This window comes from Streptomyces sp. NPDC058375 (genome assembly GCF_042723425.1).
GTDB classification, from domain to species: domain Bacteria; phylum Actinomycetota; class Actinomycetes; order Streptomycetales; family Streptomycetaceae; genus Streptomyces; species Streptomyces durocortorensis.
In genome coordinates, this window is the sequence record NZ_JBHXJG010000006.1 from 1 (window position 1) to 57,489 (window position 57,489).

The following is a 57,489-nucleotide window of genomic DNA, read 5'->3' on the forward strand; positions in this document are numbered from 1 at the left end:
CCCCGGGCCAGCTCCACGCTCCGGGCGAGCAGGGCCTCGGTCCCGGCCTGGTCGAGCCCGTACCGCCCGAACCCTTCGAACGTGGCCTGATAGCTGGCCGTGATAAGCACCCGAGCCCCGGCCCGGAGGTAGGCGAGGTGGGCTGCCTCGATTTGTTCCGGCGCGTCGGCCAGCAGCCGGGCCGACCACAACGCGTCGGACAGGTCGCAGCCCTGCGCCTCCAGTTGGTTGGAGAGCCCGCCGTCCAGCAGGATGGGCCCGGCGTCCAGCGCGTCGGCGAGCGTGCCGCCGGTGCTCACGGCCACCTCCGCCTCCACCTCCTCAGGTCAGGTCAGGTCAGGTCAGGTCAGGTCAGGTCAGGTCAGGTCAGGTCAGGTCAGGTCAGGTCAGGTCAGGTCAGTTGGGACTGGATCTGCGAGGAGATCAGTTCCAGATGGTCCAGGTCGTCCAGGTCGAGAATCTGGAGGTAGACCCTCGACGAGCCGATCGCCCCGTAGCGGCCGATCTTGTCGACCACCTCGGCGGGCGAACCCGCAAGCCCGTTCGCCTTGAGCTCCTCCACATCCCGGCCGATGGCCGCCGCGCGCCGGGCGACCTCGGCGTCGTCCCTGCCCGTGCAGACGATCAGCGCGTTGGAGTACACGAGGTCGTCGGGCGAGCGCCCGTGCGCCTGCGCGGCGGCGCGGACCCGGCCGAACTGCTTCTCGCTGTCCTCCAGCGAGGCGAACGGGATGTTGAACTCGTCCGCGTACTGCGCGGCGAGCCTCGGGGTGCGCGTCGCCCCGTGGCCGCCGATCAGGACGGGCACCTTGGCCTGGGCGGGCTTGGGCAGCGCGGGCGAGTCGGTGAGCTGGTAGTAGGTGCCGTCATAGCTGAAGGTCTTGCCGACCTCCGTCGCCCACAGGCCGGTGACGATCGCGAGCTGCTCCTCCAGGCGGCCGAACTTCTCCTTCGGGAACGGGATGCCGTAGGCCTTGTGCTCCTCCTCGAACCAGCCTGCCCCCAGGCCCAGTTCGATCCGGCCGCCGGACATCTGGTCGACCTGGGCCACCTGGATGGCCAGCACGCCCGGAAGCCGGAACGTGCCCGCGGTCATCAGCGTGCCGAGCCGGATCCGCCGGGTCTCGCGGGCCAGCCCGGCCAGGGTGATCCAGGCGTCCGTCGGTCCGGGCAGACCATCACCGGAGCCCATGCGGAGATAGTGGTCGGAGCGGTAGAAGGCGTCGAAGCCCAGGTCCTCGGTGGCCTTGGCGACGGTGAGCAAGGTGTCGTAGTCGGCCCCCTGCTGGGGCTCGGTGAAAATGCGAAGATCCATGCCTCCATCCTGCCCCTCCGGCCCCTGGGGTCGTCGCCTCCCTCCCCCCTCGGACCTGTCGTCTCCGCTCAAGGCCCCGCCGCCGAGGGTGCGGGGCCGCGTATGCCTCCGTACGGGCCGTCGCGCTCCCTCTCCCGCTCCGCCAGCCGTCTCAGCATCCCGTGCACGCGGTCCAGCGACTCGTCCGCCGCGTCCATGGCCTCGATGCACTGCCAGTACATCCCGTCCTCCCCCGTGTCGCAGGCCACCCCGACCAGCGCGATCCCGGCCTCGCCCAGCAGCAGCGCGAGCCCGGCCAGGGTCGGGCGCACATCGGCGATCCCGGACAACTGGGCCGCCCTGGCCCCGCCGGAGAGCACCGTCGGGTGGTCCAGCGCCGCGCATCCGGCGCCGATCTCCCCCAGCGCCCGCGCCTCGCTCCGTAATTCCACCGGCCCGCACAGCGCCAGCCGGCTGCCGACCGCCCGGGCGAGCGCCTGGGCCTGCCAGGCCTCCGCCATGACATCCGGCGCGCCCCGGCTGCCCGCCAGAGCCCGCCGCCCCGCCTCGATGAGTCGCTCCGCTTCCATCTGTCTCCCCCGTCCGTACGAAAACCCGCTCACCTCATTCATTACCCACAGTGAGGTAGACAGCACCGTAAGGCCAGAGGAAATCGGAAATCTGTGGACACGAAGTCGAATGTAGATATCTCGATCACTCCGAAGAGTGACGATCGCGGGGTTCGGGAGTGCTCGGCAGGGGGAAGCGCTTCTCGTTCCGCTCCAACTTGGCCGCCAGTGCCGCCGTCGGGTCGATGCCCAACACCTCGCAGAACTGCAGGAGATAGGCGAGCACGTCCGCCACCTCGTCGGCGACCCGGTGGGCGGATTCGGCGTTTTCCATGATCTCGGCCGACTGTTCGGGCGTCAGCCACTGGAAGATCTCCAGGAGTTCGGAGGCCTCGACGCTGAGCGCGGCCGCCAGGTTCTTCGGGGTGTGGTACTGCCCCCAGTCCCGTGCCGCCGCGAACGCGGCCAGCCGACGCTGGAGTTCTGCCACATCGATGTCTGTCACGGCCCCAGGTCTATCACCGGCCACCGACAGCGGAAGGCCCGCAGAACGGGGCCCGGGAAGACGGCGCCCGCAGGAGGCAGCCCGGGACGGAGGCGGCCGGGGGCGGCGGTCCGATACGGCTGCCGCCCCGGCTGCCGCTTCCTACGACTGGGCGAGGCCGGCGGGCGTGACTCCCTCGACCTCCATGCCGACCGGCGCGAGCAGGAAGACATTGCGGTCGACGCGGTGCATGCCGCTGCCGAGGCCGAAGACGACACCGCTGCTGAAGTCGAGGATCCGCTTCGCCACGTCCGTTTCCGCCGCCGTCAGGTCGAGCAGCACCGGAACCTGGGCGACGAGATACTCGGCGACCTCGCGGGCGTCCGCGAAGACCTGCACCCGCAGCACGACGAGGCGGCGCTGTTCGGCGGCGCGCTCGTCCGGGACGGTGCGGTGGTCGATCCGGGACGGCCACTCGTCGCGGCCGCGCAGCGGTACGACCTGCGCGAGCCCCTCCCACTGTTCGTCGGTGGCGTCGTATCTGTCATACCGGTCGTACCTGCTCACAGGGCCACCCCGTCGTCGAGCCGGTCGGATGGGCACCGGCTGCACTCACTGTTCATCGGGCAATCCTCCACTCCCTCACCCGTTCGGCGTACCAGCGACACGGTGAAGTCCGCCTCCGTGTCGCATCCGATACCCGGCAGGCGTTGGTTCATGACGGCCGGACCCGTCAGACCGTGATGACCTGGACCCCCGCCTCGCCGAACCGGTCCCTGGCCTCCGCCCCGATGTGGGAGTCGGTGACCAGGACGTCGACGAGGCCCAGGTCGCAGACCCGCGCGAAGGCCCGCTTGCCGATCTTCGAGGAGTCGGCCGCCACCACCACCCGCTGGGCCCGTTCCGCGAGCAGCCGGTTGACGCTGGCCTCGCCCTCGTGGTGGACGTACGCGCCGCGTTCGATGTCGATGGCGTTCACCCCGAGGACGGCGACGTCCAGCGTGATCTCGTTCATCACGCCCACGGCGAGCGGGCCCGTCAGTTCGTACGACTGGGGCCGCGCGACACCACCCGTCACGACCATCTTGATCTGCGGGCGGATCGCCAGCTCGCTCGCAATGTTGAGGGCGTTGGTCACCACGGTCAGCGTCGGCTGGCCGCCCGCCACCGTCGTCTCGCCGACGATGTCCGGGCGTACCGCGAGCGCCCTGGCCACTTCGGTCACGGTCGTCCCGCCGGTCAGGCCGACCACCTCGCCGACGGCGACGAGGCCGGACACCGCGCGGCCGATGGCCTGCTTCTCCGGCGCGTGCCGGCCTGTCTTGTAGCGGAGCGCCAGTTCGTAGGAGACGCCGTGCGCGACCGCGCCGCCCCTGGTGCGGGTGAGCAGGTGCTGTTCGGCCAGTTGGTCCAGGTCGCGGCGGATCGTGGCGGCCGAGACGTCGAGCGTCGTCGCCGCCTCCTCGACGTCCACCCTGCCGTGCTTGCCGACCAGTTCCAGCAGCGCGTCCCACCGGGCGTCCCTGGACAAGAGCGTCTCCTCACCGTCCGGCGCGGGCACCGCGTTTCGCGGGAACGCGGTCGCCGGGGGCCGGACCGCCGCAAGCGTCGCACAGGGGCCGCCGGGAGCCCCCCACCCACCTGCACCTTGCTTGTTTTTGCTCGATAACTGCATGTAACGTGCAGAATTCTACATGCGGGCGGAGCGACCCCGATCACCCGGCTCAGCCCCGTTCCCGTGGTCCACCTCGTTCCCGTGGAGTGCAGACGTGTCGTATGCCGAGACCGAGACAGCCAGTCAGCCCGCATGCTGGCGGCGCGCCGCCGCCCTGGCCGGTGGCCCCGAGGCCGCCGTCCTGCCCGTCGCGGGCGAGCGGATCGCGGTCGTCGGCTGCGGCACCTCCTTCTACATGGCGCAGGCCTACGCCGGGCTCCGCGAGGGTTCCGGCCAGGGCGAGTCGGACGCCTTCGCCGCCTCGGAGTTCCCCTCCGGGCGCGGCTACGACCGGGTCGTCGCGCTGACCCGCTCGGGCACCACGACCGAAGTGCTGGAGCTGCTGACCCGGCTGCGCGGCACCACGCGCACGGTGGCCGTGACGGCGGATCCGGAGACCCCGGTCAGGGCGGCGGCCGACGATCTCGTCGTCCTGGACTTCGCCGACGAACGGTCCGTCGTCCAGACGCGCTTCGCCACGACCGCCCTCACCCTCCTGCGGGCCCACCTCGGCCTGCACACGGACCAGGTGGTCGCGGACGCGGAGACCGCGCTCGCCGAGCCGCCGGCCGACGAACTGCTGCGGAGCACCCAGTTCTCGTTCCTCGGTCGGGGGTGGACGGTCGGTCTGGCCCACGAGGCGGCGCTGAAGATGAAGGAGGCGTCGCTGTCCTGGACGGAGTCGTATCCGGCGATGGAGTACCGCCACGGGCCCATCAGCATCTCCACCACGGGCACCACGACCTGGATGTTCGGCGAGGCCCCCGAGGGTCTGCCGGAGCAGGTGCGCGCGACGGGCGCCCACTGGGTGAACGGCTCCCTCGACCCGCTGGCCGATCTCGTACGCGTACAGCGCCTCGCACTCGCCCGTGCGGCCGCGCGGGGGCTCGACCCGGATCTGCCGCGACACCTGAGCCGCTCCGTGGTTCTCGACGGAGCCCCGGACAAGGCCTGAGACCATGGAGGCATGCACCTGACCCTGTCGGCAGCCCAGACGACCCTGCAGCAGTCGGCCGCCTCCGAGCCGCAGGGGGGCATCGCCGGCTGGGCCGCCGGGCTGGTCGAGACGTTCGGCGGGCCGGGCGCGGGTGCGGCCATCGCCCTGGAGAACGTGTTCCCGCCGCTGCCGAGCGAGGTCATCCTGCCGCTGACCGGGTTCGCCGCCTCACAGGGCGTCCTCAGCATCGCCTCGGCGCTGTTCTGGACGACGCTCGGCTCGGTCGTGGGGGCGGTGGTCCTGTACGGGATCGGGGCCGTGTTCGGCCGGGAGCGGATGCACGCGTGGTGGGCGAAGCTGCCGCTGGTCAAGGCCTCCGACCTGGTACGGACGGAGGCATGGTTCGCCCGGCACGGCACCAAGGCGGTCCTGCTGGGCCGGATGGTGCCGGTGTTCCGGAGCCTGATCTCGGTGCCCGCGGGTGTGGAGCGCATGCCGCTGCCGGTGTTCGTCGCGCTGACGGCGGCGGGCAGCCTGATGTGGAACACCGTGCTGGTGATGGCCGGATACTGGCTCGGCGATCAGTGGGACGTCGTCGGGGCGTACGTCGGTGTCGTCTCCAAGGTCGTGGCCGCGCTGGCCGTCGTCGCCCTGGCCGTCTACGTCACGATGCGAATCCGGGGCCGCAGGCGCGAGGAGTCCTGACAGCGCTGGGAGACCTGACGGCGGAGAACCCTGACGGGCGCGGAGCAGCGCGGCACGGCCGGACGCGCCGCCCGAACCGCCCGGTCGGACGAGACACCCCTCCCGGGGTGTCTCGCGCACGACCGCTCAGGACTCTTCGAAGTAGGCGTCCAGGACCTTGTCCAGCTCGGCCGGCCAGCCCTTGAGCTCGCTGCGGCTCTCCGCCTCGACCTCGGCGTTGAACCAGCGGCGGGTCGACAGGTGGACCGTCACCGTGAACCTGCGGCCGAAGCGGGCCGGGGTGGTCTCCACCGCACCGATCTCGTCCCAGCCGAACTCGGCCTCCTGGTCGTCCAGCCGGAACCGGACGCCTTCCCGGGCCACCCGGATCGAACCTCGCCGGTCGCTGACCTCGAAGACGGGGCCTTCCTCGGCATCGGGCTCGGCATCGGCATCGGCATCGGAACCTGACTCGGCGCTGCCCTCGGCCGCCGCGGCTCCCTCCGCCGCTTCCGGTTCCAGGTCGGCGTCGCCCTCCTCAGCCCCCGGTTCGAGCACGTCGTCGCGGATCTCCTCCGCCTCCGGACCGGCCTGCGACCCCGGGCCGGCCTCCGACTCCGCTTCCGATTCGGGCTTCCGGGTACCGACGGGCGCCGCCAGTCCGGGCAGGGGGATGAACGCCGGGTCGGTGCCTGCGGCGAACTCGGGCTTCTTGTTCGAATCTATGCTCTGCTCCACGGCGGGCAGTATGGTCGACGAACCTGTACGTGACCAGTCGCCACCGCTCCGGCGCGGCCCCCGGCGTCGAGCCGGCCGTGGAGCGCACCGCCTGACCGCCCCTCAGAGCACGCCCTTGCGCCACTCCCGTACCAGCAGGTAGCCGAGGTACGCGCCGCCGATCGCCATGGTGTAGATCCCGACCGGCAGGTCGTCGAAGAGCGCCAGCTGCTGCGAGCAGAGGTCCGCGAGCACCAGCAGCAGGCCGCCGGTCAGGCCGGAGAGCAGCAGGTGCGGACCGGAGCCGCGGGTGAGGCGCTTGGCGATCTGGGGCGCGGTCAGGGCGATGAAGGCGATCGGCCCGGAGACGCTGACGGCGGCGGCGGACAGGGCGATGGCCAGGACCACGGCCAGCGTCTTGGCCTTCTTCGGCTCGGATCCGAGCCCCTCGGCGATGTCGTCGCCCATCTCGCCGATGTCGAGCCGCCGGGAGATCAGCGCGGTCAGCGGGGCGGCGGCGAGCAGGACCAGCCACACGGTGGTGGCGTCGGTCCAGGAGCGGGCCGTCAGGCTGCCGTTGACGTAAGCGGTGAGAACGGAGGCCTTGTCGCGTTCCAGGGCGTAGACGACGTACTGGGTGACGGCCGCGCCCATCGCGGCGACCCCGATGCCGGCGATGACGAGCCGGGCGGGGTTGCGGAAGCCGGTGCCGGTGGAGACGTACACGAGGGCCATCGCGAGGATCGCGCCGATGAGCGCGCCGACGGGTACGGGGACCGTGTCGGGAAACATCAGCGCACAGAACGCGGCGCCCGCGCCCGCTCCGGCGGAGAGCCCGATGACGTCCGGGCTGCCCAGCGGGTTGCGGGTGACGGACTGGAACAGCGCGCCGGACAGGCCGAGCGCCGCGCCGACGCCGATGGCAACGGTGAGGCGGGGGCCACGCAGCCGGTTGAAGACGAACCGGTCCTTGCCCTCGGCGTCCCCGACGAGCGCGGCGGGCAGGTCGGCGAGGTCGATGCCGAGACGCCCCCAGGCCAGCGTCGCTACGGCGGCCGCGAGGAGCAGGACGAAGAGCCCGACGCCCGCGAAGACGGAGGCCCGGCGCATGGGTATCGCCACGGTGCGGCCGACGACCAGGTAACCGCGGGGGGCCCGGGGGGCCTTGCGGGCGGAGGCGGTTCGCTCCGTGACGGATCGGTCGGTGACGGTCATGAGGTGCCCCTCATCCTGCGAACGGCGATGAGCAGCGCGGGTGCGCCGATGAAGGCGGTGACGACGCCGACCATGAGTTCGGTGGGCCGCATGACGACCCGGCCCACCACGTCCGCGAGGAGCAGCAGGGTGGGGCCCAGCAGGGCGGAGAAGAGGATCTGGACGCGGAAGTCGACGCCGACCAGGGCCCGTACGACGTGCGGGACGGCGAGGCCGACGAAGGCGATCGGGCCGACGGCCGTCGTCGCGGCGGCGCTGAGCAGGGTGGCGGCGAGCAGTCCGCCGCCCCTCGTGCGCCCGGGGTGCGAGCCGAGGGCGACGGCGGTCGCGTCGCCGAGGGCCAGGGCGTTGAGGCCGGGGCCGAGGGCCAGGGCCAGCAGGAAGCCGACGGCGGCGAACGGCAGGACGGACCAGAAGACCTCGAAGTCCCGGCCGCCGAGCGCTCCGACGACCCAGTAGCGGTAGCTGTCGAAGACCTGCGGCTTGCTGAGGGTCACCGCCTGGATGAACGCCATGAGGACGGCGGTGAGCACCGCTCCGGCGAGCACCAGGCGCACCACGCTCGTCCCCGTACCGGCGGAGCCGATGACATGGACGAGCACGCCCGCGATCAGCGCTCCGGGCAGCGCCCACCACATGGTGTCGGTGGCGCCGGAGGCCCCGAGCCAGGCGGTCGCGGCGACGATGCTCGCGGAGGCCCCGGCGTTGATGCCGAGGAGGCCCGGTTCGGCCAGCGGGTTGCGGGAGACGCCCTGCATGAGGGTGCCCGCGACCGCGAGGCAGAGCCCGGCGAGGACGCCGAGGACGGTGCGGGGGTAGCGGCTCTCGATGATGACGGTGATGTTGGGGTCGGCGCTGCCTCGCAGGACGTCGACGACATCGCCGAACGAGGTGGAGCGGCTGCCGAACATGACGCTGGCGCAGAGCGCGAGTGCCAGCGCGGCCAGGCCGAGGAGCAGGAGGAAAGCCGTCCGAGCGGCGCCGGTACGGGAGGTACCTGCGCCGCTCGGCGGTGCGACCGTGGTGGTTGCCATGGGAGTGGAGTGTGCCTGGTGTCCCTGGTCCTTCGGATACCCGGCCGGGGTTACTTGCCGGCGGTCTTGACGGCCTTGTCGATGAGCGGCAGGTAGCGCTCGATCGTCCAGGGCACGGTCAGCGGGTTGATGATCGAGGAGGCGGTGACGAAGGAGTTGTCGTCACTCGCGACGACGGCGCCCTTCTTGATCGCGGGGATCGCGCCGTACAGCTTCTGGCCCTCGATCTCCTTGCGGTTCTTCTCGTCCGTGTAGAACGTGAAGACGACGTCGCTGTCCTTGAGCTTCTCGGCGTTCTCCAGGCCGATGAGGGCCGAGTCGGTGCCGGGGGTCTCCTTGAAGCCGTTGACGACCGGGTCGACCTTCAGACCGAGCGAGGAGACCATCTTGACGCGCTGCTCCTCGGGCTTGAAGACGCCGAGGGTGCCGGGGCCGGAGTTGTAGATGTAGGAGAAGGTGACGTCCTTGTAGTTCGGCCGGGTGGCCGCGGCGTCGGCGAGCTGCTTCTCGATCTTCGTCTTGAGACCGTTCGTGTCCTCGGTCCGGCCCAGCGCCTTGCCGATGATGTCGATCTGCTGGTCCCAGTCGGTGCTCCACGCCTGGTCCGGGTAGGCGACCGTGGGCGCGATGTCCTTGAGCACGTCGTACTGCTTCTGCGTGATGCCCGACCAGGGGGCCAGGATGACGTCCGGCTCCAGCTCGGTGATCGCCTCGAAGTCGATCTCCTCGCCGCCCGTGAACTGCTTGGGCAGCTCGTCGCCGGACTTCTTGACGGCCTCGTTGATCCACGGGAGGTAACCGGACTTGTCGCTGCCCCACGGGTAGCTCTCGATGCCGACCGGTGTCTCGCCGAGGGCTATCGCGGTCTCGGCGGAGCCCTGGCCGAGGGTGACGATGCGTTCGGGCTTCTCCTCGATCTTCGCGGTGCCGAGCGAGCTCTTGATCGAGACGGGGAAGGCGCCACCGCTCTTCGCCGAGTCCTTCGCCCCGTCCTTCTTGTCACCGTCACTGTCCGAGGAGCAGCCGACCAGGGCGACGGCGAGGACGACGGTGGTGGCCGTGGCGGCGAGAGTGTGGCGGCGCACGCGGGTGATGCCGAGCATGGAGGGTCCTCAGGTTTGGCCGAGCAACGAAGGTTAGGCAAGCCTAAGCCAGAGGTGTCGGCGGCTCAAACAGGCCCCCTCCCGCATCACCGGTCACAGGCGCGGCATTCGGGAGTCGCCGCTGCGGCGGTAGTGCCCCGGCCGGGAACGGCAGAAGCAGAGGCGCAACATGATCTCGAAATATTCAAGCTTGCTTAAGATGATTGACCGGATGACGAAAAGTTCATGGCGTCGAACCTCGTACGGTGCTTCGGCGCATGCACGAAGGAGCGAGGCTCGATACGCGTACTGCCCTACGGGGCAACGTCGTTGCTCACCGATGACGTGGCGTAACCGTCCCAGGAGGAGCCCGGTTCCGGGACGTTCACGGCTCGTCGGCCGGTGGTCGGCCGGGCCCCGTGTCCGGCCGACCACCGACGTGGTTCCGGCTGCGGACGTCCGTGATATTTCGACTGCCGCAGGGGGCTGACGTGGCGGCGGAGGAGCACGGCGGAACGCACGACACCCGTGCGCCGATCGTTATGGTCGACGCCCTGATGGGGCGGAGTTTCCATGCCCGCGCTCGGCCTCACCGCCGATGAAGTGCTCACCACGCCCCGGGCGGTGCGCAAACGCCTCGATCTGAACCGGCCGGTGGAACGCGAGCTGATCGAGGGGTGCCTCCGGCTCGCCACCCGGGCCCCCACCGGCCGCAACCGGCAGCGCTGGGACGTCGTCCTGGTCACCGACCCCGGCAAGCGGGCCGCGCCGGCGGATTTGTACCGGCTGGGGCTCGCCCGGCCTCGCCAGCAGGTCGTCCGGGACGGTGTGAACCGGGGCGACGCGGAGCGTGGGCGGCGGATCGCGGACAGCGCGCAGTATCTGTACGACCATCTGCACGGGATCTGCACGACCCTCTGCATGAGGTGCCGGTGCTGGTCGTCCCGTGCATCCGGGTCGAGGGCCGGCGCGAGAACGGCTCGCACGTCGGGCAGGTACAGGTCGCGGTCGCCCAGGCGTTGCAGGACCCGCACCGCGCCGGCGGTCAGAGTCCGGGCGCCTTCCAGCGACAACCCGGCTGCGTTGACGGCCTGTTCGCGTTCGGGCGCGGCAAGTGGGGTGCACACCACGACGGGTGTGCCCGGGTGGCCGTCACGGACGGTTTCCAGGAACCCGCAGACGGCCGGGCCCCAAGTGCGGGCGGTGAACGCGCCCCGGAGGTAGGCGTTGATGCCGAGCTCCAGAACGATCAGGCCCACCGGGGCGTCCCGGATCGTGCGGGCCACCAGCGGGTCGAGAGGTACGCCTCCCCCCGCGAACCCCAGGTTGCGCAGCCGCCAGCCGTGCTCCGCCGCGACCAGGGCGGACCAGGTTTCGGACGGGCCGGCGGCATACACGCAGTGGGTCAGCGAGCTTCCGTGGACCAGCAGGCGACGGCCCGTTACGTTCCGCCGCGAACAGGTGCCGGTGGCCGCGCAGGGTCACGGCCACGATCCGGGTGACGCCCAGACGCGGGAGCCCGACCTCCACCTCGGCGGGCCGCCGGCCGTGCCGGGCAGCGGGAAGGCGATCCGATGACGGCCGGGACCGCCGGTCAAGCGGTGGGCCAAGGCGCGCCGTCGACCCGGACGTCCAGCGGCGAGCCGCCGGGGTCCGCCCCCACCTCCACTTCCAGCTCCAGGAAGCGGGCGTCCGTGCGGGCCGCGAAGCGAACCTCGGCGGTGGTGCGGGCCAGCCAGAAGAAGTTGGCCGGCATCGCGGTGGCGAGCCGGTCCACCGGCATCCGCAGTGGGAGCCACGCGCCGTCACCCCGGTCCCAGTCTGCGTTCCCGTCGAAGGACAGCCGTGGGTCGCCGGCGACGAGCCGCTCCTCCGCCGCACCCGGGGCGCAGTGGGCGCCGAAATCGGGGCCTGTGCCGGTGCCGGCGGTCATGCGTCTCACGCTCCAGGGCAGCAGACCCTAGGCTGGGGGCGGGAACCCCAGGCTGGGGGGCGCGGGAAAATGTTCTGGGGACGGATGATCTCGACCGACCGGATGGCTCGCCGTTCCGGACCGCGGGAGGAGCAGCCTTGACCGCCACACCGCCTTCCCGCCCCACCTCTCCCGGCAGGCAGCCGAGCCGTTGACCGCGACCGGCACTTCTCCCGACTGGTGCAGGAGCGCCCCGACATCGCGATGTGCCGGGCGACAACGCTGGTGGCCCGCTCGATCGACGAGGAGCTGGCCGGGCGCCGCCTGACCGTGGCCCAGCACCTCGTGCTGAAGATGCCGAACGACGTGGGCCCCTGTTCCCAGCAGGAGTTGAGCGCGCAGCTGCGCATCGACCGGAGCGTGATGGTCGGCTGTATCGACGGACTGGAGGACTCCGGTCTCGTACGGCGTGAGCGCCACCCCCGGGACCGCCGGGCCTATGCGGTGACGCTGACCCCGGAGGCGGGGCCTGCGCTGGCGGAGGCGGAGGGCGGGGTGCCGCGACTGCTGGACCGGATCTTCGGTGCGCTGACGGCGGCCGAGCGACGGACCCTGACCCGGCTGGTGGGCAAGATCCTCGACGTGAGCTGAGGCCCGATCGGGCTCGGCGGAGCGCGTCGAGGACTCCCGCCCGGCAGAGAGGGGCGGGCGGTGGTCAGTGTCCGTGGTCGGCGGATTCGCCGTCCTGGGGCGCGGGCTTCTCGGGAGCCGCGCCCCCGGCGTGCACGGTGAAGGCGGCCGTACGGACCTTCCCCTCGTGCCGGAAGTCGAGGAAGAGGCGGTAGGCCCCCTTGCTCGGAGCCGACGCGGTGAAGGAGACCTCCGGCCCGGACTCCGTAGGCCCGTCGCCCGGTTCGCCGTTCGGGTGGACGTGGAGGTACGCCAGGTCGCCGGCGCGCAGCGCGACGAGGTGGCCGTACGCGCCGAGGTAGGGCTGCAGGTCGGTGACGGGCCTCCCGTCCTTCTCGACCTCCAGCTTCAGTTCGCTGCCCGCTCCGGGGCGCAGCGCCCCGTCGAGCGTGACCTCGTACCCGTCGACGGTCACCGTACGCTCGGCGTCCGGCAGCGGTTCGGGGCGTGCGTCGCCGGAAGCGGCGAGGTCCGCGCCCAGGGTGACGCCCTCGGCGTTCTTCTCGTCCGGGGTGAAGTCGGCGAAGACGCGGTAGCCGCCTGCCTTCGGAAGCTCGACAGGGACGGACCAGGTGCCGTCGGCGGCCCGCTCGGGGTGCAGGTGCCGGTAGGCGGTGAGATCGCTGGACGCCACGATCAGGTGCAGTTCCTTGCCGTGCTCGCGGCGGAACGCGGTCACCTTGCGGGAGGTGTCCTCGTCCACGACGGAGAAGCGCAGCTCGGCGGGCTCCCCCGCCTCGATGCGCGGGGTGTCGAGGTCGAGGGTGAAGCCTCCCTGGGAGACCTGGAGGCCGCCGGGAAGCTCCGAGGCTTCCCCCGCGCTCTCCTCCTTCGCGCTCTCCTCCTTCGCCGGGCGCTCCTTCGCGCCGTGGCCCTCCTGACTCTCCTGGTGGGACGGCTCCTTCGGCGCGGCGGCGGGATCCAGCGCGCCACCGACCGCGTACGCCGATCCGAAGGTCGCCGCGAGTCCCGCGGCGAAAGCCGTGATCTTGAGACCGGTCTGCATGACCCACTCCCTCGTCGAGGCCGCCGGATCGCGACCACTCACCGCCCACGATACCCCCCAGGGGTATGAAGTCAACCGGAGGAGATCTTGCGGAGGGCGATCAGGGACGGGGAGAATGGCGCTCACCGGTCGGACCGGAGCGGTGGGCTCATCGGGTTCGACCGAAGCGCAGGGAAGCGAGGGCTTCCCGAAGGAGCGGGGGGCTTCATGGGGACGTTCGTCGCATTACTGACAGGGATCGGCGGGTTGTCCGCGTGGTGTGTGGTGGTGCTGATCCGGCGCGGACGGCGCGGGTCCACCGAGAACGCGGACGGGTTGCTGATCGAGCAGGCGGCTCGGGTGCGGGCACAGCAACTGCGGAGCGAGGGGCGGGACTTCCGGGCCCACCCCCACGGCAGGCGGAACCCCGGACCGGGGCCGCGCCGTTACTGACCCCCGGTCGCCCGGCTACTGACCCTCGCCGCCCAGCGCCGCCAGGGTGCGCAGCAACACGTCCGTCTGCTCGTCCATCGGGAAGAACGACTCCACCGCGAGTTCCGAGAGGGTCACGTCGGCGGGGGCCCCGAAGGTGGCGATCGTGCTGAAGAACGCCATGTCGCCGAGGGGCGTACGGATGCGCAGCGGGACGACGATGCCGGTCGGGTCCACCGGGCCGGGGTCGGTGTCGAGGTCCGGCGGGGCCGGGTAGGCGGAGACCTCCTCGTACAGCTCCCGCAGGTCGTCGTGACCGGTCGTGTCGACCTGGTGCCGCAGCCGGCCGAGGGCGTGCGCGCGGACCTGGGCGAAGTTCAGGCACTGCGAGGCGAGCCCCTCCGGGTGGAGAATCAGCCGCATCACGTTGCCGCCCGACGCCGTCAGGTGCGGCGGCACGGTACCGAGCAGGAGGGACATCGCGTCGTTGCGGTCGACGATGTTCCAGGTCCGGTCGATCGCTGCGGCCGGGTAGGGCTCGTGGCCGGCCAGCATCGCCCTGATCGCCGAGCGGACCATGGCCATCCGGTCGCTGTCGAGCGGCGACTCCCGGTAGGCGGGGGCGTATCCGGCCGCCAGCAGCAGGCCGTTGCGGTCGCGCAGCGGTACGTCGAGGTGCTCGGCGAGCCGGAGGATCAGCTCGCGGCTCGGCCGGGCGCGGCCCGTCTCCACGCAGGAGAGGTGCCGAGTCGAGGAGTCCGCCCGCAGGGCCAGGTCGAGCTGGCTGAGCTTGCGGCGGCGGCGCCACGCGCGGAGCAACGGGCCTATCCGGGACGGCTCTTGGGTCTCCATGATCTCACCGTATCCGTGTGGATCACCCGCCGAGGCGTACTTGACCTGGGAGGTCATGGAGTCCCCGCCCCCGCGCGTGGGACGGTGTCGTCGACCCGCCGCACGAAGGAGATCCGAGATGACGTACACCCTCGCCCCGTCCGCAGCGCAAGCCCCCGCGCAGGACCCCGCTCGTTTCCTCCGGCTGGTGCTGCGCGTCGACAGCGTGAGTACCGCCGTGATGGGCGTGGTGCTGGTCGCGGCCGCCGTGCCGCTCGGCTCCGCGACCGGGATGCCGGTGGCCTTCGCCGTGGCGTTCGGGATCTTCCAGATCGGCGGGGCGGCCTCCCTCGCGCTGATCGCGGGCTATCCGGTGATTCCGCCCGCCCTGGCCAGGACCGTCGTCGCGGTGAACGCCGTGTGTGCGGTCGGGTGCGTGGTGATCGCCTTCGCCGACTTCGTACCGCTCAACGGGTTCGGTGTGGTGTTCCTGCTGATCGGCGCGCTGATCGTGACGGTCTACACCGCGCTCCAGTACACGGGGCTGCGGCGGATGACCGCGGCCGCGGCCTGACCGGCCGCCGCCGGGTCCTCCGCCCCCGGGTGCCGCCGCCGGGTCCGGCCCAGCTGCGCCCATCCGCTCCGGGTCCGACCTGCCCGGGACCGGCCGTCGCCGGGTCGTCCGCCCCGGGCCCGTCCGCCGTCAGGACGTGACGTGCGCGGCGTGGCGTCACGGGAGCCGCCTTCGCCCTCCCTAGCGTGACCGGAGGCGGGACCTACGACGGCGGGACAGACGCACCTCATGGCACCACGCACCCACTGGCTCTTCGGGGACCAGCTCGGCCCCCACTTCCTGGAACCGCGCCACGGCGGCCCGGACGCCCGGGCCTCCCTCCTGATGATCGAGGCCCGCTCCGTACTGCGCCGGCGTCGCTTCCACCGGGCCAAGGCCCACCTCGTCCTCTCCGCGATGCGGCACCGGGCGGCCGAACTGGGCGACCGGGTCCGCTACGTACGTGCCGGGACCTACGCGGAGGGGCTGGCGGAGGCGGGATTCGGCGGCGGGGGCGACCGGCTGACGGTCTGCCACCCGACCTCCCGTGCCGCGCTGGACTTCGTGACCGCGCGGGACGGGATCGACGTCCTGCCGGCCCGGGGCTTCCTGGTGCCGCGGGAGGAGTTCGGCGCGTGGGCGCAGGAGCACGCGGGCGACCGCCTGCGGATGGAGGGGTTCTACCGGTGGATCCGCCGCCGGCACGAGTTGCTCATGGACGGCGACGAGCCGGCCGGCGGTACGTGGAACCTCGACCACGACAACCGCGAGCCGCCGCCCCGGGGGTGCCCGACCCTGGACGCCCCCGCGCCCTACCGCCCGCGCGAGGACGAGATCGACGACGAGGTACGCCACGACCTCGACCGCTGGGAGCGCGACGGCGAGGTCGCGTTCGTCGGCCGCGACGGCCCCCGCAGCTTCCCCGTCACCCGGCGGGAGGCGCTGGCCGCACTCCGGCGCTTCGTCTCCCACCGCCTCGGCGACTTCGGCCGGTACGAGGACGCGATGCTCGCGGCCGACCCCGTGATGAGCCACAGCCTGCTGTCCGTCCCCCTCAACCTGGGGCTCCTGGATCCCGCCGAGTGCGTCGACCGGGCCGAGAAGGCGTGGCGCGCGGGCGAGGCGCCGCTCAACAGCGTCGAGGGCTTCGTCCGGCAGATCGCCGGCTGGCGGGAGTACGTGTGGCAGCTGTACTGGCACTTCGGCGAGGAGTACCGGGACCGCAACGCGCTGCGCCACCGGGCTCCGCTGCCCGACTGGTTCCTCGATCTGGACGCCGACGCGGTCACCGCGAACTGTCTGTCCACCGTGCTGGCCCAGGTCCGGGACACCGGCTGGACCCACCACATCCCGCGGCTGATGGTGCTGGGCAGCCGGGCCCTCCAGGACAGGTGGGATCCGGCGGCCGTGACCGACTGGTTCCACCGGTGCTTCGTGGACGGCTACGACTGGGTGATGCTGCCCAATGTCGTCGGCATGTCGCAGTACGCGGACGGCGGCCGGATGACGACCAAGCCGTACACCTCCGGCGGGGCCTACATCAACAGGATGAGCGACCTGTGCGGCCCCTGCGCCTACCGCCCCACCGACCGCACCGACCGCACCGACGAGCACGCCTGCCCGTACACGGCGGGCTACTGGGCCTTCCTGCACCACCACCGGGACACCCTGAGCGCCAACCACCGGATGGCCAGGGCGGTCAAGGGCCTGGACCGGCTGAAGGACCTCGACGGGATCCTGGAGGAGATCGCGGCGCGCGGCGACCGGGCACCCTGACGTCAGGGGCCGGACGCCCCCGGCCGGTACGCCCGAGGTCCGGGGGCCCGACGCCCCGGGGCCCGACGTCCGAGGCCCGACACCCCGGAGCCCGGGCCTCAGTCCCCCGCGAAGTCGTCCGGAGTGGACCGGGCGAGGTCGGCGAGCGTCGCAAGGGCCCGGGAGAGCACTTCCCTGGTGGGTGACGCCAGTCCGAGGCGGATCGCGTGCGGGCCCCGGGGGCGGCCGACGGAGAACGCGGCTGCCGGGGTCACCGCGATGCCGTGCCGCGCGGCGGCGGCGACGAAGGTGTCGGAGCGCCAGGGGGCGGGCAGCTCCCACCACAGGTGGTACGAGGACGGGTCGCTGCGGGTGCGGAAGTCGCCGAGGCGCCGGTGCAGGATCTCCTGCCGCGCCCCGGCCTCCCGCTGTTTGGCCCGTACGAGGGTGGCGACGACCCCGTCCGCCTGCCACCGCACCATCGCCTCCAGGGGGAACCGCATGGGCGTCCACGCTCCGGAGCGCACGGCCGCCGCGACCCTGCCCGCCAGGGCGGCGGGGGCCACGGCGAACCCGAGGGACAGTCCCGGGGAGAGCCGCTTGGAGACGCTGTCGACGAGGACGGTGCGCTCGGGGGCCCGCGAGGCGAGCGTCGGCAGATCGTTCCGGAGGAAGGCCCAGACGGCGTCCTCGATCGCGTGGATGCCCGAGGTCAGCAGGACGTCGGCAAGGTGGTCGAGCCGCCGGGCGGGCATGGTGAGGGTCAGCGGGTTGTGGAGGACCGGTTGTACGTAGACGGCGTGCAGCGGATCCGCGCGGTGCGCCTCCTCCACCGCCTCCGGGATCAGCCCGTCCTCGTCCATGGCCAGGGGCACGAGGGTGACGCCGAGCCGGGTGGCGATGGCCTTCAGCACCGGATAGGTGAACTCCTCGACGCCCAGCCGGGCACCCGGCCGGGTCAGTGCGGCGACGGCGGCGGAGATGGCTTGCCGGCCGTTCCCGGCGAACAGGACGCGCTCCGGATCGGGCCGCTCACCGCCCCGTACGAGAAGGTCGGCGGCCGCCTCGCGGGCGGTGGGGGTGCCGGCGGGTCCGACCGGGCGGAGCACCGACTCCAGGTCGTCGGAGCGCACGAGCCTCGTCAGGCCGGCGGCGAGCAGCCCGGCCTGTTCGGGGACGACGGGATGGTTGAGCTCCAGGTCGACCCGGTCGACGGCGGGCTCGGAGAGGGCCGGGGCGGGTACGGACGCGCCGGGAGCGGCCGTGACGAACGTGCCGCGACCGACCTGGCCCACGGTGAGTCCCCGGCGGGCCAGCTCCTGGTAGACGCGGACGGCGGTGGAGTTGGCGATGGCGTGCCGTCGGGCGAACTCCCGCTGCGGAGGCAGGCGTTCCCCCGGCCGGAGCCGGCCGGACGCGATCTCCTCCGCCACGGCGTCGGCGACGGACCGGAAGTCCTTCACGGGATTTCCCTCCCCTGGTATCCCCTGGCCTGGTGTCCCTCCCCTGGTGTCCCCTGGTGAACGGACGGACCGGCATCGAAACACAACATTGCACCGAGTGCAATGGTCGCTATTGAACCGACCCAAAAGCCGAACCTAGACTCCGATTGCACCGAGCAAGGCGGTCGGTGCGCAAGGTGCCGGGCCGTCCGGCTCCGGACGAACAGAGCGGCGGACGCGCATGGTTGAGCTGAGCGGGGTGCTGGGGGTCGGGATGATCGCCCTGGGCATGGTGCTCACCCCGGGGCCGAACATGATCTATCTCGTCTCCCGGAGCATCACCCAGGGGCGACGCGCGGGAGTGGTGTCCCTCGGCGGGGTGGCCGTGGGTTTCCTGGTCTATCTGCTGGCCACCAATCTCGGCCTCTCCGTGGTCTTCCTCGCGGTGCCCGAGCTGTACGTGGCGGTGAAACTGGCCGGCGCCGGCTACCTGGCCTATCTGGCCTGGTGCGCACTGAGGCCCGGGGGCGTCTCCGTCTTCGCACCGAAGGAGATGCCGCGCGATTCCCCGCGCAGGCTGTTCACCATGGGGCTGATGACGAATCTGCTCAACCCGAAGATCGCCATCATGTACCTCTCCCTCATCCCGCAGTTCATCAGCCTGGAGGCGGGAAACGTCCTCCTCCAGGGCTTCGTGCTGGGCTCCGTCCAGATCGCGGTGGCTCTCACCGTCAACCTGAGCATCGTCCTGGCGGCGGGAAGCATCGCCGTCTTCCTCGCCCGGCGACCTTCCTGGCTCCGCGCCCAGCGCTATCTGATGGGCACCGCCCTGGGCCTGCTCGCGGTGTCGGTGGCGACGGACACCTCGGCGCCGGCGACCTCGGGCTGAACGGCCGGCCGGGGCCGGAGCATCGCCGGGGGCGGAGCATCGCCGGGGGCGGGGTCAGAGCATGATGAGCAGGCGCGTATCGGCCTTGAGCTTCCTGTTCACCGAACGGCTCTGGACGTAGACCTCCAGCTTGGGGTTGTTGCCCGCCTTCACGGAGACGGTCCCGCGGACCCCGGCGCCGAACAGGAGGTTGCGCGCCGCCTCGCCCGTGTAGGCGCGGTCGGTGTCCTTCTCGACGACGATGACCTCCTTGTCGGGCTGCACCTGGACCCGGGTGCCCAACTGGTAGTAGCAAGAGCCTCGTTCGTAGGTGACGCCCGGGTGTGAGTCGACGAAGGCGCGGATCTCCGTCTCCTTGTCGACCTTCAGCAGCCGGTACTTGTCGGCCGCGACCGGTTCGAGGTTGGCCCGCACGTCGTCCACGGATATGTCCTGGCCGACGGCGAACAGGTTCTTCGTGCCGCGCACGCCCTGCTCCCGGCCGCGCAAAAAGCTGGTGGCGGCGGCGCGCACGGTGCCGATCGCGTCCTCGACGCCCTTCTGGGAGTCCGCGTCCCAGATCGCGATGTTGCCGGCCGGGAAGCCGTAGTTCTGGGCGGTGCGCTTGGCCAGGGAGTTCGGCACGAGGATCGCGGAGGTCCAGTGCCCGGGGAGCCCGTTCATCTTCGCGGTGATCCGGTCGAGCCAGGGGCCGAGGATGCGCATGTCGCCGTCGTGCCGCCGGTCGCCGCCGGAGGCGTTCTCCTCGCCGTCCGTCACCACGATCTGGAGGAAGCTGTGCTCGCCGTACTCCTCCCAGATGTGGCCCAGGTCGTCCAAGGACTTCAACGAGGCCTCGATGAGGGCCGTGGCGCCGTTGTTGACCTTGTACAGCCCGCGCATGGACGGCAGGTGCTTCACATCCATGTCCCAGACCAGGTTCTCCACCCGGTGGTCGAAGGAGTAGAGACTGATCCGCGTCTCATGGCCGAGGCTGTCCGACTCGGCCTTCAGTCCCGCCACGAACTCGTCCACGACGCGGATCAGCTGGCCCTGGTGCTGGTACATGGAACCGGAGGCGTCCACGACCAGAGCGACGTGATTCACCTTGTGCTGGATCCTGTTGGCGGACATGGCTGTGCTCCTTCTCCGGTGTTCCCCGAACCCCCCGGGGGTTCCCCGAGCGATGTCTTCGACTGTATGGGGAGGCACTGACATTGACGCTGATACTTGGGTTCCGGTGGTCGTGACCCAGGCACTGACTGACACAACTGGGGCGGGCGCGGGTGGCGCCCGGCCCCGGCGGGAAGGTGCGGTGGGCGGATCAGTAGGCGGTTGATGACGGCGGCCCCGCCGAACGGGACGGCCGCGGCCAGGCAGTTGTAGTGGGCGCCGGAGCGCGGGTCGGTGACGGCCAGGGTGTGGGAGTTGACGGGGACGGTGGAGCCGTCGCCGCAGCCACCGGCCGCGCAACCCGCCAGCCAGGTGCGGAAGGCGCCGCCGTAGCGAGTGCCGGTGGTGGTGAGGTGGGTCCGGGCGGCGGCCCGCTGCCCGGTGCGGTAGTGGCCGAACACCGTGTCCATGTCGGCGGGGTGCTTCTCCAGCATGTACCGCGCGGCGGGCCGAAGGGGGGAGTTCGGCTGCGCCTGGGCCGGCTGCGCGAGCAGCACGACGCCCATCGCCCCGGTTACGGCCACTCGCTATCGAGGGCGTACGAGCCTTTCTGCGGGCTTACCGGGCCGGTGGGGGGCGGGGGCGGCGGCGCCGCCTGAGACGGGCGGCCGAGCAACAGGCAGACCCGGCGGGACGCGTACGCCTTCGCGGCTCCTCACACCGCGTGAATCCCGGAGGCCCCGAAGGCTCCGAGCACGGCTCCGGGCAATCCTCCGGACGGGTTACCCCCACCCACATGAGTGATCGAACACGGCATCACGGCTGAGACTGAGCGCTTCTCCTGGCGGATAAGCGCATGAGTTGGCGGTTCTGAGCGCCCCAGTTGGCGAGCGACCAGCTGAACGTCGCCGCGCGACTACGAGAGAGTGTGCGGGGTCGACGAGTGGGTTGGTTCCTTCGATGTCGGACCGGAGGTTGCTCCGTGGTAGGCCCGTCTCGACAGCGTTTCCTCTGAGCTGGCCGTTTCGTGCGCTGGAGAGGGGGAGTTTCGGCCTTCTTCGAGGCGTGCCGGTGCGGGTATTTGGTCAACTGCCGCGCCAGGTGGGATTTTTGGCTGGGATGATGTGGTGAGGCCCACAGGTGCGGGTGGTCTGAAGTGTCGGCAGGTCCGGCCGACGATTGTCTGGTCGGTGAGAAGGGGGAAGCGCATGTCCGGTGTGCAGGGTGGGGATGGGCAGTGGATCGATTTGGCGGATGCGGTGACGCTGCTTCGGGAACAGATCGCCGAGGCTCAGGGTCGGCTCGCCGATCCTGCGGGCGGTGGGGATAAAGGGGTGCGGTTCACGCTCGGGGAGATCACGGTGGAGCTTGGGCTGGAGTTGACCAGCGGTAAGGGGGTAGATGGCGGGTTGCGGTGGAGCGTGATCAGTCTCGGGGGAAAGAAGGAGAGCAGTACGACGGGCACGCACCGGCTCACGGTGCAGCTGACCCCGCACACGCCGGATGGCGGTGACGTGGACGTCAGCGACACGGAATAGGTCCTGCGGGAAATTCAAACGGACGGGCAACGGGGTGGTGAGCTTGTGGAGTTCGACCGCCGGGTGCAGATCCGGGTGGACCGGCTGAAGGATGGGCGCAAGGAGACGGGGTTCGGGTCGGGGTACCTGGTCGCGCCCCGTCTGGTGCTGACCGCCGCCCACGTTCTGGACGATCTGGACCCGGCCGCCGAGGATGCGGTGCGGGTAAGCCTGCCCGACGCCGACGATCAGCCGTTCCCCGCGTCGTTGCACTGGCAGCGCCAGGACAGCGTGCTGGACGCCGCTCTCGTCGAAATCCGGGAGGATTGCGGATGGCAGGTCCCGCAGTCCCTGGGTGACCTGCTCACCCGACCGCCCCAGCGCTACGGCCTGCTCATCGGCAACCGCCCCCACCCGGTCACCGCGACGGGTTTCCCGCGCATGCAGAAGGACATCGAGAACAGTCGGCGCCTGGATGAGCAGTTGACCGGACTCATCGCCCCCGGCACCGGTGTCCTGGCAGGCCGCTACGAGATCTCCAGCACCGGCCCGACTCCTGGCGCCGGGTCCGTCGGCGGGAGCCGTTGGTCGGGTATGTCGGGCGCTGCCGCCCTGGCCGACGACGGGTTCGGCGGCGACCTGCTGTGCGGCGTCGTGCGCCGCGACCGGCGAGCCGACGGCGGTGGCACCCGCCTGACCGCCACCCCCGCCGCCGCCCTCCTCGCCGACGACACCTTCCGCAGGCTCATCACCGAGCACACCGGCTGGGAACCCGTCCTGGAACCCGTCGAACCCGCCGCCCTGCTCACCCCGTCCGCGGTCGACCGCAACCTGCGCTCACCGGCAGCCCTCCTGCGCGCCGACGCCGAAGCCATCGCCTTCCACGGCCGCGCCACAGAACTCACCGACCTGAAGGCATGGTGCGAGAACGGCCCGCCCGCCATCGAGGTTCGGGTGCTGACCGGGCCCGGCGGGCAGGGCAAGACCCGCCTGGCCCGACGCCTTACCGACACTCTCGGCCGGCAGGGCTGGGCCACCGGGCACCTGGCCCCGGACCTCACCGACGCCCCCGCCCTCGACGGCACGCCGCCGGACTTCACCACCCTCAACACCGCCCTGGCCCTGCTCCTGGTCGTCGACTATGCGGAGACCCGGCCACGCCTGCTCCGCCGACTCCTCACGCACCTGCACCACTCCCGCCACCGGGTACGCGTCCTGCTGCTCGCCCGTTCCGACGGTCAATGGCGCACCGGCTCCCTCCAGGCTGTCCCCGCCGTACGCGACCTCCTCGAACAAGCCCCCCTCACCCCACTCGCCCCGCTCATGCCCACCAGCCGGCCCGCAAAAGACCGACGCGACGCCTTCCACCAAGCTGCCCACGACCTCGCCCGCCTGCTCCCGCTCATCCCAACCATGCCCCCACACGACTGGACACTCCTGGCCGCCGCGCTCCCGCCCCCTGCCGACCTGCACGAGCACCGCTACGACAACGTCCTCACCCTTCAGATGACCGCCCTGATTGCCCTCCTGCAGCACGGACCCCACCCCGTCGACTCTGCCCCCGGCGTACCGCCGGAGCGCACCCTCCTCAAACACGAGGACCGCTTCTGGGAGGCCAGCGCGAAAGCGCCCGGCCACAGACTCGACCTGCCCGCCCCGACCCTGGGCGCGGCCGTGGCGGTTGCGGCCCTGTGCGGAGCCAGCACCAAGGACGAGGCCCTGCACGTCCTCACGACTCTCCCTGGCCTGCCCGCCCACCAGATGCCGTCCGCCGCCGCGTGGCTCGCCTCCCTCTACCCGCCCGACGGCGACCGCTACTGGGGTTCCCTCCAGCCCGACCGCATCGCCGAATACCACGCTTCCCACACCCTTACCGAAGACACCATCACTCTGCCCGACCTGCTCGACGCGGCAGCACCCGGACAACAGGCTCAGGTCGTGACCGTCCTGGCTCGCGCCGCCATCGCCCACTACAACGCCGACCGCACCCCCGACAGCGAAAACGTCCTGAACACTCTGGACATGGCCTTGGATGCCGCCCCTCTATCCCACCAGGCCCTCGAAACCGCGACTAACGCGCTCCCCGAGTCCCGAATCACCAGCCGACTCGCGCTGCGCCTCACCGCCGCCCTCGTCCACGTCTGCCAGCAACGTGCGGCTGATAATCCGGGCGCCTACGCCGATCTCGCCGGGTGGCTGAGCAACCTTGGCACCCGGCTGGCGGCCATGGGACGACTGAGGGAGGCGCTGATCGCCGATCAGCAGGCGGTGGAGATCCACCGACGGTTCGCGGCGAGCAACCCGGCAGCCTACGAACCCAGTTTCGCCCGCTCGCTGCTAAATCGCGGCATCCGGCTCGGGCGTATGGGGCGGCAGGAAGAAGCTGTGGCGGCCGTTGAGCAAGCGCTGGAGATCTTTCAGCAACTCGCTGCGGAAAATCCGGCTACCCACGAACCCGAACTCGCGGCCTCGTTGTCCATCCTCGGCGCCCGGCTGGCGGCCGTGGGGCGGCCGGAGGAGGCGCTGACCGCTGATCAGCGGTCGGTGGAGATCCTGCGGCGCCTCGCGGCAGGCCGCCCGGCTGCCTACGAAACCGACCTGGCGGACTCGCTGTACAACCTTAGCGTCCGATGGGCAGAAGCAGGACAGCAGGAGAAAGCCCAGACCGCTGCTGAGCAGGCGGTGGAGATCTACCGTCGATTCGCGGCGAGTAATCCCGCCGCCCACGAACCCAGACTCGCGCAGTCGTTGTCCCGCCTCGGCGTCCTGCTGCGACGTAGGGGGCATAGAGGCCGGCAGGAAGAGGCTATAGCCGCCGTTGAGCAAGCGCTGGAGATCTGGCAGCGCCTCGCCGCGGAGAATCCGGCCGCCTACGAATCCGAACTCGCGCGTTCATTGATGCACTTCAGCAACCTGCTGTGGAGTGCAGGGAGGCTGAGGGAGGCTATGGCCATCGATCAGCGTGCTGTGGAAATTTTGCAGCGGCTTGCGGCGGACACTCCGGCTGCCTACGAGTCTGATCTCGCGGCCTCGCTGTACAACAAAGGCAACCGATTGGCGGAGGCAGGTGATGTTTTCGGGGCACTAAGCGCGACGATGATGTCTGAGGAACTCTTCCGCGGACTTGCTGCGAAAATACCCTCTCTACTCCCCGAACTGCATGCGGCGCAACATGCGTTGACGCTTCGCAGAGCGGGGTTGCTTGAACATTACGGGCACCTCAAGGGGGCGGAATCCCTCCGCCGCTGGCTCAGCAATCCGCTCCCACCCCATTCTCACAGTTGAAAGACGCATCTGAACTCTGGGTGCCCAAGATGCGCTGAGCCCTGGCCGGGTGAGACTGAGCGCTTCATCTGGCAGATGCGTGCTTGAGTTGGCGGGTGAGCATTTCAGTTGGTGGGGCTGCGCCCTGGTCGGTGAGGGGGGGGCGAGTTTGGACCCGTACTTCTGGAGTGCTGTGGCCAGCAGAGCACGGCACCCACGACGAACTCATCGCCGCACGCGGGCGGTACGCCGTCATTCGACGCGCAGGCAGCCCAGTACGCCCCCACCGTCGCCATCCCGAACCCCACCGCCCCCACGGTCGCGGACCCCGCGTGACCGGCTCGGACCTGCGGCCAAGCACTTGCCGCTACAGCCGTAGATCGTGATCTTCATGCTTGTTGACGAGCGTGATCCGGTCGCCGCGGCGGCCGGAGGCCGGTGTCCCGCAAGCAGCCCGTGTGCGCATCCATGGTCAGGCACTTCGGCGACCGCTGGGTCACCTGCCACCCCGGTGAACGAGATGGGGCCACCGAGCATTCAGGAATGTCCTTCCCAGCTCGGCCGGCCCCATCACGCACCCAGGGCCGTTCACGGTGAGAGCGGACGACGGGTCAGACGTACCGTCATGATTTGGAAGGGCCGCAGAGCGACGGGGATCCCGGCATCGGTGACAGGCAGGTGAGGGGCGTCCGCCAGTGGCCTTTCCAGCAGGTCGGTCGTCAGCGCGGTGTTCACCGGGAATCCGGTACGGAGGTGTGCCGCGGCCCGTCCGCCGAGCGACTCGTAGAGGCGCACGATCACGTCCCCCGAGCAGTCGTCGGCGAGCTTGACCGCTTCGATCACGACCGCGTCGTGATCGACTTCGACGAGGGGCGGGACGGCGGCCGTCCCGGCGACCGTGCGCTCGGCGAGGTTGAAGGCGTAGCCCTCGCGGACCGCGTCGGCGATGTCCGCGCCGACCACGAGTCCGTAGCGCAGTCGGTGGGCGCCTTGGTCTGCTTCCGGGTCGGGGAAAAGGGGCGCCCGGAGCAGTGAGAGCCGGGCGGTGGTCGTGGTGCCCCCGTCAGGGCGTACGTCCCGGGTGACGTCGTGGCCGTACGTCGAGTCGTTGACCAGGGCCGCTCCCCAGCCGGGCTCGGCAAGGTGCAGGAAGCGGTGGGCGCACACCTCGAAGCGGGCGTCGTCCCAGCTGGTGTTGGAGTGCGTGGGCCGCTGGACATGGCCGAAGGGGATCTCGCTGGTGGAGTGATCGGCGCGCAGGTCGAGGGGGAAGGCCGCCTTGAGGATCTTCTCGCGTTCCCGCCAGTCGATGGTGGTCTCGATGTCGAGTCGGCGGGTGCCCTCGCGGAGGGTCAGGAGCTGATGGACACGGGACCGGTTGAAGGACCGCACTATCTCGACCGCGTCCCCGCGGACGGTGACCTGATCCGCTTGGGTGAGGTCTTGAACGGTGTTGCGGTAGAAGGCGTCGAGGTCCCAGGCGTCCCACTGGTTCGGGAAGTCCTGGTGGAGCTGGAGGAGATTGCCGACGGCTCCGGGTGCGAGAGCCTCGCGTCCGGCGGACAGGTCGTAGGCGGAGGTGATCAGCCCGCGGGCGTCGACGGTGATGCGGACCAGTCCGTTGTCCAGGACGAAAGCGCCGTCATCGCCTTCCTGTACGGGTGTGGCCCGCGGTGCCGAGGCGCGCGGAGTACCACCCAGCGCGGGGACGCCGTCACGGGCGTGCGGGGCCGCGTTGAAGACGATCGTGTTTCCCTGCGCGTCCGGTGGGCCGGCGAGGCGACGCAACGCGGTTTCGACGAGGAGTTCCAGTTCCTGGGCCGCCTGCTCGTGAGCCTCCTCGGTCTCCCGGTGGACCCAGGCGATGGAGGAACCGGGCAGGATGTCGTGGAACTGGTGCAGCAGCACGGTCTTCCAGAGGCGGTCGAGCGCGGCGTACGGATAGGGGTCGCCGAGGAGCACCGAGGCGGTGGCCGACCACAGTTCCGCTTCCCGCAACAGGTGCTCGCACCGCCGGTTGCCCTGTTTGGTGGCCAGCTGACTGGTGAGGGTGCCGCGGTGCAGCTCCAGATAGAGTTCGCCGACCCAGACCGGAGCGTCCGCGTACTCCTCGTGGGCTTTGGCGAAGAAGTCCGCAGGACTTTCCATGTGCACCTTCGCGGAGCCTTCCAGATCCGCGAGCCGGTGGGCCCGTGCCAGCATCTCGCGCGTCGGGCCGCCTCCGCCGTCGCCGTAGCCGAACGGCACCAAGGAACGGTTCGCGGGCCCCTTGTCGCGGAAGTTGCGCTCGGTGTGGGCGATGTCGGCGCCGGAGAGATCGCCGTTGTAGGAATCGACGGGCGGGAAGTGGCTGAACACGCGTGACCCGTCGATGCCCTCCCACCAGAAGGTGTGGTGGGGGAAGGCGTTCGTCGTGTTCCAGGAGATCTTCTGCGTGAGGAACCAGTCGATGCCGGCGAGCTTCATGAGCTGGGGCAGCGCGGCGTTGTAGCCGAAGGTGTCGGGGAGCCACATGTCGCGTGTTTCGACACCGAACTCCTCCAGGTAGAACCTCTTGCCGTGGACGAACTGCCGGACCAGGGACTCGCCTCCCGAGAGGTTGGTGTCGGGTTCGACCCAGAGGCTGCCGGTCGGCAGGAACTGTCCGGTCGCCGCCTTCTCCAGCACCCGGGAGTACACCTCGGGGCGTTCCTCCTTCAGCCAGGCCAGCTGCTGTGCCTGCGACATGACGAAGCGGAAGTCGGGGTGATCGTCCATCAGCGCCGTCACGTTGGACACGGTGCGGGCTGCCTTGCGGACGGTCTCCCGAACCGGCCACAGCCAGGCCGTGTCGATGTGGGCGTGTCCGATCGCCGAGATCCGGTGGGCGCCCGCGTGCGCGGGCGCGGCGAGAACCGGGGTCAGCAGGGCCCTGGCCCGCCCGGCGGTGCCGCCGATGTCCTGGAGGTCGATCACGTCCAGGGCCTTGCCCACCGCGTGCCGGATCTGGTGGCGGCGCGAGGAGTCCTCGGGCAGTTGCCGCATGAGCCCGGAGAGCACGTCCAGGTCCTGGACCAGCTCCCAGACCGTACGGTCGAAGACCGCCGCGTCCATGCGCCGCAGACGGTACAGGGGGGTGTCGGCGGATGTCCCGCCCGCCTCCGCGCGGAGCCAGGGGGCCACGTCCCCGGCACGGGTGGGGACGAAGGGGTCGCCCGCCGCGTCGGGGTCGAAGATCAACGGGTTGGCGGCCGCCTCGATGTGAAACTCGAAGTCCTCACCGCCCTCGGCCCGTTCTGCTATCAGAAGCCAGGTGTTGCGCGGGTTGAGCGCCTTCACCGGAGAGCCGTCGGGGCGGTACACGAGCCCCTCGGCGGAGAACCCGGGCTGGGTGGCCCCGAAGCCGAGGTCGAGCACCGCCTCGACCCGCTCCCCCGCCCAGTCCCGGGGAACCGTGCCCCGGACCCTGAACCAGGTGGTGGACCAGGCCGGCCCCCAGCTCGCTCCGGGGGCGATCGGCCGGTAGGGCCCGGCTATGCCGTCAGGCACCGGCACGGGTTCGCCGGGGACGTGGTGGGCACTGACCTCGAGCGGGAGGGAGCGGACATGGACCGCGGGCCTCAGGCGCAGTTCGAGCACCCGGGCGAGGCGGTTCTCGGTGAGCGTGCGGTCGTCGTGCAAGGTGACTCCATCCAGAGTTCCGCGTGAGCGGAGGCAGGTCTGTCCGCGATGCCGACCGTGTGACGGCGGACATCGGCGAGAGCGGAGGTTCGGGTCTGCGGAGGTTCGGGTCTCAGGAAGGCTGCGTTCCGTACCGGATGACCTCGGTGGGGACCGTCGAACGTCGCGCGGGCATGTCGGCGCCGGCCCCGGCGCCGATCCGGTCGATGAGCATCCGGCCGGCCCTGCGCCCGATCTCGTCGGCGTCGTAGGACACGATCGTCAGCGGCAGACCGAGGACGTCCGCGAGGTCGAAGTCGTCGAAGCCGGCCAGGGAGACCGGTACGTCGAGGGTCCGCAGGGCGCGGATGGCGCCCTGGGTCAGACGGTTGTTGGTGCAGAAGAGGGCGGTGGGGGCGTCGGGGTCCCGCAGCAGAGCCAGCGCAGCCCGCTCGGCGGTGGCGACGTCGGTGGGCCCGCGGCGGACATGGCGCTCGTCCGGTTCCAGGCGGGCTTCCTCATGGGCGGCCCAGTAGCCACGGAACCGTTCGGCTCCGGTGTAGAGCGCGGGCGGATTCCCCAGGAACCCGATCCGGCGGTGCCCGTCCTCGATCAGCCGGCTGGTCGCCGCCTGGGCTCCGCCGAAGTCGTCCACGAGGACGCAGTCGGCTTCCATGCCCCCGGGCGGCCGGGAAGCGAGGACGATCGGAATGCCGCGCAGCGCGGCCGGTGCCAGATGGCGGTGGCTGCCGCCGGCCGGCACCACGATCATCCCGTCGACCTGGCTGGCGGCCAGGTCCTCCACCAACCCCTTCTCACGGTCGACCTGTTCGGCGGAGTTGGAGAGCAGGACCCGCAGGCCGTGCTCGTAGGCCGCCTCCTGGACGCCGAGCGCCAACCGTGAATAGAAGGGGTTGGCCAGGTTGGTGACAACCAGGCCGATCATTCCGCTGCCGCCGACCCTGAGGCGACGCGCCGTCTCGTTGCGGCGGTACCCCAGCGCGTCGACGGCGCCCAGCACCCGCTCCCTGGTGGCCTCGGCGACCTTGGGGTCACCCTTGAGCACCCGGGAGACGGTCATGGCGCTGACCTTGGCGTGCGTGGCGACGTCACGCATCGTCGGCGCGGTGACGCCACTTGGCCGGTGCTGCGCCACAGCCGTTCCTTCCCTCATGACGTCGGGGGGCCCGTGCCGCCACCGAGCTGCCGAATCCGCAGGCGGAGCCGCCATTCTAGGGAATACGAGAGTGGTATCCCCCTCCGCCCCGGTGGGCGGCCCCGGCAGCTCCCCCTGGGAGGACGGGAGTGTGGTTCTCACGAGGGGGCCTCTCTGCGGGAGTCGCCGCCCGGGGCGCCCGGGCGGCCGGCCGGGGAGAGGGCCCGCCGCGCCGGGCTGTCTTCCGGCGCTCTCCGCAGGGCCCAGTACGCGGCGCCGATCAGGGGCGCGTCCCCGGGCCGCCGGGCGGTGTGCAGGCTCATCCGGGAGACGATGCCGGCGGCTTCCCGCCCGACGCCCCGGGCCCCGAGGTCGAGGCCGCCGCGCAGGGCGGGCCCGATGAGATCCCAGGACTGGGCCATGGACCCGCCGACCACCGTCGCATCCGCCCGGAACGCGGCGCACCAGGGTGCCAGAGCCCGCCCCAAGGCCGTGAAGCACTCGCCGAGCACCGCGACGGCGTGCGTGTCCTCCCGGCGGGCCAGATCGGCGATGGCGCTGACGTCCGGTCCCTCGTCCGGCTCCGGAATGCCCGCGGCCCGGGCGTACCGCGAGCGGATCGCCCGGCGCGAGACCACCTCCTCCAGCGGCCGCCCGTCGAGGGTGATGTGGTGGGCCCGCCCGTCGGGGGGCACCGAGGTCCCCTCGGTGACCGGGTGGCCGTCGCACAGGAAGGAGGAGCCGACGCCGGTGCCCAGCGTGACGAAGACCGCCCTGTTCCACCGTGTCCCGGCGGGGCCGTGATGCTCTCCGACGGCGAACGCGTCGGCGTCGTTGAGGAAGCTGATGGCGCGCGGGCGGTTCAGTCGCTCCCGCAGTCCGGCGCCGACGTCGACGTCGTGCAACGCCTCGAACTTGCCGATTCCCCGGAACTTGCCGACACCGGACGCGTAGTCGAAGGGGCCCGGCACGGCTACGCCCCAGTGTGCTCCTGCGGGCGCCGCGATCCGGCGGGCGGTTCCGGCGAAGGAGTCGAGAATCTCCTCGGCTCCCGCGTCGGCGGGCACCGGCCCGCGCACGACGGATCCGTCGACCGGCAGTCCGGTCGCGGTGTCGACCAGGGCCGCGGTGACGTGGGTGCCGCCTATCTCCAGCACGGGGACCTGGGTCATGGCGATGTCACCAGCGACTTGACGACCTGTACGGGACGTGAGCCGACGGGCACGAGGCGATAGCCGCCGACGGATGCCGGGACGGTGAGGGTCTCGGCGAAGGCCAGGTCGTGGTGACGGCCGTCGGCGGTCTCCACCACCACGCCGTCCCCCGCGGCGACGTTGAGGATGTGGAACCGGCCCTCGGTGTCGTCCTCGGCCGGGCTCGTGCCGTCGAGCACGAAGCGGTGGACCGCGTAGAACATCTCGGGAAGGGCGCCGATCACCTCCTCCCGCCAGCCCTTGCCCTCGCGCAGGACGCGGGGCTGCTGGACCAGTTCGTCGGCGACTCGCGCCCCGCGCCGGTCGGTGTCGAGGTTGGCGAAGCCGTGGCGGTGGGACAGCGGCCTGGGTACGCCGGAGGTGGAGCGGCGCAGCCAGTCGTAGAAGCGCAGGGAGTACAGATACGGTGTCGCGCTGATCTCCAGGACGAGGTTGCCCGCCCCGGAGGAGTGCGGGGTGCCCGCGGGGATCATGAACAGTTGGCCGGGGTCGGCGGCGAAGGTCTGCACGTGGTTCTCGACGCGCAGCGGGACGCCGTGCGCCGAGGACGCCTCCACCTCCTTGCGCAGGAGGTCGACGTCCGTGTCCTGCCGCAGCCCGAGGAATACCTGGGAACCGGGGTCACTGGCCGTGACGTAGTACGTCTCGTGCTGGGTGTAGGGCCAGCCGAAGGTCTCCCTCATGTACTGCTCGCGCGGGTGGCAGTGCAGGGAGAGGTTGCCGCCCCCGACGGTGTCCAGGTAGTCGAAGCGGATGGGGAACGACGTGCCGAAACGCCGGTGTACGTCCGTGCCGAGGAACCGTTCGGCGTGCAGTACGCACAGCAGTTGGAAGGGCAGCTCGACCTGTGCCCCGGCGTCCTGGCCGACGAGGACGCCCGCTTCGGGAGCGATCAGCTCGTAGCCGAGAGCGGTGTTGCCGTCGTCGGGCTCGAAGCCGAGCTTGTCGGCGGCCCAGTGGCCGCCCCAGGCGGTGGAGTTGAAGTAGGGGCGGGTGCGCACCGGCTGTTCGGCGAGCCCGGCGAGGGTGGCGCGCATCGCCGTGCCGTCCAGGGAGGAGGGCGTCCGGTGGTCCTGGACATCGACCCAGCGGTCGATCCTCGGCGCCAGCGCGTCGCGGTGCCTGTCGGTGACGGGCCAGTCGATGTAGAAGAGGCTGCGCAGTTCACCCGGTGTGTCGGGGCGTCCGAGATTGGCCCCCACGGGCAGCGTTCCGGACGCCACGGCCCGCTCGGCGTAGCGCTTGGGCAGCTCCGCCCACCAGATCAGATCGGGTGAGCAGAGAGCGGCGCCGGGGCCGAAGACCAGCAGGACGCCCTGTGCGGGCCGCTCGACGGAGGGCGCGCCGTCGAAGAGGTCGGCCATCTCGAACTCGGCGAGCGGCAGGAAGAAGGCATCGGAGTCGGAGGGAGGCGTGCACAGGCGCTCCACCGCCGCCGACGACCAGCGCTCGCGCACATCGAGGACCGTGACCGGGATGTCGCGATCGCGCAGGGCGGCGGTGATGCCCTGCGCGACCGCCCTCCAGTCCAGCGCCGCCGGCCCGTCCACCGCGAGAACGGCGGGCGCCGTGGGCATCGTCGCGACCGCGTCGTGCCACCCGCCGGCCACGGTGCCGAGGGCCGGGTAGCGCGGGTTGCGTTCATAGGGGCGAGGCTCTGCGCGCACAGGTACTCCTGGAGAGGTGGGTGGGGTGTGCACTCGAATGGTAACGATAACTTTCTGACCCAACAAGGGGAGAGTGCGCGGTAGACACATACAGCCTGCTAGACAGCGAAGCGAGATGTTTTCTCGCCACAGGACCTTGTCCAGCCCATGTGGTGTCGTTAACATCTTGGCAATCCGGACCGCCGCAGCGTGCGGTACGGCGAGATCTCTCGGAGGGTCGCACCCTCCCACCCATCACACCCCAGAGCCGGGATCCCCGTCGGGTCCAAGGGAAGGGAACCATGAGATCAATCGGCCAGGCGACACCACAGTCGCCCCCTCCGCTCGGCCGCCGCAGCGTCCTGGCGGGGATCGGAGCGGGAGCCGCGGCGATGCTGGCCGGCTGCGCCCGGGGGAACAGCACGGCGGTCCAGCCGGGGACCACGTCACTCGCCAACGACAACGCCACCTGGGACCAGGGGTACGTCGCGGCCGGGCGCGAGCTGAAGAAGCTCACCGGCTACGCGCTGCGGCCGCTGTCCAACCCGAACCCCACGTCGTACAAGCAGGTCACGCAGATCTCGTTGCAGACCACCAAGGCCACCGACATGATCAAGTGGGCGTCGGGCTACTTCCTCAAGTCCTTGGCCCGCACCGGGGAGCTCACCGACCTCTCCTCCCTGTGGAGCGCGTACGAGCGCAAGGGCTGGGTCACCGAGCAGGCCCGGGAGCCGATGTCCTACCGCGGCGCGGTGTACGGGGTGCCCCTCTACGAGTCGTACTACGTGCTCTTCTACAACACGGCCCTCTTCCGCAAGCACGGGCTGCGTGCTCCCGACACCTGGGAGGAGCTGCTGCACAACGCCGAGGTGCTGAAGAAGGCCGGGGTCATCCCGTTCGTCGCGACACAGACCGGCAACTGGCCCGCGTACGAGTGGTTCCAGGAACTGGTCAGCAAGGTCGACCCCGAGTTCTACGGAGAGCTGGTCAGCGGGAAGGCGCGGTACACCGACCCGCAGGCGCACCAGGCCCTGCAGATCTGGCAGGACTTCATGCGCAAGGGCTGGATGACGCCGGCCGACTTCGACCAGAACAACGGAGCCGCCGCCCTCAAGTCGGGGCGCGTCGGAATGTTCCTGCACGGCTCCTGGCAGTCGCAGGGAATCGCCGCCACGGGTCTGAAGCCCGGTACCGACTTCGACGCGTTCGTCCTGCCGCCGGTCGAGTCCTCCACCCGACGTTCCGTGATCACCGAGTCCGGTGTGCTCGCCGTCCCCAAGAAGGCCGTCTCGCACGAGGCGGCGATGGCGAACGCCGCGAACTGGCTCGACCCGAAGGTCCAGAAGGTGTGGACCGACTTCCTCCAGGACGCCTCGGCCAATCCCCGCTCCAGGCCGGGCAATCCGGTGATGGCCGGCCTCAAGCAGCGTGCGCTGGAGGAGCGCTGGACGCAGCTGCCGCGCTACGGCGAGTCCGGCCCACCCAACCTCGTCCAGGGGAACACCGACGACCTGGGCGCTTTCATGACCGGCGCGTCCTCCCCCCGCTCCACGTTGCGCAGCATGGCCGACCGGGCGGCGAAGGAGTGGGCCGCGTGGGAGAGGGACGAAGCATGAGCTCCTCCGTCGAGCAACGCCGACCGTTGTCGCCCCGGCCGAGCGCCCGCCCGGATCAGCATCCGGGTCGGCCCGCGGACCGGCGCCACCGGCCCCGGCAGGCCGGGAGCAGGCTGGCCGGCGCCGGATTCCTGGCCCCCGCCGTCCTCTTCGTCGGCGCCCTGCTGCTGCTTCCGTTCGCCACGACCATCCACCGCAGCTTCTTCGACGACCGGCGCGTCTCCGGCTTCGCCGGTCTCGACAACTACACGCTCTTCCTCAACGACCCGACCCTGGTCCGGTCGGTCCAGAACACCCTGATGTGGGTGGTCGGCTCGGTGGCCCTCCCGATGGTGCTGGGTCTGGCCATCGCGGTACTCACCCACAGCGGCGGGTGGTCCCGGGTGGCCCGGTTGCTCGTCGTCCTGCCCTACGCCCTCTCCGGTTCAGCCGTCGCGGTGGTGTGGAACTTCGTCCTCACCACCGACGGCGCCGCCAACCAGGCCCTCAGGGCGTTCGGGCTCGACTCGTTCGCACAGGGATGGCTCCTCGAATGGCCGGGCAACACGCTGGTCATGATCATCGCCAACACCTGGCAGGCCGCGGGCGTCGCCGTGATCCTCTTCCTGGTCGGACTGCAGACCATCCCGCCCGAGACCCTGGAGGCCGCCGCCCTGGACGGCGCGGCCGGCTGGCGGAAGTTCTGGTACGTCGTCCTGCCGCAACTGCGGACCGTGTCGGTGATCGTCGTCGGCACCAGCCTCGTCGGCGGCCTCAAATCCTTCGACCTGATCTGGGTGCTCACCCAGGGAGGACCCGGCAGACAGTCGGAGACGCTCGCCGTCTCGATGTACCAGGAGACCTTCCTCGCCCTGCACCCCGGAGCGGGCGCGGCGGTCGCGGTCGTCCTCACCGCCATCGTGCTGCTCACCTCGTGGCTGTACCTACGGCGTCAGCTGACCCCGAAAGGCACCTGATCATGCCCACCCACACCACGCCCCGGCCTGCCCAGCGGCCGCGCCCCGCACCGGGACGCGTGCTGCGCAACACGGTCCTGGTGGTCACCTCGCTGGTCTGGGCGCTGCCCACCTGGCTCCTGCTCGTCAACGCCCTGGTGCCCGCCGCCGACTACAGCGGGGAGCCCCACTGGTGGCCGCAGGGGTTCGGCCTCTTCGACAACATCTCCCAGGCCTGGACGCAGGCAGAACTGGGCCCCGCCATGGGCAACAGTCTGCTCTACGCCGTCACCAGCGCCACGGCCGCCATCCTGGTGGCCACCATGGCCGCGTTCGCGACCGTCATCATGCCGGTCAGACGGAAGACCCTGTGGTTCTGGCTGATCTACTCCGGAACCCTGTTGCCGCTCCAGGTCTTTCTGCGCCCGCTCTTCCTCGCGTACGCCGACACCGGGCTCTACGACGCCCAGTTCGGGCTGTTCCTGGTGTACGTCGCGATCGCCGTCCCGTTTGCCTACTTCATCATGCGGAACTTCGCGCTGACCCTCGCACCGGAAATCATCGAGGCCGCCCGGATGGACGGTGCTTCGTGGTGGCGGATCTTCTGGCAGATCCATGTGCCGCTGTCCTGGTCCGCCATGGTGGCCGCCTTCGTCTTCCAGTTCGTCGCCGTCTGGAACGACCTGCTCTTCGGCATCACGCTCTCCACCAGCAGCAACATCCGCCCGGTCATGGCCGCGCTGGCCGAACTCCAGGGCAACTACTCCAGCGTGGGGCCGCCGGTCGTCCTCGGCGGAGCCCTCCTGGTCTCCCTGCCGACCGTCGTCCTGTTCTTCTCCGCGCAGCGCTTCTTCGTCAGCAGCCTCAGGCTGCACGGCTGAGTCCCGGGCGCCAGCCAGCCACCCCCTCCGCTCCACGAAAGGCAGACCATGATGAAGACACCCGTACGAGCCGCACTGGCCCTGGCCGTTCTCTGCGGGGCTCTGTCGGCGAGCCCCGCCGCCGCGGGCGGCACAGGAGCGGAGACCGACCCCTCCGCCTGGGCCCACCGCGCCGAGACCAGCTACCGATCACTGCAACGGCACCTCTACCAGGGACCGGAGCAGCACGGCCTCTACCTGGAGAAGACTCCGCGGACCCAGGAGGAGAACGAGCACTCCTACATCTGGCCGCTGCGCGAGGCCGCTGCCGCCACCGTCGACCTGGCCGAGCTCCCTCGGGCCGGCGCCCGCTACAAGCAGGACGCGGCCGAGCGCTTCTCGACACTTCGGCTCTACTTCAACCCCCGCGACGGCAGGCCCGGGTACGACTCCTACCTGCCGGCCCCGCTCGGCCAGGGCGGCGACGTCTTCTACGACGACAACGCTGTCGTCGGACTGACCTTCCTCGACCAGTACCGGTCGACCGGGGACGAGCTCTATCTCCGGCGGGCGGCGGAGACCTTCGACGTCGTCGGCCGGGGCTGGGACGACGACCCCGCCAAGCCGTGCCCCGGAGGCATGCACTGGGTCGACTCACCGGACAACTACATGCGTGCCGCCAACGTCACCGGACTGTCCGCCCAGTTGGCCGCAGAGCTCTACGCCATCGAGGGCGACGGGCGGTACCTCGCGAGCGCCGAGAAGTGGTACGAGTGGAACTGGTCGTGCCTGCGCCGCTCCCCGGGCCTGTACGACAACAGCCGTGACGACGACGGAACGGTCAACAAGACCCTGTGGACGTACAACTCCGGCGCGATGATCGGGACCGCCACCACGCTCTACAGCGCCACCGGGGACCGCACGTACCTCGACCGCGCCGTCGAGGACGCCGCGGGCTCGCTCGCGTACTGGAAGCAGGGCGAACGGCTGCATGACCAGCCGGCCATCTTCAACGCCTTCTACTTCGACAACCTCCGCATCCTCGACGAGGTGCGCCCCGACCCGGACTACCGCGCGACGGCGGCGGCCTACGCCGAGCGAACCTGGAAGGAGAACCGGACGCCCGCCGACGGGCTGTTCCGGTTCCAGCCCTCCGGCGGCGGCGACCACGCCCCGGGAGCGCAGGCGGAGACGCTCCATCAGTCCGCGATGGTCCAGATCTTCGCCGGCCTCGCCGCCGACCCCTCCTGATGCTCGGCCTCCCGAGCGACACCTGACGGCACAACCACGAGTGGAGACCCCTCCCATGCCCCGCCCCGAACTCGCACGTCCCTCCTGGTGGGACTCGAACATGGCCCGCGACATCCTGCGGCAACGCGCGGTGTCCTGCGAGAGGACCCTCGCAGGACAGCGGGTCAGGTTCTCCTGCGAACCCCTCCTGCGACGCGACGGCGCGGGCGGCCTGCTCCAGTCGGTCCGCGTCTCGGCCGGCCGGCCGGTCACCCGCGCCCGCGTGACCTCGCTCACCGGCAACGAGCTGCGCTGCGACATCCTCCCGGGACCGGGCGGGGAAACCCGGCTCCTGGTTCCGGAGGTCGACTCGGCGACGCCCGTCCTGGTCGAACTGCCGGAGCTCGCCGACGACGAGAGCACCGAGGTGCTGCTGACCCCCCAGCGCCACTGGACGCTCCACCTGGTCCAGCACGCACACCTGGACATCGGTTACACGGACCCGCAGAGCACCGTGCTCGCCGAAGGACGCAAGTACCTCGATTCCCTGCTCGAACTGTGCCGCACCACCGACGACTGGCCGGACGAGTCCAAGTTCCGCTGGGCCGTCGAGGGCTTCTTCAGCTACGAGAACTGGTCGCAGAACCGGCCGCCCCGGCTGGTCGCGGAGTTCCTCGACCGTGTCCGCGAGGGTCGTATCGAGCTCACCGCGATGCCCTTCAACCTGCACACCGAGACGTGCTCCACCGACGAACTGCATGAACTGCTGCGCCCTGTACGCGAGTTGCGTGCCCGGCATGGTATCGATATCAACACGGCCATGCAGACGGACGTGCCGGGACAGGTCGTCGGGCTCCCCGACGTCCTCACGGACAGCGGGATCCGGTATCTCTCGGTCGCCCACAACTGGGCCGGCCGTGCGGTGCCTCACCACGTCGGGGGCCAGCATCTGCCGCGGCTGTTCCGCTGGCGGGCGCCGAGCGGACGTGAGGTGCTGGTGTGGCGCACCGACACCCCGCACGGTCTCGCCTACATGGAGGGGTCGATCCTCGGGTTCGACGAGTCCTTCGACTGTGTCGACGACCTGCTGCCCGCCTATCTCTCCGCGCTTGCGACCCACCAATACCCTCACGAGGGCCGCGGGATCCCGGGGTTCCCCATCCTGGACGAGGAGTTCAAGGGCGACCCCTACCCGTGGGACATCCTGCACCTGCGGGTGCTGGGCAAGTTCGCCGACAACGGTCCGCCGCGCCGTGTCATCGCGGACACGGTACGCCGCTGGAACGAGGAGTGGGCCTTCCCCGTCCTGCGCACCTCGCGCAACGAGGACTTCTTCGCGGACGCCGAGGAACGGCTCGGGGAGCGGCTGGAGACGTTCGAGGGCGACTGGACGGACTGGTGGGTCGACGGCGTCGGCGCGGGTGCCGTACCGCTGGCCGCCACCCGGGACGGTCAGGCGGCGCTCGCCGACGCACAGACCCTGGCGGGGCACGCGGAGATCCTGGGGGCACCGGGCGGAGCGGGCATCACGGCAGCGGCGCCCGAGGTGTACCGGGCGGCCTCCCTGTTCAACGAGCACACCTGGGGCGCCGGTGACCCGTGGACCCACGGCGACCACGGCCACGCGTCGGGCGAGCGGCAGTGGCACTGGAAATACGCCCAGGCCCTGCGCGCCCAGGACGGGGGGCAGACCCTCCACGACGCCGCGAGTACGGCGCTGGGGGACGCGCTGGCCCCGCGCGAGGGGACGCTCGCCGGTTTCTACATCGTCAACACGTGCGGCTGGGACCGGTCCGAGGCCGTTCGTCTCTTCCTCCCGGAGAGCACGGCGCCCCTCGACGCGGCGGTCCGGGTCGTCGACTCCCGCGACGGTGCCGCTCTCGAGGTGACCGAAGAGGAGCAGAGCAACGAACGCCACCGGGCGGCCGGTCGCTTCCTGCTGTTCCGGCTGGCGGACGTGCCGGCCCACGGTGCCGTACGGGTGGACATCGAGCCGGTGTCGCCCCGTACGGCCGGGCGGCCGGTGGAGCGGGACTCCCACGCGGACACCTCCACGGTTCTCGAGAACGAGTTCCTCCGCGTCCGGGTCGACCTGAGGTCCGCGTGCATCGCCTCGGTCCTGGACAAGCGGACCGGGAACGAGCTGGTCCGGCAGGACGCCACGGTCGGTTTCAACGGCTATCTGTACGACCAGTACGCGACGGCCGGCGGATTCAATCACCAGTCGAGCAAGACCACGGCGGACGACTCGATGCATCTGCTGGCCGCACGGCAGACGGCCCCTCCGGCAGCCCTGGTGGAACGGACCACCGACGCCACCGGCCAGGCGCTCGTCTATGAATGCGCCCCGGCCGGAACCCGACGGCTGCGGGTCACGGTCCGTCTGCCGCACGGGAGTGCGCGGATCGATATGGAGAACCGGATCGACAAGTCCGCGACCCTGACCAAGGAGAGCGCCTTCTTCTCGTTCCCCTTCGCCATGGAGTCCCCGTCCGTGCGGATGGAGGCGACGGGCGGGGTCACCGGGACAGGACTGCCCACGGTCCCCGGTTCGGCCCGGCACATGCGGGCGGTACGCCGCTGGGTCAGCCTGGAGGAGAACGGCCTGAGCGCGGCCCTCGCCACGCAGGACGCGCCGCTGATCCAGGTCGGCGGGATCGCCGTCCCGTACGTGCCGTATCCGCAGTCGCTGGCCCAGGAGGAGCCGGGCACGGTGTTCTCCTGGGTCCACAACAACATCTGGGACACCAACTTCCCCTCGGAGCAGGCATTCGACCACGTGTTCCGGTACAGCGTCGGATGGGAGGGCGCACCGGCCCTCGCCGGCCCGGTGCTCGGCATGCGCACGGCTGCCGCCGGCAGCCGCCCCCTGGTCGCGGTACGAGCCCTGCGGCCGCCCGAGGCCGAACCCCGCGCCGCCTACGCGCTGCTGTCCCTCGACGACCCACGCATACGGATCGTCGGTCTGACAGTGCCGGAGCCGGGACGCCTGCTCGTACGACTGCAGTCCCTCGCCGAGGAGCCCGTCACCTGCCGACTCGCCGTACGCTTCCCCGCCCGGGACGCGAGGGCGGCGGACTACCTCGGCCGCACAGGCGCCGCGATACAGATGGGGCCGGACGGCTCCCTGCCCGTTTCCCTGCCCAGGCTGGGCACGGCGGCAGTGGCACTGACGACAGCGGGCTCTCCCGAGGGGAGGTGACCGGGGCAGGGATGCACGTGGTCGCCCGAACCACCTGACGACCACGGTGCGACCGACCGTTCTCAGGGCCTCGGGGCGGGTGCTCTCCCGCCCCGAGGCCCTGGGGAGCCGTCCAGGGCGCGGGGAGGGCCAAAGGGTCGATGCAGGCAAACCACGCGTCCTGCTCCTCAGGCGGCTGAGAGCGCTGGTACTCGTCCCACGTGGCGAACCCCTCCGGTGGCGGCGGAACGACGTATCCCAACACCTCACACCGGAAGCGAGCGAGGCGCCCAGGCTCTGCGCAGGCGAAGGTGACTTGGAAGTGCTTGACCCAGGACATCGGCGCTCCCTACCAAGAGTGCTCTGCTGCCCGCTTCCTCAGATGGATCCCCCCAGCAGTGCCTGGGGAAGAGGAAGGGACCTGGGCGTTCGACAAACGGAGAGAGCAGCCCGGCTGGCTCAAGTGCTGGTGGCCAATGCTCACTTGGTATGGCTGCCGCGTCGGCCTCGACGCCGTGGGGAAGCACGCTGTCGCCGAGCTTGCGGGATGCTTTGCCGGTCAGCAGGGGGGTGCCCCGGCCGGGCGCGGAGTGGGCGGGCAGGTCGAGTACCCGGGAGTCGTTGAGGAAGAAGCGGCTGCGCATTTCGCAGCCGTGTTCGGTGGGGCGGATCTGGTGGATGTGTTCGCGGGCCGCCGTAGGCGCCGCGGAGGGCTGTCAATGCTGCAGGAGGTCCGCGGTGAACCAGCGTGTCGCCAGGTCGATGGTCTCCTGCAGGTGGTCGTCGAAGAGTTCGAAGTGGGTCTGCGGGAACTCCACGATCTCCACGCCGACGACCGGTTCGAGCGCCTTGCGTGCGGGGCCGACGGGAGTGATCGCGTCGTCGGCGGCGAGAACCACATGCAGGGGGGCTGAGATGGCCTGGAGTTGGGTGGCCGGGTAGTAGTTGGCGAGGTTCCACAGTGAGGCGAGGGTGACCTCGTTGCGGTAGGTCGGTGCGTCGGCCGTCATGCGCTGGGTCCATTCCCACGCCCCGTCGCTGTTCATGGCGGCGATCTCGCCGGGCTTTCCGCTGCTGGGGATCATCTGGGGTTCCTCACCGGCGGCCATGCGCCCGGCGGCGTCCTCGATCGCGGTGACGAGTTCGGCGGGCTGGGTCGAAAGGTCCAGGCCGGTGAAGGGGATGAGGACGACGGTGGAGCGCACCCGCGCGTCGGTGGAGGCCACGGCCAGTGCGTGGCCACCGGACATGCTGGTGCCGAACAGGCCCAGACGTTCCGCGTCGATGTCCGGATGGGCGCTCAGGTACTCCAGTGCGTCCCGGTACGCCTGCTGCTGGGCGTCGAGGTCCATGTGCTGGCGGGGCTCGCCCTCGCTGCTGCCGAAGCCGGCGTAGTCGAACGCCAGCACGGCGATCCCGGCCTGGTTCAGCGCCTTCGCGTAGGCGGGGATCAGCATCTCCTTTACGCCGCCGAAACCCGGTCCGTACGCGACCCCGGGCACCGGGCCGACCGCGCCGTCCGGAAGGTACAGATCGCCCTTCAGCCGCACGCCGCCGGAAGGGAATTCGATGGTGTGGGTACTCATCACAGCTCCTGGTGAGGTCCGGGCCGGGGCCACATGCAACGGGCTCCGCAGTCCGGACGGACCGCCCCAGCACTAACACCACAAGTTGAGCATTTTTACTCATCATGTGCAAGTTTTATTTGCTCACGTCGTGCAAGAATGTGAGGGTGAAACCTCCTCCCACACAGCAGCAGGCCGCCGGCCACGGACGGCCCGCGCGGGCCCGTGAGCGGAACCGGCTGGCGATACTGACCGCTGCGCAGAACGTGCTGTCCAGCAACCCGAACGCCTCGATGGACGAGATCGCCGAGGCGGCGAACATGGTGCGCCGGACGGTCTACGGCCACTTCCCCAGCCGCCAGGACCTGATCACCTCCCTGGTGGAACTCGGTGCGCAGGAGCTCATCGCCTATGTCGGCGACATCGACGTGCAGGCTCGCGACGCCTCTGCGGAGATGGCCGGACTCGTCCTGCGCACCTACGGCACGGCCAAGCGGTTCGGCCCGGTCATCGAACTGGCCCGCCGCACCTCCGCCGACACCGTGTTCGCGGCCATGGAACCGTTCAACATCGTCGTCGCCGCACTGATCCGCCACGGCCAGAAACAGGGAGCCTTCACCTCACCGCTGGACCCGGACCTGCTCGCGCACCTGCTCGAAGCCTGCGCCCTGGCCTTTCACTCCGCCCAGCAGAAACGGGCCTGGCAGGGAGGCGAGGAAGACGTCGCGCACAGCCAACTCCTTCTCCTCGGAGTCCCGGCAGACAAGGCACGCGCCACCGTCAACCAGGCCGCCGCTGTCCTCACTCAGGAAGCCGGAATGAGCTGACCGGGTCCGCAGCCGGCCCGCCGCCAACGCGGACAGAGTCCGGTGGACGCGGTTGGAGCCGAACCGGGTTCGCCGGCCCAGTCCCCGGCTGCCTCCCCGTGCCGGTGCCTTGGGCCGACGGTCCGGCCCGAGGCGGTGTTCTCACTCTGCGGGCGTCCGGGCCCCGGGAAAGCGGGAGATCTCTCGTTGGACGAGGTGGCCTTTCGTTCCGATGCAGCACGAAGTGGCCGTGCGTGCTGTGGTGACGCTGGATGCTCAGGTGGTACCCGTCGACCTGGTCGACGGGAAAGACGTAGCCGAGGCGCGCCGTTCCCGCCAGGACCAGTGACCTCGTCAGAAGCGCGGCGCCGAGAAGGCAGGCAGGGGGAAAAGCGTGGCAGCCCGGATGGTTCTCAGCCCCTCCCGCGGCGATGCGCCGTGCTACCCGGCGATCCGACCGGGGGAGATGTTGTCGCTGCTGTCGGCGAGGGCCAGGCGCGCCCGGAGGCTTTTGCCTACCGTTTCGCGGCGGACCTCGAAGCTCTGGCAGACCATGAGGACGAGTTCGAGGCCGTGCTGGCCGATGCGGGTGGGGTCGGCGTCCGAGGCCACCGGGAGGACCGCGCCGGAGTCCCACATCACGATGCTCAGCGTGGTGCCGTCGGTTTCCAGGTCCACCAGGCACGGCCCCGGCGCGTACTTGCAGACGTTCGTGGCCAGCTCACTGGCCACCAGCCGCGCCGCATCCATCGCCCTCGCGGACACCGCCCAGCCGCGGACGGTCTGCGCACCCGTGAGGAACTCCCGCACGAAGTCCCGGACCTTGGCGATATCACCCGAGACCATCTCGTACGAGGCGCTGCCCCGCATCACACCGGTGTCGCTCACATGTGCCTCTCCTCGGCCGGCACAGTCGCCACCCGGTACTTCATGATTTCCCCCGGTCGCCTACCACGCGATCCGTTGCTGTCCGGGTCCGCGCCGTCTGCTCGTACCCGGAACGCATACTTTCAGACCCCACACGGCTACGACCGCGGCAGCGGCTGCTGCTCCGGCCGGGTCAGGCGGCGCCGAGGGCATCCTGGACGGTCGGGTGGATACGCAGGACCATGTCGGCTCCCACCACGCTGAACAGCCGGGCCACGGTGAAGGACGGGGCAGCGATACGAAGATCGGCATGCTGGTGGGTGGCCAGCAGCATGCCGAGGAAGGAGGAGTCGACGAACGTGATGTCGGCGGCGTCCAGGACAACCCCGCCGTGCGCGGCGACCGCCGCATCGATCTGCGCCTTCAGGAGCGGCAGCGAATCGAGGTCGAACTCGCCGCGAGGGGCGATCACCGGCAGCGTCCGGGATCTGGGACCTGGGGAGTCAGGGGTAGCCATCGCATGATTATCGCAGCGCTGACTGCCGGTGCCGGTGCCGGTGCCGGTGCCGGTGCCGACCATCCTCCCTCCGGGCACTGTCCGGTCGCCCACCCAGGTCACAAGCGCCGAAGAGAGCACGCAGGCTTGACCGGTCAGCAACGACACAGGTGAGCCGGTCACCAGAAGAATCCTGACCAGACGTCGCACGCTTTCCCGCTCCGGCTCCTCGGTTCAGGCACCGGCTCTGCGGCAAGTGGTGCAGGCCACGGTCCCCCTCCCTGGCTCTCCCTGCCTGCCGTCCTGTCCGTGGAGAGGCAGATCACCACGGCGTTCTGCCGGCCGCACCCCGCCCCGGTGGAGCGTGCCTACCGCCCGAGATTCGTGAGTGGCGTAGCGGACTAGCAGGTTCAGACTGCGGTGCCTGACGGCAGCGCGCTCCGGATGCCTTCCCCACCCCAGGGCCCCCGGCACGGACGCCAAGCCGAGGGTCTGCCCCGTCGCCCGAAGGTTCCAAGCACCAGCGGCTCTGCCGAGATGTGTCAACCACACAGTGCGGGGAACCCCACGGAGCAGGCCGGGGACGGCGACGCTCCCCAGGGGGCCGGTCCGGTCCAGGCTCCCCCGGTCCGGCTACGTGCCGGGGGAGCCGCCCCGCCGGCTACCTGAGGCGGGGCAGCGCTCCGAGTTCGCTGACCTGGCGGGCGACTTCCCGGAGCTTGGTGTTGTGGCCCTGCGAGTGGCCGCGCAGCATGTTGAAGGCTTCGTTCTCGGGGACGCGGTGTCTGGCCATGAGGATGCCCATGGCCTCGCCGATCACGTGCCGGGTGGCCACGGCCTCGGTGAGCTGGGCGTGGCTGCGGGCGCTGGAGAGGGCAACGGCGGCGTGGGAGGCGAGCACCCATCCGGCCGTCTCGCTGGTCTCGGTGAACCGGCCCGGGAGCCGCGAATAGAGGTTCAGAGCGCCGAGATTCTCGTCGTCGGTGAACAGCAGGAAGCCCATCATGCTGCCGATCCCCAACTCAGCAGCCTGCGGAGCGAAGGCGGGCCACCGCTGCTGAAGCTCGGTCATGTCGGCGATCCGGAAAACCCGCTCCCCGTCCCGGCGGCGCGCCGCGTCGAAACACGGGCCCTCCTTCAGGCGCTCCTGCAACCGGTGGCTCTCCTCGGCCATCGGCCCGGTCGCCGCCAGCGTCTGCACCTGCTCGCCGCGCAGGATGAGGATCCCGGCCGCGTCGCAGCCCTCGACCAGCTCCGTCGCGGATCCGGCGATCCGCTCCAGCGTCCCGGCCACCGAGTCCTGCTCCAGCAGCTCGTGCGCCATCGCCGCTATCCGCTGCGCGAAACGCTGCCAGTCCATACCGCATCCCCTCGCCAGCCCCGGACGGGGCTTCGAATCCTCCCCCGATCCAACCAGTGGGACACCTGCCCCGGGCCCCGCCCCTCACGCGAGCCATTTAGACCACACCGCCCACGGGCCCTCAGGTTCCGTGCGGGAGGGCCAGGTCAGGCCCCGCTGTAGGTTTCCAGCGTCGGCGCGTTCGATGGTCATGATGTCGCGTAGCTCGTGGCGGCGGCCAGCTCGGAGATGGAGCGGGTGTCACTGCGCAGCGCGTCGCGGGCCAGGCTCATCCGCCATTCGATGAGGTAGGTCAGCGGGGCGGTGCCGATCTTGGCCTTGAACGCCGCGGCGAACGCGGATCGTGACATGTGGCTGATCGCGGCGAGATCGTCGAGCGTCGGCCCACGCCCGCATGCACGGCGCGCAGGGCCGCGCCGATGCCGTCCTCGACGAGGGGCGGCAGCACGTCGAGGAGCACCGAGCCGTTCGCCTCCTCGAAGACGAAGCCGGCGTCGACGGGCGTCGGAGGGGGCACTGCTGCGATCCCACGCGCGTTGTTTCGGCAGGTTGCGCGATTGACCCCCTCAGGATCGGCGGGTTCCTGGACCTGCACGAGCCCGAGCCTACTGTTCGGCAGCCGTTCCGCAGGGCCTCAAGGGATTGGCATCGGCTTGCGCGGCAATGCCCTATGGGTCCAGGCCGGGCGGTGCGTCCGGTGTGGGACAGATGCGGCTTCCCGCGTGGTCGAAGACGTACAGCTGTCTCAGGTCGACCAGAAGCGACACCCGGGCTCCGACCTGCGCGCGCTCCCGCGGGCCGGTTCGGAGCACCAGGTCGCTGGCTACCGTCGTGCGGCGCTCGTGCACAACGGTCGGTTTGCCGGAACCGGCCCCCTCTCCACGCGACACGGCCGCCCGTCCGTGGAGCAGAGCTGTCAGCCAGTGGGCCGTCCGGCCCGCTCCGCGCCTCCGCGACCTGGTCGACGAACGCCTGTCGGGGGCGAAGCGGGAGGCTTCCAAGTCCGGCACGAGCGCCGGGCGGGAACCGGTGTTCAGGTGCACGAACGCTTCGTGCCCCTGGTATTCGACGTGCTCCACTATGCCCGTCAGTGCCGCCTCGGACGGCCGCGCCTGGCTGCGCGGTGCCATGCGGACAGCCTCGGAGCGCAGCCCCAGGATGACCCGGCGTCCTTGCTGGATACGCAGGAGTTGGTGGTCGACGCTCAACGGTTCGGGGAACACGAGGCGTTGCCGTCCGAGTTCCAGCGTCATCGGGCCGTCCAGGGGTGCGAGGACGACGCCCTCGAGGAGATTGATCCGCGGGGTGCCGACGAACGCTGCGACGAAGACGTTGGCCGGTCTCGCGTACAGGTCGCGCGGTGAGCTCACCTGTTGCAGAACCCCGTCGCGCATCACCGCCACCCGGTCGCCCAGAGACATCGCCTCCGCCTGGTCGTGCGTCACGTACACGGTGGTGACCCCCAGGTCCTGGGTGAGGCGTGCGATCTCGGCCCGCAGCTGGCCACGCAGCTTGGCGTCCAGGCTCGACAGCGGCTCGTCCATGAGGAAGACGGAGGGCCGGCGGGAGATCGCCCGGCCCATGGCCACACGCTGGCGTTCCCCTCCCGACAGCTGTCCGGGGCGCCGGTCGAGCAGGTCCTCGATGGCGAGCATGTGCGCGGTCGCCGTCACGGCCGGGTCCGGGTCGACCCGCGGGTCCTGCAGGCGGAGAGGAAACCCGATGTTCTCACGGGCCGTCATCGACGGGTACAGCGCGAAGTTCTGGAAGACCATGGCCATGTCGCGCTCGCTGGACGTCATGTGGTTGGCGAGGTCGCCCGCCAGGAACAGTTCGCCGTCGGTGATGTCCTCGAGCCCGGCGATCAGCCGCAGAACGGTGGACTTACCGCACCCCGACGGACCGAGCAGGACGAGGAACTCGCCCCGGGCGACCGTGATGGAAAGGTTCCGGACGGCGTGGAAGCCGCCGAACGTCTTGTTGACCTTGCGGAGCTCGATGGCTCGACTCATGCGGACCGTCCGGGCGAGGAGGAGGACGTGTGGCGTCGGGCGAACCCCCGTCATCGGGTTCATCGGACTGGGGGCCGGTCGGCGGTCGCCACAGGGGACGGCGAACGTGCGGCAGGCAGACGGGTGGTCCTTGACCGAGGGGCCCCCAAGGAAAGGCGGGCCCCTCGGTGTTCACTGCGTCCCGGTGGGGACTACTCGATGTTGATCTTGAATGTGCTGGTCCTGTTGCGGACGTTCTCCGCGTTGCCGCTCATCCGCAGGTCGCGGAAGGTGACCTCGCCCACCGCGGGGCCCTGGCCGGGCTCGGGCATCTCGTTCGCCCAGATACCGAAGCCGGACTTGGCGTCGAACTCGTCTCCGCTCTTCTTGGAGTTCGTGATGGAGATGTCGGAGAAGATCGTGTCCTTGACCGGGAACTGCGGCTGGCCTCCCACGTAGTTGGTCTGGAACATCACACCGCCGTAGGTGGAGTCCTCGATGTCGACATCGTTGACCCGGATGCCCTGGAACACCTTGGAGGCGGAGAAGGCCCAGATGGCCGGGAAGACCTGGCCGTTCCAGAAGTGGCCACCGGTGCGTTCCAGGGAGACGTTCTCGATGGTCGTGGGCTCGGTCCCGAACCCGTTCATCGGGTACCCGAAGTCCAGGGACGAGATGGTGATGCCGGAGTAGACGAGCGTGTCCGCGATACGGATGTTACGGAAGGTGTTGTTGTAGCCGCCGTAGACAGCCAGACCCGCGGCCCTCCACGTCAGCGTCGACGTCAGATTCTCGTAGACGTTGTTCTTCATGTCCGCTCCGCCGGCGTCGATCGCCGAGAACAGCGCGAAACTGTCGTCACCCGTGGCACGCGCGTCGTTGTTGACCACGTGGTTGTCCGTCGAACCGTTGGTCATGTTCAGACCGTCGGCGAACATGTTGCGGATCCGGGAGTTCTTGATGGTGATGTTGTCGGTGTTGGCGCCCCAGTAGAGGCACACCATGTGCTCGTTCCAGATGTTGTCGATCGTGATGTCGGAGACGTTGGCGAAGTCGAAGACCTTGCCCGGGCCGTCGATCCTGGAGGTGTAGTTGCCGAAGTAGGCGAACCCGGAGAACGAGGACCCCTTGGCAGTGTTGTCGGCCCGGAAGCCGATGTCCGTGTTCTCCTGCGAGGAGGGGGCGTGGAACCGGGTGAACCAGGGGCCTGCTCCGACCACCTTCACGGCCTTGCCGTAGACCTGGAACTTGCTGGACGTCTCGTAGTTCCCGGCGGGCAGGTAGACCCCGGCCAGCTTGCCGGTGCTGTCCATGCGCACCTTGTCGAGGGCGTTCTGCACGTCTTGGTGCGAGAAACCGGCCGGTACGGTGTACGCCGCCGGGTCGGGGTTGGCCGCGGCGGTCGCCAGTTCGGTGTTGATGAAGTCGATGGCGTAGTTCGCGCTGTTGCCCGCGTCCTTCTGGAGGCGGATCTTGGAGCCCGCCGGGACCGTCCTGCCGAGCTGGAGGTTCGCCTCGTCGTAGATGTGCCGCGGGGCGCCGGCACCCGGGGAGTTGCTCGGGGCCGCCTCGTTGCCGTACAGCCAGGCGTACTTCGGCGTGAGGTCGATCTTCTTGAGGAACTCGCCGTCCACGTAGACGTTCAGCGTGGAGTCGGGGCCGTCCGGCATCGAGAACCGGGTCACGAGGGTGTTGGTCGCGGCGCGGGTGGTCCACTCCACGTACTGACCGGTCCCGGTGAGGGTCACGGCCTTGCGGCCACTGGCCTCGCCGGCGATGTCTCCGATGGTCCGGTTCGGTCCGACGGTCTTGGCTCCGCCGCCGAGCACGCCGTCCTCCGCCTCGTACATGTCGTAGGGCATGCTCGCCCCCCGGCCGACGAAGAGCGACTGCGAGGTGGTGTTGTTGGCCCGCTTGACGGGCAGCTCGTTGGCGTCGTCGGCGATGACGGTCTTGATGGTGTACTTGCCGTCGCCCGCCGTCCACGTCCCCAGGGTGACCGGGGCGGTCGTCCGGCCGGCGGCGATGACACCGTTGTGGGAAGCGCTGAGGGTCTTGACGGTCTCGCCCTTGTCGTCCTGGATCACCAGGCTGACGTCATGGCTTCCGGACGCCGAGTCGGTCGTCCCCTGGTTCTTGATCGCGACGGAGAACTTGACCTCTTCCCCGGCAGCGGGGCTGGAGGGCGCCCAGGAGACCGGGGCCGCGAGCAGGTCGGAGCTGTCCACCGGCTTGACGACGAGGGCCGCGGGGCGGGTGAAGACGTTGTTCCCCTCGTCCTGTTCGACGACCTTGTTCGCGGGGTCGACCACGGCTGCCACCGGGTAGCTTCCCTCGGCCTGGGCATCGATACGCGCCGTGACGTTCTCGGACGCGCCGGGAGCGAGCGCGGGTACGTCCGCCGAACCGACCTTCTCACCGCCCAGCGTGAAGTCCAGGGTGGTGGCCGCCGCTTCCTTGCTGCCGCTGTTGGCGACCGCGGCCGTGAGGGTGATCGGGTCGGACTCGACCGGGGCGGCCGGCGCGTGCGTGATGCCCGTGACCCGCAGGTCCGGGTTGGCGGCCGGCGTGCCGATCACCTGGACCTCGGACACCTGGGCCCCGGGGGCACCGGTGTTCTTGGTGAACTTGAGCTGTACGTCGGCGGCGGCCCCCGAGACGGGGATGGTCACGGTGTTGCCGTCGGCGGGTGAGAACGCGTAGTCCTTCGCCGCGGCGAGGTTCGTGAACCCCGTCGCGCCCTGGCCGCGTCCGAGCACCTGGATGTTCTGCGTGCGGGGCGACCAGGCGGCGTCGGGGTTGAGCTTGACGACGACCTGGCTGAGGTCGGCCTCGGAGCCCAGCTTCGTCGTCAGCGTCGTCGGGTAGGAGCCACCTCCGCCCTCCCAGTAGGTGCTGGTGAGACCGTCGTTGGCGTTCTTCGCGACGTAGGTGTCGTGGCTCGACGACGCCTCAATGGGCTTGCCCTGGGCGAGGTCTGCGCCGCCGCCGGAACCCCGGCGCGTGACGCTGTTGCTCGGCGCCGACGCGTTTCCGGCCGCATCCTTCGCCCGTACGTGGTAGGTGACGGTGGAAGAGGCGGACGGGCGGTGGCCGAACGCTGTGACGTTGCCCGCGACGGAATCGACGCGCTCGTCGTTCGCGTAGATGTCGTAGGCGGTGACGCCGACGTTGTCGTCGGACGCCTGCCAGGTGAGCTGCACCTCGCCGCCGGACTGCCGGAAGGCGAGGTTCCCCGGGGCGGTGGGTGCCTGGGTGTCGCCGCCAGCTCCCTTGCGGGTGACGCTGTTGCTGTTGGAGGAGGTGTTGCCCGCCGCGTCCTTGGCGCGGACGAAGTACGTCACGTCCGCGCCGCCGGGCTGGGTGTCGGTGTACGTCAGGGCGCTCGCGGGGAGGGTCGCGCGCAGCTGACCGTTGGCGTAGACGTCGTAGCCGGTGACGGCCGTGTCGTCGGTCGCCGCCTTCCAGGACAGCTTGATCTGCCCGTCGCCCGGCTCGGTGTAGGCCAGGCCCGAGGGGGCGGTGGGCGGCTGGGTGTCGCCGGCGGCGGGGCCGTAGACCTCCAGCTCGGAAAGCTGACCGGCAGGCCAGCCGGTGTTGGCGGTGATCAGCACACGCACGTACCGCGTCGTGGTGGCATCGAAACTGATGCTAGCCGCCTGGTCGTTGCCGCCGTTGAACGCGTACGCCTTGGACTGCGTGAGGTCCGTGAAGCTCTGGTTGTCGGTCGACCCCTGGATCTTGAGGGTCTGGCTCCGCTCGGGCCACCCACCGGGCAGGCGCAGCGTCACCTGGTTGACCTTGACGGAGGAGCCCAGGTCCACCTGCACCCACTGGGGAAGGGCGTTGTTCTTGCTCTCCCAGTAGGTGTTGCGGTTGCCGTCACCGACGTTGCCCGCGCCGTACACGTCCGCGTGTCCGCTGGCGCTGAAGGTCTTGCCCTGTGCGAGGTTGGGGGTGGCTGCCGTGGTGGTGAGCACCTGCAGCTCGGCCAACTGCGCCGTTTCGGCTGCGCTGTTGGTGCTGAAGTCGGCGCGGACGTACCGGGCAAGGGTCGCGGGGACGGCGACCTTCACCGTGTTGCCGTTCCCGGGGCTGAAGACGTACTGCGCGGACGGCTTGAGCGTGGCGAAGCTCTTGCCGTCGGCGCTGACCTGGAGCGCGAACGTCTGCTTGCGGGTCTCCCACTGGGCGGGCAGCCGCATCACGACTTCCCGTACACGCTTGGCCTGCCCGAGGTCGGTCTGCACCCACTGGGCCGACTTCTTGGCGGCCTGCCAGTAGGTGTCGGCGTCACCGTCGCTGATATTGGCGGCCACGTGGTCACCCTTGGCACTGCCGGCCTTGGCCGGGGCGTCGGCGGCGGCGTTCGGGCCGCCGGCCGCCTGGGCTCCGAGCGTGGGCAGCCCTAGGACCATGACGGTGGACGCGAGCGCGGCGGCGGCGGTCCGCCACTTCCAGCGACTCGCTTGGGATGGGGGCATGCGGGGGTTCCTCCCTGCGAAGGCTCGCATGCCGGTGCGGCACACGAGAGCGGCTCGTTTCGGGGGCAGAACGGTGGCGCTTCCCTGTCGGCGGAAGCAGCGGCTGCGTCGCGCCGCTGACCCTGCGGACGTGCACGATGCACGCCACCGAGGCCATGCTCAGCTTCTTGCAGTGAACGCTCGTAATATTGCAGAGCGTTCGCCCCGCGTCCATGGGCGTGACGGCAACATTTCGAGAAGAAGTCCGTGCGCCGACTGGCCGGTCAACTTCGGCCGAGCCAGAGAACGCCAGAAGCAGGCGAATCTTTGGCCCGTCAAGGCCGAGAAGCACCATCGGAGAGAAGTGTTTTTACGTATGTTCCGTCAGATATTTCTGACTACAGCATGACTGTTGCGCATCGATGGTCGCTTCCACCGTCGGTGGCCACCGCTGCGACGCGGTGGAGCGGGGGCTCCGAGCAGGCGCCCGTACGCCAGGCCCTCGCGGCACCACCTCGTGATGGCCGTCCGTCGCTCGGCGCTCCCCTCCCCCGCGACCGGGTCGATCGAGGCCAGCGCGTTGGCCTCCGGGGCGCGAGCCACGCGCACCCCGATGGCTTCCCGGTCCGCGTCGTTCATGTGCTCCCTCTCGGCTCGTCACGGCCTCTTCGGCAGCCGCGGCCGGCACCGCGTGGACGTCGGCGATGCGCCGGGCCCCTCCACATGGCCGTAGCCGGAGCGGCTGCCCCGGCTACGGCCGCTTTCCCCTTTCAGCGCGTCGTTCGGTCAGGCGCGCAGCCAGACCGCGGTGTCCCGCGGAAGACGGCCCTCCCCGTCGAGCGGCCCACTGCTCAGTAGACGGGCGCGGTGGTCCGGCAGCTCGACCGGCGTCCCGGAGAGGTTGACCAGGCAGATGATCCCCCCGGGGCGGGAGAAGTGCAGTACGCCTTCGGGCGCGGGCTTCCAGGTCAGGGGCCCGTCGCCGAGACCGGTTTCGGAACGCCTCAGGCTCAGGGCCTCGCGGTAGAGCGTCAGCATGGAGCCGGGTTCCTCGGCCTGGCGGTCGGCCGCGTAGTCGGACCAGTCCCCCGGCTGCGGCAGCCAGGGTTCCGTGTCCCCTCCGAAGCCGTAGTTGGGCTCGTCGGCCGCCCAGGGCATCGGCGCCCGGCATCCGTCACGGCCCGGGTCGGTGCCGCCGGAGCGGAAGTGCATGGGGTCCTGGATGCGGTCGCGCGGGATGTCCGCCTCCGGCAGCCCCAGTTCCTCGCCCTGGTAGAGGTAGACCGATCCGGGCAGCGCGAGGGTGAGCAGGGCGGCCGCGCGGGCCCGTCGGGTTCCGAGGTCGAGGTCGCTCGGCGTGCCGAAGGCTTTGGTGGCGAAGTCGAAACCGGTGTCCTCGCGTCCGTAGCGGGTCACGGTCCGGGTGACGTCGTGGTTGCACAGGACCCAGGTGGCCGGAGCGCCCACGGGTTCGTGCTCGGCCAGGGTGTCGTCGATGGCGCGCTGGAGGCAGGCGGCGTCCCACCGGCAGGCCAGGAAGTTGAAGTTGAACGCGGTGTGCAGTTCGTCGGGGCGGAGGTAGCGCGCGAAGCGTTCCGCGTCGGGCAGCCAGACTTCGCCGACGAAGACGCCGTCGTACTCGTCCGCGATCGTTCGCCACGAGCGGTAGATGTCGTGCAGCTCGTCCTGGTCGACGTACGGGTGGGGGTCGATCCCCTTCACGAAGTCGGGCAGATCCGGGGCCTTGGCCAGCAGTGCCGCGGAGTCGATGCGTACGCCCGCGACGCCTCGCTCGAACCAGAAGCGCAGGATCTCCTCGTGTTCTCGGCGGACTTCCGGGTGCGCCCAGTTGAGGTCGGGCTGCTCGGGGGTGAAGAGGTGCAGGTACCACTCGCCGTCGGGAACCCGGGTCCAGGTGGTACCCGCGAACTCCGACGGCCAGGCGTTGGGCGGCAGTTCGCCGTCCACTCCGCGGCCGGGCCGGAAATGGAAGAGTTCGCGTTCGGGACTGCCAGGGCCGGCCGCGAGCGCGGCCTGGAACCAGCGGTGCTGGTCGGACACGTGGTTGGGCACGATGTCGACAATGGTGCGCAGACCGAGTTCCCGGGCCTCGGCGATGAGCTTCTCCGCCTCGCCCAGGGTTCCGAAGGCGGGGTCGATCGTGCGGTAGTCGGCGACGTCGTAGCCGCCGTCGACCAGCGGGGACACGTACCACGGGGTGAACCAGACGGCGTCGACGCCCAGCTGGACGAGATAGGGCAGTTTCGCCCGGACGCCCGCCAGATCCCCGGTCCCGTCGCCGTTGCCGTCGGCGAAACTACGCGGATATATCTGGTAGATGACGGCGTCGCGCCACCAGTCGTCGGAGCGGAGCGGAAGGGGAGCTGCCACGGTGTGTCCTTTCGGGCAGGTCGGTCTTCGCCGCCGGCACGGATAGCGGGGCGTCGGACGTACCGGCGGCGAAGGTCTGGGGGAGGCGGATGAACGGATGCGCTCAGGGGGTCGCCCTCGGCCCGCTCAGCCCTTGAGACCGCCTGCGGTGAGGCCGGCCATGATGTTGCGCTGGAAGATCAGGAAGATCAGCAGCGTGGGGATCGAGGCGATGGTGAGCGCCGCGATGAGGACGTTGGCGGGGACACCGTTGGACAGGGAGTAGATGCCGACGTTGAGGGTCTGCATCGCCGGGTCGGGGAGGGTGAGCATCGGCCAGAGGAAGTCCTTCCAGACTCCGACGATCGCGAAGATGGAGACCACTCCGAGAATCGGCCGGGAGATCGGCAGGACGATCGACCGGAGGGTCCGCATCGGGCCCGCCCCGTCCATGGAGGCAGCGTCCAGGAGCTCCCTGGGAATCGAGTCGAAGAACCGCTTCAGCAGGAAGATGTTGAACGCATTGGTCACCGACGGCAGCCAGATCGCCCACGGCGTGTTCAGCAGGTTGCGCTCCACGATCGGGACGTCGAGGACCGTGAGGTACTGCGGCACGACGAGGACCGTCGCCGGAATCATCAGCGTCGCCAGCATCATGCCGAGGATCGCCTTGCCGAAGATCGGGCGGAGCTTGGAGAGCGAGTACGCGGCCGCTACGTCGAAGATCAGCTGGAAGGCCAGGGCGCCGAACGCGTAGTACAGGGTGTTGAACAGCAGCTTGGCCAGGTCCATGACCTCCCAGGCCCGACTGTAGTTGTCGGCCTCGAAGGAGCCGGGGATCAGGGTCGGAGGCGTCTGGATGACCTCCTGGGCGCTCTTGAAGCCGCTGCTGACCAGCCAGTACAGCGGTCCGAGGAACACCAGGGTGAAGCCTCCGACGACCACGGCGAAGGCGATCCAGTAGATCAGTCTGCCGCGCGGGCGGGCGAGTTGCGCTGGCGAGATGAGCGTGCGTGTGGACATGTCGGGTCTCCGGCTCCTACTCGTTCTCGGCGCGGCTGAGCTTGACGTACGCCGCCGAGAATCCGGCCAGCAGTACGAGCAGGAGCAGGCCGAGAGCGGCCGCGGCACCGTAGTTGTTGAAGTTGAAGGCGTATTGGTAGATCAGGTAGACGACCGTCGTGGTGGAACCCTCCGGCCCGGCGCCGCCCGTCAGCAGGAAAGGTTCGACGAAGACCTGCATGGTGGAGATGATCTGCATGAGCAGCATGAGGGAGAGGATGAGGCGGGTCTGCGGGATGGTGACGTGCCAGATCTTGCGCAGCAGCCCTGCCCCGTCCAGCTCCGCCGCCTCGTACAGCTCGCCGGGGATGCCCTGGAGTGCGGCCAGGTAGATCAGCGCGGCACCGCCCATGTTCATCCAGGTGGAGGCCACGACGACCGACAGCATGGACGTGTCGGGATCCTGCAACCACTGTTGCTCCGGCAGGCCGAAGAACCCGATGAGTTCGTTGAGCAGTCCGTAGCCCGGGTCGTACAGGTACTTGAACAGCAGCACCGACGCGACCGGCGGCAGCATCACGGGGAGGTAGACGAGGAGCCGCAGGTATCCCTTGCCGTGCCGGAACTCGTTGATCACCAGGGCGACGACGAACGGCACGAGGAAGCCGAAGACGAGGGCGAGGACGGTGAAGAGCAGCGTGTTCCGCCACGCCTGCCAGAACACGGGGTCGTTGACCACGGTCCTCAGGTTGTCCAGCCCGACCCAGGAGACCTGGCCGTTGTCGGTCTTCTGGAACGCCAGGAAGAACTCGCGGATCATCGGGTACCAGGAGAACAGGGCGAAGCAGATCAGCGCGCCGATGAGGAATCCATGGGCGGTGAGATTGCGGCGCAGGCTCTTGGCGAAGCTGCTGCGCGGCGGTACCGAACCCGCCGGACGGGACGGGATACGACGGACGGGGGCCGCCTTGCTCGGGCTCAGGCCGGGGGCCGACATCGATGCTCCTTGGTACGGGCTGCTGGTGCCTGCCCGCTCGCGACGCTTCGCCGGAGCGGGTCTGTGCAGGGGGCCGGTTCCCCCCGGCGGGGACGGGCGTGCCGTCCCCGCCCGGCGACGGTCACTGTGTGGCGAGGACCTGGTTGACCTGCTTCTCGGCGGTGTCGAGGAGCTTGTCGATGTCGGCGTCCTTGTTGGTCAGGATGCTCGACATGACGGTGTCGAGGACCTTGTAGACCTCCTGCGCCTTCGGCGGTTCGGTCTTGCCGGCCACGGGGTTGTCCATGAAGGTCTTGAAGTTCTCGACGGGCATCGTGGCGTGCTCGATCCTGGCGGCGTCGTCCTTGGCCTTGGACTCGTTCAGCCAGAAGTTGGGCTGCGGGATACCGACGGGCAGCTTGTCCGCCTTGGTGCGGGCCCAGTCGAACTGGCCCTTGCCCACCGTGAGGTTCTTGAAGTTCAGCCAGGCGATCGCCGCCTTGATCTTGTCGGCGGAGATCCCCTTCTTGATCATGTAGCTGTTACCGCCGGCGAGGGTGTTCTTCTCACCGGGGATGGGGCCCATGCCGAAGTTCGCGTACTCGGCGCCGAGTTGCTGCACCATGTAGGCGATGTCGTCGGGCGCGGCGAGGAACATGCCGAGCTTGTCGGTGGCGATCTGCTTCTGCAGGTCGCCCCACTGGAGCAGCTGGGTCTTGCCCATGCTGTCGTCCTGCCAGCGCATGTCGTGCATGTTTTGCGCGACCTGCCGGCCGGTCTCGTTGTTGAAGGCCGCCTTCTTGCCGCTGGCGTCCACGACATCGCCGCCGAGGCTGTACATCTGCGCGGTGAAGTGCCAGCCGCCGGTGTTTCCGGCGCTGTACTCACCGAAGCCGGCGATGCCGTCGCCGAGGTCGGAAATCTTCTTGGCCGCCGTACGGAGGTCCGCCCAGGTACGCGGCGGGGCGTCGGCGTCGAGCCCGGCCTGCTTGAAGAGCTTCCGGTTGACCAGCAGGCCCATGGT

The 57,489-nt window shown here is 70.2% G+C and carries 46 protein-coding genes and 1 pseudogene (1 of these 47 only partly in view); 15 read left to right on the forward strand and 32 right to left on the reverse strand.

Annotated elements, in window-relative coordinates:
* From ACFWM7_RS02320 to ACFWM7_RS02345, 6 genes are all read right to left on the reverse strand, one after another.
* On the reverse strand, window positions 1-299 hold a 299-nt coding region (locus ACFWM7_RS02320; protein ID WP_383254173.1), incomplete at its 3' end, for a homocysteine S-methyltransferase family protein.
* Window positions 300-391: 92 nt separating this feature from the next.
* The gene (locus ACFWM7_RS02325; RefSeq protein WP_383254070.1) at window positions 392-1,315 is read right to left on the reverse strand and encodes an LLM class F420-dependent oxidoreductase; all 924 of its coding nucleotides are present in this window, start codon (window positions 1,313-1,315) and stop codon (window positions 392-394) included.
* A gap of 68 nt (window positions 1,316-1,383) precedes the next feature.
* Window positions 1,384-1,884 (reverse strand): DUF6099 family protein, encoded by a 501-nt coding sequence (locus tag ACFWM7_RS02330; RefSeq protein ID WP_383254073.1) that lies wholly within the window; start codon window positions 1,882-1,884, stop codon window positions 1,384-1,386.
* 124 nt (window positions 1,885-2,008) lie between these two features.
* A complete protein-coding gene (locus ACFWM7_RS02335) occupies window positions 2,009-2,368 on the reverse strand; it encodes a nucleotide pyrophosphohydrolase (protein ID WP_383254075.1) in 360 nt (119 codons plus the stop codon).
* A gap of 141 nt (window positions 2,369-2,509) precedes the next feature.
* Window positions 2,510-2,914, reverse strand: a complete 405-nt coding sequence (locus ACFWM7_RS02340; protein ID WP_006128240.1) for a cell division protein SepF — start codon at window positions 2,912-2,914, stop codon at window positions 2,510-2,512.
* A gap of 166 nt (window positions 2,915-3,080) precedes the next feature.
* Complete coding sequence (locus tag ACFWM7_RS02345; RefSeq protein WP_383254078.1) at window positions 3,081-3,878, reverse strand: DeoR/GlpR family DNA-binding transcription regulator; 798 nt, start codon at window positions 3,876-3,878, stop codon at window positions 3,081-3,083.
* Between the two features lie 238 nt (window positions 3,879-4,116).
* On the opposite strand from ACFWM7_RS02345, the gene ACFWM7_RS02350 reads away from it, so the two are divergent.
* Window positions 4,117-5,016 carry an SIS domain-containing protein gene (locus ACFWM7_RS02350; RefSeq protein WP_383254080.1) on the forward strand — a complete coding sequence of 300 codons (900 nt, stop codon included), beginning with the start codon at window positions 4,117-4,119 and terminating at the stop codon, window positions 5,014-5,016.
* Between the two features lie 12 nt (window positions 5,017-5,028).
* Complete coding sequence (locus tag ACFWM7_RS02355) at window positions 5,029-5,703, forward strand: DedA family protein (RefSeq protein WP_383254082.1); 675 nt, start codon at window positions 5,029-5,031, stop codon at window positions 5,701-5,703.
* Between the two features lie 126 nt (window positions 5,704-5,829).
* Here ACFWM7_RS02355 and ACFWM7_RS02360 read toward each other — a convergent pair whose 3' ends face one another.
* The 4 genes from ACFWM7_RS02360 to ACFWM7_RS02375 form a co-directional block, all read right to left on the reverse strand.
* A complete protein-coding gene (locus ACFWM7_RS02360; protein WP_383254083.1) occupies window positions 5,830-6,420 on the reverse strand; it encodes a hypothetical protein in 591 nt (196 codons plus the stop codon).
* A 102-nt stretch (window positions 6,421-6,522) separates the two neighbouring features.
* Window positions 6,523-7,614 carry a FecCD family ABC transporter permease gene (locus ACFWM7_RS02365; protein WP_383254085.1) on the reverse strand — a complete coding sequence of 364 codons (1,092 nt, stop codon included), beginning with the start codon at window positions 7,612-7,614 and terminating at the stop codon, window positions 6,523-6,525.
* Window positions 7,611-8,648: a FecCD family ABC transporter permease gene (locus ACFWM7_RS02370; RefSeq protein WP_383254087.1), complete on the reverse strand. Its 1,038-nt coding sequence runs from the start codon at window positions 8,646-8,648 to the stop codon at window positions 7,611-7,613. The genes ACFWM7_RS02365 and ACFWM7_RS02370 overlap by 4 nt, the downstream gene beginning before the upstream one ends.
* A 50-nt stretch (window positions 8,649-8,698) precedes the next feature.
* Entirely contained in the window at window positions 8,699-9,751 is a 1,053-nt protein-coding gene (locus tag ACFWM7_RS02375) for an iron-siderophore ABC transporter substrate-binding protein (protein ID WP_383254091.1), read from the reverse strand.
* Between the two features lie 552 nt (window positions 9,752-10,303).
* Here ACFWM7_RS02375 and ACFWM7_RS02380 point away from each other — a divergent pair.
* Window positions 10,304-10,954, forward strand: coding sequence for a nitroreductase family protein (locus ACFWM7_RS02380; protein WP_383254093.1), 651 nt, complete (start codon window positions 10,304-10,306; stop codon window positions 10,952-10,954).
* A gap of 370 nt (window positions 10,955-11,324) precedes the next feature.
* Here ACFWM7_RS02380 and ACFWM7_RS02385 read toward each other — a convergent pair whose 3' ends face one another.
* A complete protein-coding gene (locus ACFWM7_RS02385; protein ID WP_383254095.1) occupies window positions 11,325-11,663 on the reverse strand; it encodes a hypothetical protein in 339 nt (112 codons plus the stop codon).
* 219 nt (window positions 11,664-11,882) lie between these two features.
* Here ACFWM7_RS02385 and ACFWM7_RS02390 point away from each other — a divergent pair, with 219 nt between their 5' ends.
* The gene (locus tag ACFWM7_RS02390) at window positions 11,883-12,293 is read left to right on the forward strand and encodes a MarR family winged helix-turn-helix transcriptional regulator (RefSeq protein WP_383254099.1); all 411 of its coding nucleotides are present in this window, start codon (window positions 11,883-11,885) and stop codon (window positions 12,291-12,293) included.
* Between the two features lie 64 nt (window positions 12,294-12,357).
* Here the strand turns inward: ACFWM7_RS02390 and ACFWM7_RS02395 are convergent, their stop codons facing one another.
* Together ACFWM7_RS02395 and ACFWM7_RS02400 are read right to left on the reverse strand one after the other, a co-directional pair.
* Window positions 12,358-13,338 carry a hypothetical protein gene (locus ACFWM7_RS02395; protein ID WP_383254103.1) on the reverse strand — a complete coding sequence of 327 codons (981 nt, stop codon included), beginning with the start codon at window positions 13,336-13,338 and terminating at the stop codon, window positions 12,358-12,360.
* A gap of 447 nt (window positions 13,339-13,785) precedes the next feature.
* On the reverse strand, window positions 13,786-14,601 hold the full coding sequence (locus tag ACFWM7_RS02400; protein ID WP_383254105.1) for a helix-turn-helix domain-containing protein: 816 nt from the start codon (window positions 14,599-14,601) through the stop codon (window positions 13,786-13,788).
* A 118-nt stretch (window positions 14,602-14,719) separates the two neighbouring features.
* On the opposite strand from ACFWM7_RS02400, the gene ACFWM7_RS02405 reads away from it, so the two are divergent.
* Window positions 14,720-15,154: a hypothetical protein gene (locus ACFWM7_RS02405; RefSeq protein WP_383254106.1), complete on the forward strand. Its 435-nt coding sequence runs from the start codon at window positions 14,720-14,722 to the stop codon at window positions 15,152-15,154.
* A gap of 228 nt (window positions 15,155-15,382) precedes the next feature.
* Entirely contained in the window at window positions 15,383-16,909 is a 1,527-nt protein-coding gene (locus ACFWM7_RS02410) for a cryptochrome/photolyase family protein (protein WP_383254108.1), read from the forward strand.
* A 98-nt stretch (window positions 16,910-17,007) separates the two neighbouring features.
* Here the strand turns inward: ACFWM7_RS02410 and ACFWM7_RS02415 are convergent, their stop codons facing one another.
* On the reverse strand, window positions 17,008-18,351 hold the full coding sequence (locus tag ACFWM7_RS02415; RefSeq protein WP_383254110.1) for a PLP-dependent aminotransferase family protein: 1,344 nt from the start codon (window positions 18,349-18,351) through the stop codon (window positions 17,008-17,010).
* Window positions 18,352-18,571: 220 nt separating this feature from the next.
* On the opposite strand from ACFWM7_RS02415, the gene ACFWM7_RS02420 reads away from it, so the two are divergent.
* The gene (locus ACFWM7_RS02420; protein ID WP_205081570.1) at window positions 18,572-19,219 is read left to right on the forward strand and encodes a LysE family translocator; all 648 of its coding nucleotides are present in this window, start codon (window positions 18,572-18,574) and stop codon (window positions 19,217-19,219) included.
* Between the two features lie 54 nt (window positions 19,220-19,273).
* Here ACFWM7_RS02420 and ACFWM7_RS02425 read toward each other — a convergent pair whose 3' ends face one another.
* Complete coding sequence (locus tag ACFWM7_RS02425; protein ID WP_383254112.1) at window positions 19,274-20,332, reverse strand: VWA domain-containing protein; 1,059 nt, start codon at window positions 20,330-20,332, stop codon at window positions 19,274-19,276.
* Window positions 20,302-20,877, reverse strand: a complete 576-nt coding sequence (locus ACFWM7_RS02430) for a collagenase (RefSeq protein ID WP_383254175.1) — start codon at window positions 20,875-20,877, stop codon at window positions 20,302-20,304. Before ACFWM7_RS02430 ends, ACFWM7_RS02425 begins: the two co-directional genes overlap by 31 nt.
* A 642-nt stretch (window positions 20,878-21,519) precedes the next feature.
* On the opposite strand from ACFWM7_RS02430, the gene ACFWM7_RS02435 reads away from it, so the two are divergent.
* Both ACFWM7_RS02435 and ACFWM7_RS02440 read left to right on the forward strand, forming a co-directional pair.
* Window positions 21,520-21,849 carry a trypco2 family protein gene (locus tag ACFWM7_RS02435; protein WP_383254114.1) on the forward strand — a complete coding sequence of 110 codons (330 nt, stop codon included), beginning with the start codon at window positions 21,520-21,522 and terminating at the stop codon, window positions 21,847-21,849.
* Window positions 21,850-21,894: 45 nt separating this feature from the next.
* A complete protein-coding gene (locus tag ACFWM7_RS02440; protein WP_383254116.1) occupies window positions 21,895-25,113 on the forward strand; it encodes a tetratricopeptide repeat protein in 3,219 nt (1,072 codons plus the stop codon).
* A gap of 567 nt (window positions 25,114-25,680) precedes the next feature.
* On the opposite strand, the gene ACFWM7_RS02445 is transcribed toward ACFWM7_RS02440, so the two are convergent.
* The 4 genes from ACFWM7_RS02445 to ACFWM7_RS02460 form a co-directional block, all read right to left on the reverse strand.
* Window positions 25,681-28,752, reverse strand: coding sequence for a glycoside hydrolase family 38 C-terminal domain-containing protein (locus tag ACFWM7_RS02445; protein ID WP_383254118.1), 3,072 nt, complete (start codon window positions 28,750-28,752; stop codon window positions 25,681-25,683).
* Between the two features lie 112 nt (window positions 28,753-28,864).
* The gene (locus tag ACFWM7_RS02450; protein WP_383254178.1) at window positions 28,865-29,848 is read right to left on the reverse strand and encodes a LacI family DNA-binding transcriptional regulator; all 984 of its coding nucleotides are present in this window, start codon (window positions 29,846-29,848) and stop codon (window positions 28,865-28,867) included.
* A gap of 197 nt (window positions 29,849-30,045) precedes the next feature.
* Window positions 30,046-31,059 (reverse strand): ROK family protein, encoded by a 1,014-nt coding sequence (locus ACFWM7_RS02455; protein ID WP_383254120.1) that lies wholly within the window; start codon window positions 31,057-31,059, stop codon window positions 30,046-30,048.
* Window positions 31,056-32,768 (reverse strand): class I mannose-6-phosphate isomerase, encoded by a 1,713-nt coding sequence (locus tag ACFWM7_RS02460; RefSeq protein ID WP_383254122.1) that lies wholly within the window; start codon window positions 32,766-32,768, stop codon window positions 31,056-31,058. The genes ACFWM7_RS02455 and ACFWM7_RS02460 overlap by 4 nt, the downstream gene beginning before the upstream one ends.
* A gap of 281 nt (window positions 32,769-33,049) precedes the next feature.
* On the opposite strand from ACFWM7_RS02460, the gene ACFWM7_RS02465 reads away from it, so the two are divergent.
* Genes ACFWM7_RS02465 through ACFWM7_RS02485 form a run of 5 tightly spaced genes read left to right on the forward strand, consistent with a single transcriptional unit; the run spans window position 33,050 to window position 40,590 of the window.
* Entirely contained in the window at window positions 33,050-34,363 is a 1,314-nt protein-coding gene (locus ACFWM7_RS02465; protein ID WP_383254124.1) for an ABC transporter substrate-binding protein, read from the forward strand.
* Window positions 34,360-35,319 (forward strand): carbohydrate ABC transporter permease, encoded by a 960-nt coding sequence (locus tag ACFWM7_RS02470; protein WP_383254127.1) that lies wholly within the window; start codon window positions 34,360-34,362, stop codon window positions 35,317-35,319. Before ACFWM7_RS02465 ends, ACFWM7_RS02470 begins: the two co-directional genes overlap by 4 nt.
* Before the next feature lie 2 nt (window positions 35,320-35,321).
* Window positions 35,322-36,179 (forward strand): carbohydrate ABC transporter permease, encoded by an 858-nt coding sequence (locus ACFWM7_RS02475; RefSeq protein ID WP_383254129.1) that lies wholly within the window; start codon window positions 35,322-35,324, stop codon window positions 36,177-36,179.
* A 48-nt stretch (window positions 36,180-36,227) separates the two neighbouring features.
* Window positions 36,228-37,409, forward strand: coding sequence for a glycoside hydrolase family 76 protein (locus tag ACFWM7_RS02480; RefSeq protein ID WP_383254131.1), 1,182 nt, complete (start codon window positions 36,228-36,230; stop codon window positions 37,407-37,409).
* Between the two features lie 55 nt (window positions 37,410-37,464).
* A complete protein-coding gene (locus ACFWM7_RS02485; protein WP_383254134.1) occupies window positions 37,465-40,590 on the forward strand; it encodes a glycoside hydrolase family 38 C-terminal domain-containing protein in 3,126 nt (1,041 codons plus the stop codon).
* 133 nt (window positions 40,591-40,723) lie between these two features.
* Here ACFWM7_RS02485 and ACFWM7_RS02490 read toward each other — a convergent pair.
* Together ACFWM7_RS02490 and ACFWM7_RS02495 are read right to left on the reverse strand one after the other, a co-directional pair.
* A pseudogene (locus ACFWM7_RS02490) lies at window positions 40,724-40,909 on the reverse strand (VOC family protein); the annotation flags it as partial.
* Between the two features lie 376 nt (window positions 40,910-41,285).
* A complete protein-coding gene (locus tag ACFWM7_RS02495; protein WP_383254136.1) occupies window positions 41,286-42,155 on the reverse strand; it encodes an alpha/beta hydrolase in 870 nt (289 codons plus the stop codon).
* Window positions 42,156-42,301: 146 nt separating this feature from the next.
* Here ACFWM7_RS02495 and ACFWM7_RS02500 point away from each other — a divergent pair, with 146 nt between their 5' ends.
* A complete protein-coding gene (locus ACFWM7_RS02500) occupies window positions 42,302-42,961 on the forward strand; it encodes a TetR/AcrR family transcriptional regulator (RefSeq protein WP_383254138.1) in 660 nt (219 codons plus the stop codon).
* A gap of 420 nt (window positions 42,962-43,381) precedes the next feature.
* Here ACFWM7_RS02500 and ACFWM7_RS02505 read toward each other — a convergent pair whose 3' ends face one another.
* The 10 genes from ACFWM7_RS02505 to ACFWM7_RS02550 form a co-directional block, all read right to left on the reverse strand.
* Window positions 43,382-43,810, reverse strand: coding sequence for an ATP-binding protein (locus ACFWM7_RS02505; protein ID WP_383254180.1), 429 nt, complete (start codon window positions 43,808-43,810; stop codon window positions 43,382-43,384).
* Between the two features lie 190 nt (window positions 43,811-44,000).
* Entirely contained in the window at window positions 44,001-44,324 is a 324-nt protein-coding gene (locus ACFWM7_RS02510) for an STAS domain-containing protein (protein ID WP_383254140.1), read from the reverse strand.
* A 640-nt stretch (window positions 44,325-44,964) separates the two neighbouring features.
* Window positions 44,965-45,663, reverse strand: coding sequence for a GAF and ANTAR domain-containing protein (locus ACFWM7_RS02515; RefSeq protein WP_383254142.1), 699 nt, complete (start codon window positions 45,661-45,663; stop codon window positions 44,965-44,967).
* Window positions 45,664-45,851: 188 nt separating this feature from the next.
* On the reverse strand, window positions 45,852-46,013 hold the full coding sequence (locus tag ACFWM7_RS02520; protein ID WP_383254143.1) for a helix-turn-helix domain-containing protein: 162 nt from the start codon (window positions 46,011-46,013) through the stop codon (window positions 45,852-45,854).
* Between the two features lie 318 nt (window positions 46,014-46,331).
* Window positions 46,332-47,675, reverse strand: coding sequence for an ABC transporter ATP-binding protein (locus ACFWM7_RS02525; RefSeq protein WP_383254145.1), 1,344 nt, complete (start codon window positions 47,673-47,675; stop codon window positions 46,332-46,334).
* A gap of 191 nt (window positions 47,676-47,866) precedes the next feature.
* Window positions 47,867-52,138, reverse strand: a complete 4,272-nt coding sequence (locus ACFWM7_RS02530; protein WP_383254147.1) for a discoidin domain-containing protein — start codon at window positions 52,136-52,138, stop codon at window positions 47,867-47,869.
* Between the two features lie 765 nt (window positions 52,139-52,903).
* Complete coding sequence (locus tag ACFWM7_RS02535) at window positions 52,904-54,508, reverse strand: glycoside hydrolase family 13 protein (protein WP_383254149.1); 1,605 nt, start codon at window positions 54,506-54,508, stop codon at window positions 52,904-52,906.
* Window positions 54,509-54,634: 126 nt separating this feature from the next.
* Window positions 54,635-55,510, reverse strand: a complete 876-nt coding sequence (locus ACFWM7_RS02540; RefSeq protein ID WP_383254151.1) for a carbohydrate ABC transporter permease — start codon at window positions 55,508-55,510, stop codon at window positions 54,635-54,637.
* A gap of 16 nt (window positions 55,511-55,526) precedes the next feature.
* The gene (locus tag ACFWM7_RS02545) at window positions 55,527-56,486 is read right to left on the reverse strand and encodes a carbohydrate ABC transporter permease (protein WP_383254154.1); all 960 of its coding nucleotides are present in this window, start codon (window positions 56,484-56,486) and stop codon (window positions 55,527-55,529) included.
* A 121-nt stretch (window positions 56,487-56,607) separates the two neighbouring features.
* Window positions 56,608-57,489, reverse strand: the 3' portion of a protein-coding gene (locus tag ACFWM7_RS02550; RefSeq protein ID WP_383254157.1) for an extracellular solute-binding protein. It continues 537 nt past the right edge of the window; only the last 882 of its 1,419 coding nucleotides appear in the window; its start codon lies off the right edge, out of view — the gene reads right to left on this strand; the stop codon is at window positions 56,608-56,610.

What these genes read in the sequence shown, in the direction of transcription:
- ACFWM7_RS02325 (WP_383254070.1), bottom strand. Translation starts at nt 1,315, where the DNA reads ATGGATCTTCGCATTTTCACCGAGCCCCAGCAGGGGGCCGACTACGAC.
- ACFWM7_RS02330 (WP_383254073.1), bottom strand. Translation starts at nt 1,884, where the DNA reads ATGGAAGCGGAGCGACTCATCGAGGCGGGGCGGCGGGCTCTGGCGGGC.
- ACFWM7_RS02355 (WP_383254082.1), top strand. Translation starts at nt 5,029, where the DNA reads ATGCACCTGACCCTGTCGGCAGCCCAGACGACCCTGCAGCAGTCGGCC.
- ACFWM7_RS02365 (WP_383254085.1), bottom strand. Translation starts at nt 7,614, where the DNA reads ATGACCGTCACCGACCGATCCGTCACGGAGCGAACCGCCTCCGCCCGC.
- ACFWM7_RS02370 (WP_383254087.1), bottom strand. Translation starts at nt 8,648, where the DNA reads ATGGCAACCACCACGGTCGCACCGCCGAGCGGCGCAGGTACCTCCCGT.
- ACFWM7_RS02375 (WP_383254091.1), bottom strand. Translation starts at nt 9,751, where the DNA reads ATGCTCGGCATCACCCGCGTGCGCCGCCACACTCTCGCCGCCACGGCC.
- ACFWM7_RS02380 (WP_383254093.1), top strand. Translation starts at nt 10,304, where the DNA reads ATGCCCGCGCTCGGCCTCACCGCCGATGAAGTGCTCACCACGCCCCGG.
- ACFWM7_RS02385 (WP_383254095.1), bottom strand. Translation starts at nt 11,663, where the DNA reads ATGACCGCCGGCACCGGCACAGGCCCCGATTTCGGCGCCCACTGCGCC.
- ACFWM7_RS02395 (WP_383254103.1), bottom strand. Translation starts at nt 13,338, where the DNA reads ATGCAGACCGGTCTCAAGATCACGGCTTTCGCCGCGGGACTCGCGGCG.
- ACFWM7_RS02400 (WP_383254105.1), bottom strand. Translation starts at nt 14,601, where the DNA reads ATGGAGACCCAAGAGCCGTCCCGGATAGGCCCGTTGCTCCGCGCGTGG.
- ACFWM7_RS02405 (WP_383254106.1), top strand. Translation starts at nt 14,720, where the DNA reads ATGACGTACACCCTCGCCCCGTCCGCAGCGCAAGCCCCCGCGCAGGAC.
- ACFWM7_RS02410 (WP_383254108.1), top strand. Translation starts at nt 15,383, where the DNA reads ATGGCACCACGCACCCACTGGCTCTTCGGGGACCAGCTCGGCCCCCAC.
- ACFWM7_RS02420 (WP_205081570.1), top strand. Translation starts at nt 18,572, where the DNA reads ATGGTTGAGCTGAGCGGGGTGCTGGGGGTCGGGATGATCGCCCTGGGC.
- ACFWM7_RS02425 (WP_383254112.1), bottom strand. Translation starts at nt 20,332, where the DNA reads ATGTCCGCCAACAGGATCCAGCACAAGGTGAATCACGTCGCTCTGGTC.
- ACFWM7_RS02430 (WP_383254175.1), bottom strand. Translation starts at nt 20,877, where the DNA reads ATGGGCGTCGTGCTGCTCGCGCAGCCGGCCCAGGCGCAGCCGAACTCC.
- ACFWM7_RS02435 (WP_383254114.1), top strand. Translation starts at nt 21,520, where the DNA reads ATGTCCGGTGTGCAGGGTGGGGATGGGCAGTGGATCGATTTGGCGGAT.
- ACFWM7_RS02450 (WP_383254178.1), bottom strand. Translation starts at nt 29,848, where the DNA reads ATGCGTGACGTCGCCACGCACGCCAAGGTCAGCGCCATGACCGTCTCC.
- ACFWM7_RS02455 (WP_383254120.1), bottom strand. Translation starts at nt 31,059, where the DNA reads ATGACCCAGGTCCCCGTGCTGGAGATAGGCGGCACCCACGTCACCGCG.
- ACFWM7_RS02465 (WP_383254124.1), top strand. Translation starts at nt 33,050, where the DNA reads ATGAGATCAATCGGCCAGGCGACACCACAGTCGCCCCCTCCGCTCGGC.
- ACFWM7_RS02470 (WP_383254127.1), top strand. Translation starts at nt 34,360, where the DNA reads ATGAGCTCCTCCGTCGAGCAACGCCGACCGTTGTCGCCCCGGCCGAGC.
- ACFWM7_RS02475 (WP_383254129.1), top strand. Translation starts at nt 35,322, where the DNA reads ATGCCCACCCACACCACGCCCCGGCCTGCCCAGCGGCCGCGCCCCGCA.
- ACFWM7_RS02480 (WP_383254131.1), top strand. Translation starts at nt 36,228, where the DNA reads ATGATGAAGACACCCGTACGAGCCGCACTGGCCCTGGCCGTTCTCTGC.
- ACFWM7_RS02485 (WP_383254134.1), top strand. Translation starts at nt 37,465, where the DNA reads ATGCCCCGCCCCGAACTCGCACGTCCCTCCTGGTGGGACTCGAACATG.
- ACFWM7_RS02495 (WP_383254136.1), bottom strand. Translation starts at nt 42,155, where the DNA reads ATGAGTACCCACACCATCGAATTCCCTTCCGGCGGCGTGCGGCTGAAG.
- ACFWM7_RS02505 (WP_383254180.1), bottom strand. Translation starts at nt 43,810, where the DNA reads ATGCGGGGCAGCGCCTCGTACGAGATGGTCTCGGGTGATATCGCCAAG.
- ACFWM7_RS02510 (WP_383254140.1), bottom strand. Translation starts at nt 44,324, where the DNA reads ATGGCTACCCCTGACTCCCCAGGTCCCAGATCCCGGACGCTGCCGGTG.
- ACFWM7_RS02515 (WP_383254142.1), bottom strand. Translation starts at nt 45,663, where the DNA reads ATGGACTGGCAGCGTTTCGCGCAGCGGATAGCGGCGATGGCGCACGAG.
- ACFWM7_RS02520 (WP_383254143.1), bottom strand. Translation starts at nt 46,013, where the DNA reads ATGTCACGATCCGCGTTCGCCGCGGCGTTCAAGGCCAAGATCGGCACC.
- ACFWM7_RS02525 (WP_383254145.1), bottom strand. Translation starts at nt 47,675, where the DNA reads ATGAGTCGAGCCATCGAGCTCCGCAAGGTCAACAAGACGTTCGGCGGC.
- ACFWM7_RS02530 (WP_383254147.1), bottom strand. Translation starts at nt 52,138, where the DNA reads ATGCCCCCATCCCAAGCGAGTCGCTGGAAGTGGCGGACCGCCGCCGCC.
- ACFWM7_RS02540 (WP_383254151.1), bottom strand. Translation starts at nt 55,510, where the DNA reads ATGTCCACACGCACGCTCATCTCGCCAGCGCAACTCGCCCGCCCGCGC.
- ACFWM7_RS02545 (WP_383254154.1), bottom strand. Translation starts at nt 56,486, where the DNA reads ATGTCGGCCCCCGGCCTGAGCCCGAGCAAGGCGGCCCCCGTCCGTCGT.